Annotated in this window: 75 protein-coding genes and 2 tRNA genes (2 of these 77 cut by a window edge); 45 read left to right on the plus strand and 32 right to left on the minus strand. The window is 32.3% G+C overall.

Features of this window, described 5'->3' with window-relative positions:
• Together BUB70_RS11865 and BUB70_RS11870 are read left to right on the plus strand one after the other, a co-directional pair.
• Positions 1-535: the 3' portion of a precorrin-2 dehydrogenase/sirohydrochlorin ferrochelatase family protein gene (locus BUB70_RS11865; protein ID WP_073121883.1), read on the plus strand. Its footprint begins 62 nt before the window's first position; the window shows 535 of its 597 coding nt (coding positions 63-597); its start codon lies off the left edge, out of view; it ends in the stop codon at positions 533-535.
• Between the two features lie 78 nt (positions 536-613).
• Positions 614-1,666 (plus strand): NAD(P)/FAD-dependent oxidoreductase, encoded by a 1,053-nt coding sequence (locus BUB70_RS11870; RefSeq protein WP_073121884.1) that lies wholly within the window; start codon positions 614-616, stop codon positions 1,664-1,666.
• A gap of 71 nt (positions 1,667-1,737) precedes the next feature.
• On the opposite strand, the gene BUB70_RS11875 is transcribed toward BUB70_RS11870, so the two are convergent.
• Genes BUB70_RS11875 through BUB70_RS11885 form a run of 3 tightly spaced genes read right to left on the minus strand, consistent with a single transcriptional unit; the run spans position 1,738 to position 3,325 of the window.
• Complete coding sequence (locus BUB70_RS11875) at positions 1,738-2,112, minus strand: VOC family protein (protein ID WP_073121886.1); 375 nt, start codon at positions 2,110-2,112, stop codon at positions 1,738-1,740.
• Between the two features lie 6 nt (positions 2,113-2,118).
• Complete coding sequence (locus tag BUB70_RS11880) at positions 2,119-2,529, minus strand: lipocalin family protein (protein ID WP_073121888.1); 411 nt, start codon at positions 2,527-2,529, stop codon at positions 2,119-2,121.
• Positions 2,530-2,539: 10 nt separating this feature from the next.
• Positions 2,540-3,325: a TIGR00266 family protein gene (locus BUB70_RS11885; RefSeq protein WP_073121890.1), complete on the minus strand. Its 786-nt coding sequence runs from the start codon at positions 3,323-3,325 to the stop codon at positions 2,540-2,542.
• Positions 3,326-3,555: 230 nt separating this feature from the next.
• Here BUB70_RS11885 and BUB70_RS11890 point away from each other — a divergent pair, with 230 nt between their 5' ends.
• Positions 3,556-3,882: a 2Fe-2S iron-sulfur cluster-binding protein gene (locus tag BUB70_RS11890; protein ID WP_073121892.1), complete on the plus strand. Its 327-nt coding sequence runs from the start codon at positions 3,556-3,558 to the stop codon at positions 3,880-3,882.
• Positions 3,883-3,954: 72 nt separating this feature from the next.
• On the opposite strand, the gene BUB70_RS11895 is transcribed toward BUB70_RS11890, so the two are convergent.
• Positions 3,955-4,551 (minus strand): DUF1684 domain-containing protein, encoded by a 597-nt coding sequence (locus tag BUB70_RS11895; protein ID WP_073121894.1) that lies wholly within the window; start codon positions 4,549-4,551, stop codon positions 3,955-3,957.
• A gap of 2 nt (positions 4,552-4,553) precedes the next feature.
• Entirely contained in the window at positions 4,554-5,264 is a 711-nt protein-coding gene (locus BUB70_RS11900; protein ID WP_073121896.1) for a class I SAM-dependent methyltransferase, read from the minus strand.
• A 135-nt stretch (positions 5,265-5,399) separates the two neighbouring features.
• Between BUB70_RS11900 and BUB70_RS14115 the strand changes: the two genes are divergently transcribed.
• Positions 5,400-5,561, plus strand: a complete 162-nt coding sequence (locus BUB70_RS14115) for a C1orf53 family protein (RefSeq protein ID WP_159431431.1) — start codon at positions 5,400-5,402, stop codon at positions 5,559-5,561.
• 7 nt (positions 5,562-5,568) lie between these two features.
• Positions 5,569-6,279 (plus strand): DUF4197 domain-containing protein, encoded by a 711-nt coding sequence (locus BUB70_RS11905; protein ID WP_073121898.1) that lies wholly within the window; start codon positions 5,569-5,571, stop codon positions 6,277-6,279.
• Between the two features lie 108 nt (positions 6,280-6,387).
• Here the strand turns inward: BUB70_RS11905 and BUB70_RS11910 are convergent, their stop codons facing one another.
• The 8 genes from BUB70_RS11910 to purH all read right to left on the minus strand — a co-directional run bounded on the left by BUB70_RS11910 (position 6,388) and on the right by purH (position 15,188).
• Positions 6,388-7,200: an ABC transporter substrate-binding protein gene (locus BUB70_RS11910; RefSeq protein WP_073121900.1), complete on the minus strand. Its 813-nt coding sequence runs from the start codon at positions 7,198-7,200 to the stop codon at positions 6,388-6,390.
• Positions 7,200-8,033 (minus strand): orotidine-5'-phosphate decarboxylase, encoded by an 834-nt coding sequence (pyrF, locus tag BUB70_RS11915; RefSeq protein ID WP_073121902.1) that lies wholly within the window; start codon positions 8,031-8,033, stop codon positions 7,200-7,202. The genes BUB70_RS11910 and pyrF overlap by 1 nt, the downstream gene beginning before the upstream one ends.
• A gap of 67 nt (positions 8,034-8,100) precedes the next feature.
• Positions 8,101-9,378, minus strand: coding sequence for a rod shape-determining protein RodA (rodA, locus tag BUB70_RS11920; protein ID WP_073121904.1), 1,278 nt, complete (start codon positions 9,376-9,378; stop codon positions 8,101-8,103).
• Positions 9,359-11,254, minus strand: a complete 1,896-nt coding sequence (gene mrdA / locus BUB70_RS11925) for a penicillin-binding protein 2 (RefSeq protein ID WP_073121907.1) — start codon at positions 11,252-11,254, stop codon at positions 9,359-9,361. Before mrdA ends, rodA begins: the two co-directional genes overlap by 20 nt.
• A complete protein-coding gene (locus tag BUB70_RS11930) occupies positions 11,251-11,763 on the minus strand; it encodes a hypothetical protein (protein WP_073121909.1) in 513 nt (170 codons plus the stop codon). Before BUB70_RS11930 ends, mrdA begins: the two co-directional genes overlap by 4 nt.
• On the minus strand, positions 11,756-12,577 hold the full coding sequence (mreC, locus tag BUB70_RS11935; RefSeq protein WP_073121911.1) for a rod shape-determining protein MreC: 822 nt from the start codon (positions 12,575-12,577) through the stop codon (positions 11,756-11,758). The genes BUB70_RS11930 and mreC overlap by 8 nt, the downstream gene beginning before the upstream one ends.
• 4 nt (positions 12,578-12,581) lie before the next feature.
• Positions 12,582-13,610: a rod shape-determining protein gene (locus BUB70_RS11940; protein WP_073121913.1), complete on the minus strand. Its 1,029-nt coding sequence runs from the start codon at positions 13,608-13,610 to the stop codon at positions 12,582-12,584.
• A gap of 51 nt (positions 13,611-13,661) precedes the next feature.
• The gene (gene purH / locus BUB70_RS11945; RefSeq protein WP_073121915.1) at positions 13,662-15,188 is read right to left on the minus strand and encodes a bifunctional phosphoribosylaminoimidazolecarboxamide formyltransferase/IMP cyclohydrolase; all 1,527 of its coding nucleotides are present in this window, start codon (positions 15,186-15,188) and stop codon (positions 13,662-13,664) included.
• A gap of 134 nt (positions 15,189-15,322) precedes the next feature.
• Between purH and xrtF the strand changes: the two genes are divergently transcribed.
• The 3 genes from xrtF (at position 15,323) to BUB70_RS11960 (ending at position 17,279) form a co-directional block, all read left to right on the plus strand.
• Complete coding sequence (gene xrtF, locus BUB70_RS11950) at positions 15,323-15,859, plus strand: exosortase family protein XrtF (protein WP_073121917.1); 537 nt, start codon at positions 15,323-15,325, stop codon at positions 15,857-15,859.
• A 1-nt stretch (position 15,860) separates the two neighbouring features.
• The gene (locus tag BUB70_RS11955; RefSeq protein ID WP_073121919.1) at positions 15,861-16,304 is read left to right on the plus strand and encodes an exosortase F system-associated membrane protein; all 444 of its coding nucleotides are present in this window, start codon (positions 15,861-15,863) and stop codon (positions 16,302-16,304) included.
• A 72-nt stretch (positions 16,305-16,376) separates the two neighbouring features.
• Positions 16,377-17,279, plus strand: coding sequence for a DMT family transporter (locus BUB70_RS11960; protein ID WP_073121921.1), 903 nt, complete (start codon positions 16,377-16,379; stop codon positions 17,277-17,279).
• On the opposite strand, the gene BUB70_RS11965 is transcribed toward BUB70_RS11960, so the two are convergent.
• From BUB70_RS11965 to cyoE, 11 genes are all read right to left on the minus strand, one after another.
• Complete coding sequence (locus BUB70_RS11965) at positions 17,276-17,674, minus strand: EamA family transporter (RefSeq protein WP_073121923.1); 399 nt, start codon at positions 17,672-17,674, stop codon at positions 17,276-17,278. The two genes, BUB70_RS11960 and BUB70_RS11965, sit on opposite strands and share 4 nt — an antisense overlap.
• A 10-nt stretch (positions 17,675-17,684) precedes the next feature.
• Positions 17,685-19,037 carry a magnesium transporter gene (mgtE, locus tag BUB70_RS11970; RefSeq protein WP_073121925.1) on the minus strand — a complete coding sequence of 451 codons (1,353 nt, stop codon included), beginning with the start codon at positions 19,035-19,037 and terminating at the stop codon, positions 17,685-17,687.
• A complete protein-coding gene (rsmA, locus tag BUB70_RS11975; protein WP_073122021.1) occupies positions 19,018-19,803 on the minus strand; it encodes a 16S rRNA (adenine(1518)-N(6)/adenine(1519)-N(6))-dimethyltransferase RsmA in 786 nt (261 codons plus the stop codon). Before rsmA ends, mgtE begins: the two co-directional genes overlap by 20 nt.
• Position 19,804: 1 nt before the next feature.
• Positions 19,805-20,020, minus strand: coding sequence for a hypothetical protein (locus BUB70_RS11980; protein ID WP_073121927.1), 216 nt, complete (start codon positions 20,018-20,020; stop codon positions 19,805-19,807).
• 94 nt (positions 20,021-20,114) lie between these two features.
• Entirely contained in the window at positions 20,115-20,636 is a 522-nt protein-coding gene (locus tag BUB70_RS11985) for a DUF420 domain-containing protein (protein ID WP_073121929.1), read from the minus strand.
• A 1-nt stretch (position 20,637) separates the two neighbouring features.
• Positions 20,638-21,333, minus strand: coding sequence for an SCO family protein (locus BUB70_RS11990; protein ID WP_073121931.1), 696 nt, complete (start codon positions 21,331-21,333; stop codon positions 20,638-20,640).
• Positions 21,323-21,976 (minus strand): hypothetical protein, encoded by a 654-nt coding sequence (locus BUB70_RS11995; protein WP_073121933.1) that lies wholly within the window; start codon positions 21,974-21,976, stop codon positions 21,323-21,325. The genes BUB70_RS11990 and BUB70_RS11995 overlap by 11 nt, the downstream gene beginning before the upstream one ends.
• A 71-nt stretch (positions 21,977-22,047) precedes the next feature.
• The gene (locus BUB70_RS12000; RefSeq protein ID WP_073121935.1) at positions 22,048-22,392 is read right to left on the minus strand and encodes a cytochrome C oxidase subunit IV family protein; all 345 of its coding nucleotides are present in this window, start codon (positions 22,390-22,392) and stop codon (positions 22,048-22,050) included.
• 33 nt (positions 22,393-22,425) lie between these two features.
• Positions 22,426-23,400: a cytochrome c oxidase subunit 3 gene (locus tag BUB70_RS12005; protein WP_073121937.1), complete on the minus strand. Its 975-nt coding sequence runs from the start codon at positions 23,398-23,400 to the stop codon at positions 22,426-22,428.
• Positions 23,401-23,462: 62 nt separating this feature from the next.
• Positions 23,463-24,050: a cytochrome c oxidase subunit 3 gene (locus BUB70_RS12010; protein WP_073121939.1), complete on the minus strand. Its 588-nt coding sequence runs from the start codon at positions 24,048-24,050 to the stop codon at positions 23,463-23,465.
• Position 24,051: 1 nt separating this feature from the next.
• Positions 24,052-24,951: a heme o synthase gene (gene cyoE / locus BUB70_RS12015; protein WP_073121941.1), complete on the minus strand. Its 900-nt coding sequence runs from the start codon at positions 24,949-24,951 to the stop codon at positions 24,052-24,054.
• A 246-nt stretch (positions 24,952-25,197) separates the two neighbouring features.
• Here cyoE and BUB70_RS12020 point away from each other — a divergent pair.
• The 4 genes from BUB70_RS12020 to BUB70_RS12035 all read left to right on the plus strand — a co-directional run bounded on the left by BUB70_RS12020 (position 25,198) and on the right by BUB70_RS12035 (position 28,361).
• Positions 25,198-25,283 (plus strand) — tRNA-Leu (locus BUB70_RS12020).
• A gap of 29 nt (positions 25,284-25,312) precedes the next feature.
• Positions 25,313-25,398, plus strand: a tRNA-Leu gene (locus BUB70_RS12025).
• Between the two features lie 189 nt (positions 25,399-25,587).
• Positions 25,588-27,018: a glycoside hydrolase family 28 protein gene (locus BUB70_RS12030; protein WP_234950300.1), complete on the plus strand. Its 1,431-nt coding sequence runs from the start codon at positions 25,588-25,590 to the stop codon at positions 27,016-27,018.
• A gap of 47 nt (positions 27,019-27,065) precedes the next feature.
• Positions 27,066-28,361, plus strand: coding sequence for a DUF4861 domain-containing protein (locus BUB70_RS12035; RefSeq protein WP_073121945.1), 1,296 nt, complete (start codon positions 27,066-27,068; stop codon positions 28,359-28,361).
• Positions 28,362-28,439: 78 nt separating this feature from the next.
• Here BUB70_RS12035 and BUB70_RS12040 read toward each other — a convergent pair whose 3' ends face one another.
• The 6 genes from BUB70_RS12040 to BUB70_RS12065 form a co-directional block, all read right to left on the minus strand.
• Positions 28,440-29,156, minus strand: coding sequence for an SIMPL domain-containing protein (locus tag BUB70_RS12040; protein ID WP_073121947.1), 717 nt, complete (start codon positions 29,154-29,156; stop codon positions 28,440-28,442).
• A gap of 58 nt (positions 29,157-29,214) precedes the next feature.
• A complete protein-coding gene (locus BUB70_RS12045) occupies positions 29,215-30,078 on the minus strand; it encodes a cupin-like domain-containing protein (RefSeq protein WP_073121949.1) in 864 nt (287 codons plus the stop codon).
• 64 nt (positions 30,079-30,142) lie between these two features.
• On the minus strand, positions 30,143-31,099 hold the full coding sequence (locus BUB70_RS12050; protein ID WP_073121951.1) for an RluA family pseudouridine synthase: 957 nt from the start codon (positions 31,097-31,099) through the stop codon (positions 30,143-30,145).
• Between the two features lie 75 nt (positions 31,100-31,174).
• Positions 31,175-31,774, minus strand: a complete 600-nt coding sequence (locus BUB70_RS12055; protein ID WP_073121953.1) for a PhnA domain-containing protein — start codon at positions 31,772-31,774, stop codon at positions 31,175-31,177.
• A gap of 46 nt (positions 31,775-31,820) precedes the next feature.
• Positions 31,821-32,567 (minus strand): 23S rRNA (guanosine(2251)-2'-O)-methyltransferase RlmB, encoded by a 747-nt coding sequence (rlmB, locus tag BUB70_RS12060; protein WP_073121955.1) that lies wholly within the window; start codon positions 32,565-32,567, stop codon positions 31,821-31,823.
• 248 nt (positions 32,568-32,815) lie between these two features.
• Positions 32,816-34,417: a BamA/TamA family outer membrane protein gene (locus tag BUB70_RS12065; protein ID WP_073121957.1), complete on the minus strand. Its 1,602-nt coding sequence runs from the start codon at positions 34,415-34,417 to the stop codon at positions 32,816-32,818.
• A 227-nt stretch (positions 34,418-34,644) separates the two neighbouring features.
• Between BUB70_RS12065 and rpsL the strand changes: the two genes are divergently transcribed.
• The 33 genes from rpsL to carA all read left to right on the plus strand — a co-directional run bounded on the left by rpsL (position 34,645) and on the right by carA (position 53,267).
• Complete coding sequence (rpsL, locus tag BUB70_RS12070; RefSeq protein WP_068827466.1) at positions 34,645-35,019, plus strand: 30S ribosomal protein S12; 375 nt, start codon at positions 34,645-34,647, stop codon at positions 35,017-35,019.
• 29 nt (positions 35,020-35,048) lie between these two features.
• Positions 35,049-35,528 carry a 30S ribosomal protein S7 gene (gene rpsG / locus BUB70_RS12075; RefSeq protein ID WP_073121959.1) on the plus strand — a complete coding sequence of 160 codons (480 nt, stop codon included), beginning with the start codon at positions 35,049-35,051 and terminating at the stop codon, positions 35,526-35,528.
• Positions 35,529-35,533: 5 nt separating this feature from the next.
• On the plus strand, positions 35,534-37,654 hold the full coding sequence (gene fusA / locus BUB70_RS12080) for an elongation factor G (RefSeq protein ID WP_073121961.1): 2,121 nt from the start codon (positions 35,534-35,536) through the stop codon (positions 37,652-37,654).
• A gap of 17 nt (positions 37,655-37,671) precedes the next feature.
• Positions 37,672-37,977, plus strand: coding sequence for a 30S ribosomal protein S10 (gene rpsJ / locus BUB70_RS12085; protein ID WP_010137088.1), 306 nt, complete (start codon positions 37,672-37,674; stop codon positions 37,975-37,977).
• Between the two features lie 481 nt (positions 37,978-38,458).
• Complete coding sequence (rplC, locus tag BUB70_RS12090; RefSeq protein ID WP_073121963.1) at positions 38,459-39,073, plus strand: 50S ribosomal protein L3; 615 nt, start codon at positions 38,459-38,461, stop codon at positions 39,071-39,073.
• A complete protein-coding gene (rplD, locus tag BUB70_RS12095) occupies positions 39,073-39,702 on the plus strand; it encodes a 50S ribosomal protein L4 (RefSeq protein ID WP_073121965.1) in 630 nt (209 codons plus the stop codon). Before rplC ends, rplD begins: the two co-directional genes overlap by 1 nt.
• Positions 39,703-39,711: 9 nt before the next feature.
• Entirely contained in the window at positions 39,712-40,002 is a 291-nt protein-coding gene (gene rplW, locus BUB70_RS12100) for a 50S ribosomal protein L23 (RefSeq protein ID WP_073121968.1), read from the plus strand.
• Between the two features lie 25 nt (positions 40,003-40,027).
• Positions 40,028-40,855, plus strand: coding sequence for a 50S ribosomal protein L2 (gene rplB, locus BUB70_RS12105; RefSeq protein WP_068827454.1), 828 nt, complete (start codon positions 40,028-40,030; stop codon positions 40,853-40,855).
• A 6-nt stretch (positions 40,856-40,861) separates the two neighbouring features.
• Positions 40,862-41,143, plus strand: a complete 282-nt coding sequence (gene rpsS / locus BUB70_RS12110; protein ID WP_068827452.1) for a 30S ribosomal protein S19 — start codon at positions 40,862-40,864, stop codon at positions 41,141-41,143.
• A gap of 6 nt (positions 41,144-41,149) precedes the next feature.
• The gene (gene rplV / locus BUB70_RS12115) at positions 41,150-41,557 is read left to right on the plus strand and encodes a 50S ribosomal protein L22 (RefSeq protein ID WP_073121970.1); all 408 of its coding nucleotides are present in this window, start codon (positions 41,150-41,152) and stop codon (positions 41,555-41,557) included.
• A gap of 12 nt (positions 41,558-41,569) precedes the next feature.
• On the plus strand, positions 41,570-42,292 hold the full coding sequence (rpsC, locus tag BUB70_RS12120) for a 30S ribosomal protein S3 (protein ID WP_073121972.1): 723 nt from the start codon (positions 41,570-41,572) through the stop codon (positions 42,290-42,292).
• Positions 42,293-42,318: 26 nt separating this feature from the next.
• The gene (gene rplP, locus BUB70_RS12125) at positions 42,319-42,747 is read left to right on the plus strand and encodes a 50S ribosomal protein L16 (protein WP_068827446.1); all 429 of its coding nucleotides are present in this window, start codon (positions 42,319-42,321) and stop codon (positions 42,745-42,747) included.
• A 12-nt stretch (positions 42,748-42,759) separates the two neighbouring features.
• Entirely contained in the window at positions 42,760-42,945 is a 186-nt protein-coding gene (gene rpmC, locus BUB70_RS12130; protein WP_068827443.1) for a 50S ribosomal protein L29, read from the plus strand.
• A 13-nt stretch (positions 42,946-42,958) separates the two neighbouring features.
• A complete protein-coding gene (gene rpsQ, locus BUB70_RS12135) occupies positions 42,959-43,216 on the plus strand; it encodes a 30S ribosomal protein S17 (protein WP_068827442.1) in 258 nt (85 codons plus the stop codon).
• A gap of 1 nt (position 43,217) precedes the next feature.
• Positions 43,218-43,586, plus strand: coding sequence for a 50S ribosomal protein L14 (gene rplN, locus BUB70_RS12140; protein WP_073121974.1), 369 nt, complete (start codon positions 43,218-43,220; stop codon positions 43,584-43,586).
• Positions 43,587-43,599: 13 nt separating this feature from the next.
• On the plus strand, positions 43,600-43,908 hold the full coding sequence (rplX, locus tag BUB70_RS12145) for a 50S ribosomal protein L24 (RefSeq protein WP_073121976.1): 309 nt from the start codon (positions 43,600-43,602) through the stop codon (positions 43,906-43,908).
• 1 nt (position 43,909) lies between these two features.
• Entirely contained in the window at positions 43,910-44,461 is a 552-nt protein-coding gene (rplE, locus tag BUB70_RS12150) for a 50S ribosomal protein L5 (RefSeq protein ID WP_073121978.1), read from the plus strand.
• 2 nt (positions 44,462-44,463) lie between these two features.
• On the plus strand, positions 44,464-44,733 hold the full coding sequence (gene rpsN, locus BUB70_RS12155; protein WP_073121980.1) for a 30S ribosomal protein S14: 270 nt from the start codon (positions 44,464-44,466) through the stop codon (positions 44,731-44,733).
• 72 nt (positions 44,734-44,805) lie between these two features.
• The gene (gene rpsH / locus BUB70_RS12160; RefSeq protein ID WP_073121982.1) at positions 44,806-45,204 is read left to right on the plus strand and encodes a 30S ribosomal protein S8; all 399 of its coding nucleotides are present in this window, start codon (positions 44,806-44,808) and stop codon (positions 45,202-45,204) included.
• A gap of 13 nt (positions 45,205-45,217) precedes the next feature.
• Positions 45,218-45,763, plus strand: a complete 546-nt coding sequence (gene rplF, locus BUB70_RS12165) for a 50S ribosomal protein L6 (RefSeq protein WP_073121984.1) — start codon at positions 45,218-45,220, stop codon at positions 45,761-45,763.
• Between the two features lie 11 nt (positions 45,764-45,774).
• On the plus strand, positions 45,775-46,128 hold the full coding sequence (rplR, locus tag BUB70_RS12170) for a 50S ribosomal protein L18 (protein ID WP_073121986.1): 354 nt from the start codon (positions 45,775-45,777) through the stop codon (positions 46,126-46,128).
• 9 nt (positions 46,129-46,137) lie between these two features.
• Positions 46,138-46,662, plus strand: a complete 525-nt coding sequence (gene rpsE, locus BUB70_RS12175) for a 30S ribosomal protein S5 (RefSeq protein WP_143155302.1) — start codon at positions 46,138-46,140, stop codon at positions 46,660-46,662.
• 11 nt (positions 46,663-46,673) lie between these two features.
• Positions 46,674-46,856: a 50S ribosomal protein L30 gene (gene rpmD, locus BUB70_RS12180; RefSeq protein ID WP_068827426.1), complete on the plus strand. Its 183-nt coding sequence runs from the start codon at positions 46,674-46,676 to the stop codon at positions 46,854-46,856.
• A gap of 11 nt (positions 46,857-46,867) precedes the next feature.
• Positions 46,868-47,317, plus strand: a complete 450-nt coding sequence (gene rplO / locus BUB70_RS12185; protein ID WP_073121989.1) for a 50S ribosomal protein L15 — start codon at positions 46,868-46,870, stop codon at positions 47,315-47,317.
• A 14-nt stretch (positions 47,318-47,331) separates the two neighbouring features.
• A complete protein-coding gene (secY, locus tag BUB70_RS12190) occupies positions 47,332-48,666 on the plus strand; it encodes a preprotein translocase subunit SecY (protein ID WP_073121991.1) in 1,335 nt (444 codons plus the stop codon).
• Positions 48,667-48,668: 2 nt separating this feature from the next.
• Entirely contained in the window at positions 48,669-48,884 is a 216-nt protein-coding gene (infA, locus tag BUB70_RS12195) for a translation initiation factor IF-1 (protein WP_010137062.1), read from the plus strand.
• 12 nt (positions 48,885-48,896) lie between these two features.
• A complete protein-coding gene (gene ykgO / locus BUB70_RS12200) occupies positions 48,897-49,013 on the plus strand; it encodes a type B 50S ribosomal protein L36 (RefSeq protein WP_013621733.1) in 117 nt (38 codons plus the stop codon).
• Between the two features lie 2 nt (positions 49,014-49,015).
• On the plus strand, positions 49,016-49,381 hold the full coding sequence (rpsM, locus tag BUB70_RS12205) for a 30S ribosomal protein S13 (protein ID WP_073121993.1): 366 nt from the start codon (positions 49,016-49,018) through the stop codon (positions 49,379-49,381).
• 7 nt (positions 49,382-49,388) lie between these two features.
• Positions 49,389-49,781 carry a 30S ribosomal protein S11 gene (gene rpsK / locus BUB70_RS12210; protein WP_068827418.1) on the plus strand — a complete coding sequence of 131 codons (393 nt, stop codon included), beginning with the start codon at positions 49,389-49,391 and terminating at the stop codon, positions 49,779-49,781.
• Between the two features lie 89 nt (positions 49,782-49,870).
• The gene (rpsD, locus tag BUB70_RS12215) at positions 49,871-50,476 is read left to right on the plus strand and encodes a 30S ribosomal protein S4 (RefSeq protein ID WP_073121995.1); all 606 of its coding nucleotides are present in this window, start codon (positions 49,871-49,873) and stop codon (positions 50,474-50,476) included.
• Between the two features lie 20 nt (positions 50,477-50,496).
• Positions 50,497-51,489 (plus strand): DNA-directed RNA polymerase subunit alpha, encoded by a 993-nt coding sequence (locus BUB70_RS12220; RefSeq protein ID WP_073121997.1) that lies wholly within the window; start codon positions 50,497-50,499, stop codon positions 51,487-51,489.
• A gap of 63 nt (positions 51,490-51,552) precedes the next feature.
• Positions 51,553-52,026: a 50S ribosomal protein L17 gene (gene rplQ, locus BUB70_RS12225; RefSeq protein ID WP_073121999.1), complete on the plus strand. Its 474-nt coding sequence runs from the start codon at positions 51,553-51,555 to the stop codon at positions 52,024-52,026.
• 143 nt (positions 52,027-52,169) lie between these two features.
• Positions 52,170-53,267, plus strand: coding sequence for a glutamine-hydrolyzing carbamoyl-phosphate synthase small subunit (gene carA, locus BUB70_RS12230; protein ID WP_073122001.1), 1,098 nt, complete (start codon positions 52,170-52,172; stop codon positions 53,265-53,267).
• A gap of 49 nt (positions 53,268-53,316) precedes the next feature.
• Here carA and BUB70_RS12235 read toward each other — a convergent pair whose 3' ends face one another.
• On the minus strand, positions 53,317-53,874 hold the full coding sequence (locus BUB70_RS12235; RefSeq protein ID WP_073122003.1) for an acyl-CoA thioesterase: 558 nt from the start codon (positions 53,872-53,874) through the stop codon (positions 53,317-53,319).
• A gap of 146 nt (positions 53,875-54,020) precedes the next feature.
• Positions 54,021-54,503, minus strand: partial view of a nucleoside triphosphate pyrophosphohydrolase gene (gene mazG / locus BUB70_RS12240; protein WP_073122005.1) — the 3' portion only. The gene runs 297 nt beyond the window's last position; only the last 483 of its 780 coding nucleotides appear in the window; its start codon lies beyond the right edge, outside the window; the stop codon is at positions 54,021-54,023.

The following is a 54,503-nucleotide window of genomic DNA, read 5'->3' on the forward strand; positions in this document are numbered from 1 at the left end:
AGGAGGGGGAAATGTGGCTTTAGAGAAACTATCTTTTCTCTTAAAATCGAGTCCAGATGCTAAGGTAACCATGATTTCTCCTTTTTTTAGAGAAGAAACTATTGCTAAAGCAAAAGAAGGTAAAGTAAGAATGGTGGTAGGGAATTATGATGCAAGTATGTTAGAAGGAAAGCATATTGTAATTGCTACGACCGATGTTCCTGCTGTAAATTTAAAAGTTTACAATGATTGTAAAGAGCGTGCTATTTTGGTAAACTTGGCAGACAATCCTCCGTATTGTGATTTTTATATGGGTGGAATTGTAACCAAAGGAAATGTAAAAATTGGAATTTCTACCAATGGAAAATCTCCAACCATGGCAAAGCGTTTACGTCAGTTTTTTGAATCTGTATTGCCAGAAAACATTGATGATTTGGCTGAATATTTAAACAAATACAGAGATACCATTAAGGGAGACTTTGAAGAAAAAGTTGAAAAAATGAACGAGTTTACCAAAGGATTGGTAGCCGATGTTAAAAAGAAGATAAAAGAGTAAAAAGTAGTGATTGATTGGAAAAATATTCTCATTTTTGCAATCGTTATTTAAAATGATAATAAATAAAAAAGTAAGGTAATGATTAAAACAGATATCTTAATCATCGGAGCAGGACCAGTGGGTATGTTTGCGGTATTCGAAGCAGGTTTATTAAAATTACACTGTCACTTAATTGATGCATTGGCACAACCAGGAGGACAATGTTCTGAAATTTATCCTAAAAAACCTATTTATGATATTCCGGCTTATCCAGAGGTATTAGCAGGAGATTTGATTGATAACTTAGCAGAGCAAATCAAACCTTTTGAGCCAGGATATACTTTAGGTGAAAGAGCTGAAACTATTGAAAAATTAGAAGACGGAACTTTTAAAGTTGTTACAAATAAAGGAACAGAGCACTATGCTCCAACAGTATTTATTGCTGGAGGATTAGGGTCTTTTGAACCACGTAAACCGCCTATCAAGGAATTGGTTGATTTTGAAGACAATGGAGTAGAATATATCATCCGTGATCCAGAATTATACCGTGACAAGCGTGTGGTAATTTCGGGAGGTGGAGATTCTGCTTTAGATTGGTCTATCTTTTTATCAGATGTAGCTAGCGAAGTATCTTTAGTTCACCGTAGAAATGAATTTAGAGGAGCTTTAGATTCAGTTGAAAAAGTAGCTGAATTGTCTAAATCAGGAAAAATTAACTTGATTACAGATGCTGAGGTGAAAGGAATTAGTGGAGATGGAAAAGTAGAGTCTGTTACTATTAAGCATAAAACAGAAGGTGATATTGTTAAAGAATGTGATCACTTTATTCCATTATTCGGATTGTCTCCTAAATTAGGGCCTATTGCAGATTGGGGATTAGAGATTGAGAAAAATGCCATTGTTGTAAACAATGCGTTAGACTACTCTACCAACATTCCTGGTATTTTTGCTATTGGAGATGTCAATACATATCCTGGTAAATTAAAATTAATCCTTTGTGGTTTCCACGAAGCTACCATTGCAGTACAATTTGCTTATAACATTATCAACCCTGGTAAGCGTTATGTAATGAAATATACTACTGTGAATGGAGTTGAAGGATTTGATGGAGAAAAGAAAGAAGCTAAAAAAGCGGTGGTAAAAAGCATGTAATTTTAGACTTATTATAAAATTAAAAAACCTCAAAAGCCAAAGCTTTTGAGGTTTTTTATTGCTGTAAACTTTTATGTTTTTAAATGGCTGATGATAATATTATAGCCATCAGGATCTTGAATTAAAATACCGTTTTTAGCCCAGTATGGATTTTTGGGCACACTCAATGAGATGTTATTTTGGTGAATGTTTTTAAGAATTAGAGAATATTCTTTTTCATTCTGTGGATAAAAAACAAATAAATCATCTTCATCAAAAGTATGTTGGGCTTTGTGTTTAGAAATTGTGAATTCTAGATGCCAATCACACTCTTGTTTACCAATAAAAACGCCATCATAACCATCGTGATTTTTAAAACTTCCTAAGAGTTCAAGGTTTAAAACATCAACATAAAATTTTGATATTACTTCTAAATTATGGGTGTGTCTGGCTGCTCTAAAAATCATTTTTAATTACTGTTTACTCATTTCCATAATTAATTCTGTTTCATCTAAATGAAACAGAATTTTATTGTTTTTATTTTTTACAATAATTCCCATGATGGAATATTGGTTTTGTTTGTTCCCAATTTTAATATGTTGATTATTTTCTTCAAATATCCAGTTGGCATTGTTAGATTTTTTTGTGAATATTTTAAACATAGGAGTATTAAAACTGGTAGTAATGTTAAATTTTCCATCTTCGTGAAAACTAAAAGTAGCATTTTTAAATCCATCAGACAATGCTTGGAATTGAATATCGTTTGGACTTTGTACAATTTGGTTTACTTTCCATTCTCCAGTAATATCATCTTTGCTTAGGTCTTGTGCAAAAGAAGAAACCCCTATGATAAAAAGGCATAATATAAATAGTGTTTTTTTCATCCAGATTTTTTTAATTGTCCATAAATCGTTCAAATCCGCCAAAAGTAGAACTCTCTCCTTTAGATTTTCCATTTAATCTTGGAGCATGTTGAATAATTCTATCGGCCAACCTAGAGAAAGGTAAACTTTGTAAATACACTTTTCCTGTTCCTTTAATGGTCGCTAAAAAGAGCCCTTCTCCGCCAAAAAACATTGATTTTAAATTTCCAGCTCTTTGGATATTATAATCCAATCCTTGTGTAAAAGCAACAATACATCCGGTATCTACTAAAATGGTTTCATTGTTTAATGTTTTTTCAATTACCGTTCCACCAGCATGTAAAAAAGCCAAGCCATCACCTCTTAGTTTTTGAAGAATAAATCCTTCTCCTCCAAAAAATCCTGTTCCTAATCTTTGACTAAAAGCAATGCTTACTTGAGTTCCTTTGGCAGCACATAAAAAAGCATCTTTTTGACAAATAATTTCATGTCCCATAGTATTTAAATCAATAGGAATAATTGAGCCTGGGTAAGGAGCAGCAAAACTGACTTCCTTTTTCCCAAAACCTACATTGGTAAAATGTGTTAAAAAAATAGATTCTCCGGTTAAGACTCTTTTCCCAACATCTAATAGTTTTCCAAATATGCTTTGGTTGGGTTGTGAGCCATCACCCATTTTGGCTTCAAATTTAATATCTTGATCCATCCAGTTCATAGAACCAGCTTCGGCAATTACTGTTTCTTGAGGATCTAATTCAATAGAAACTACTTGCATATCGTTTCCATGAATGGTGTAATCAATTTTGTGTGAATTCATGTTTTTCTTTTTTAAGTTAATTTTTGATGTAACAGTAAACTTGTGAAAAAGAATTCTCAAATTTATAAGATGAGATTCTTTTACATAGCATCTTAAATTTACTAAAAAAGATTGTTTTTGGGTGTTTTTTCTGATCTCATCTTTTCTATCACAATATTTTTAATAATTAAGCTTTAGGTTGTATCTTTGCACCTCAAATTTAGCATCATAGTTAATTAAAATTCAGTACAATGTCTGATATTACCATTAAGATTAAAGATAGAGAAGGAGTGGTTCATGAGTTACAAGCCCCAACGGATATGGCGATGAACATTATGGAACTTTGTAAGGCTTATGAGTTGCCTGTAGAGGGAACTTGTGGAGGAATGGCTATGTGCGCTTCTTGTCAGTGTTATATTTTATCAGATCATGAATTACCAGAAAAACAAGATGCTGAAGAAGATATGTTAGACCAAGCGTTTTATGTTGAAGACAATTCTCGTTTGGGATGTCAGATACCAATTACAGAAGATTTAGACGGATTAGAAATTGAATTGGCTCCGGAGAGTGAAGTTTAAGTTAAAAGAAAGTTAAAAAGTTTAAAGATAAAAGTTATAAAAAAGCTCAAAACCATTTGGTTTTGAGCTTTTTTAGTATTTAACGCCTGCTAAAATCTTAGTTGCTAGGTGATTGTTTTTAGGAGGAACAGGACAAATATAGTTTTTGTTATATGCACAATATGGATTATATGCTTTGTTAAAATCTAAAGTAATATAGCCCGTATATTCATCAGGAATGGTGGTGTCCATATATCTACCTCCAGGATAAGTAGTTTCCCCGTTACTTAAGTCAGTAAAAGGAATGAATAAATAATTCTCGTATCCTTTTTTCTTTTTTAGTTCCAGACTTTGATAAATACTTAATTGAAATTCTTTGCCATCAATTTTAAAAGTAGCCAATGCATATTGTTGATACGCTTCCGAACTTCCTTTGGTATCTTGAATATAGATTATTGGGGTATTGAATGTAAATTCTAATTTGGCTTTTACCTTGTATTTTTCATTTACAGGAAAAAAAGGTAGCTCTGTAAAGTGTTTTATTTTATTGCGTGGTAAAGGACTTTCGTTTTTGTCTTTAAAATGCTCGTTTAGCTCCTTTCTATGTAGTTTTATTTCGGTTTGGTAATCTTTGTTCTGAGCAATGCTAAAAGTGCTTAGAGATAAGAATATGATTAGTATTTTGTACATAATTATGCTTTTGTAATTCTTGCTAAATAATCGTAATGATTTCCTTCTAAAATCAGTTCACAATTTAAATTGTTATAAACAGCACAACGTTGTAATGTATTGTAATCTACATAAAGCCAATCAAAAGTTTCCGATTGATTTTCTTGATAATTCATCCAAAACTGAACTTCTCCATAATAATCTTTAGTAGCATCAATCCAATGATCTCCGTTTTCATCCTCGTACATGTAAATAATATCAGAAGAATCTATTAAAATTTGACCGTTTGGATTTAAAAAGGTTGACAAATGCATCAAAAAAGGAGCAAGATTGTTTAGTTTACCACAAATACCAGTTCCGTTCATTAATACCAAAATGGTATCAAACTTTTCATCAGAATTGAAATTATAAATATTAGCAACTTCGGCGTTTTTGATACCTCTGTCTTTGGCTACTTCAATGGCTCCTTCCGAAATATCAATGGCTGTAACTTTTAGATTTTTGTTTTGTAAGTACAAAGCATGACTTCCTGCACCACAACCAATATCTAAAGTGTTTCCTTTGGCAAGTTTTAAAGCTTTTTGTTCAATGGCTGGCATTTCATTAAAATCTCTTAATAAATAATCTAAAGGAAGTTCATCTTCTTCGGAAATTGAAGAGTTGGTAAGTAACTTGTCTTTGGTATTTTTATTAAAATAATAAGCTTTTAAAGCAGTTCCTAAAACGTCTTTCATGGGAATTAATTAGAGGAAACAAAGGTACTTTTTTTAAACGAATAGCATAGTTTGTAAAATTAGAATGTAATAATTTAGTGAGTATCCCTTATATCGGTTTGGGTTTGTTATTTTTGGTTTTTGAAAAGAGATAAAATGTTAAACATACCACCAGAAGAGGGAGATTTTTATACCAACGAAAAAGGGTACCGTGTTTTTACAGAACAATATCATTTAAAAAGAGGATATTGTTGTAAAAGTGGTTGCAAACATTGTCCGTATGGTTATGATAAAAAAACTGATTCGTTTAAAAAGTAAATAGATTATGAAAAAAATAATAGTGTTTGTAATGGTTCTTGGTTTGTCTAGTTGTGCAGAATTGTCACAAATCGTAAACAATCTACCTGTAAGTACACAAAATATTAGCAATTTAGATATTGCTAATGGTTTAAAAGCAGCCTTGAATGAAGGAGTGAGTGATCAGGTGAGTAAGTTAACCAAAGAAAGAGGTTTTTATAATAATGATTTGGTCCGTATTGCTTTGCCAGAAGATCTACAAAAAATTGATGCAGCCATGAGAAAATATGGTTTGAGTGATTTGGCAGATAAAGGTTTGATTGCTTTAAATGCTACTGCTGAAGATGCTGTAAAAACAGCTACTCCTATTTTTGTAGATGCTATTAAAAATATGAGTTTTACAGATGCTCGTAATATTTTAATGGGTGATAACAAAGCTGCAACCACTTATTTGAATCAAACAACTAACCAAAAATTATATGCTTCTTTTAGTCCTGTGATTAAAAAATCTTTTGATAAAGTTGGTGCTGCTGATATTTGGAATACCATTATTACCAAATACAATCAAATTCCTTTTGTAAATAAAGTAAATCCAGATTTAACAGATTATGTAACCACTCAAGCTTTGGATGGCGTTTATACCATGATTGCTGTTGAAGAGCAAAAAATTAGAACGGATATATCTGAACGATCAAGTACGCTATTGAAAAGAGTATTTGCTTTGCAGGATAATAAGTAAGAGTCTTTTATAACGATAAAAACATCTCAGCTCCGCTCGATGACCTTAAGATTAAGCCGTTCGAGCGGAGTCGAGAACTCATATTTTAATTTAAATGAAGAGTCTACTTTATTTAAAGGTACTCAATGTAATTCTTTCTCTTAAAGATTTAAAATAATCAAAAGATTTTAAGAGTCTAGAACCAAACCAGCTAAACATTTCGCCATCTACATAAATAGCACTGGCATGATGGGTAAAACGTCCCATTTCAAACACGTGATTGTCTTTAAAAGGAAAAGGTTCTGAAGAAAAGAACACAAAATCAGGATCTCCTTCTAATCTTATTCTTTTAGCTTCAATGGTTGGATAAATCTCTTTTTTGTTTTTATAAATATTATCAAATTTATTTAGCGTTAATAAAGAGTTGATAAAAGTATTATTTCCTGCTGCCATCCATGGATTATACCAAATAAAATAAGCTGCTTTTTTAACTTCAAAATCTTTAATAAACCATTTAAAATCATCTAACTTTAAGTTGATTTTATGGTTGATTAATTGGGCATCAACCCTACGGTTTAACATCAAGCCTATTTTGGTAATCATACGAATAGTATCATCGATATCTTGAACTACTGTTACATAAACTTGAGTGAATTCTTGTAATTGTTTTACAATTTCTGGACTGTTTTCTTCTTTGTTGCAAAAAATGATATCCGGTTTTAGTTCTTTTATTTTATCAATTTTAGCATCTTTGGTGCCACCAACAATGGTTTTGGTATGTTTAAAATGGACTGGATGTACACAGAACTTTGTAATTCCTACAATATTGTCTTCTAGGTTTAAATCGTAAAGAGTTTCCGTAATAGAAGGCACTAAAGAAACAATTTTCTTAGGTGTTTTTTCAAACGTTAATTCGTTACCTAAATCATCAAAAAAAGTCATTAGGCAATATTATTGTCGGCTAAAATACTAGCCATTTGTTCTTGAAGTTTTTTAGCTTCTATTTGTGCTGCATTGGCAAAATCGGTTCCGTTACTAGCATAAATAATTCCTCTAGAAGAGTTGATTAATAAACCAATATTTTCTTTGTTGATACCATATTCGCAAACACCTTCTAAACTTCCTCCTTGAGCACCAACTCCAGGAACCAATAAAAAGCTATTTGGAGCAATTTTTCTAATTCCTTTAAAGTATTCTGCTTTGGTTGCTCCTACTACAAACATTAAGTTTTCTGAATTGTTCCATGTTAAAGAAGTTTTAATAACTTCTTTGTACAAAGGTTCTTTGTTGGTTAAATCTTTTCCTTGAAAGTCTAATCCTCCTTTGTTAGAAGTCAAAGCTAACATAATGGTGAACTTATCTTTAAAGGCTAAAAAAGGTTCTACAGAATCACTTCCCATATATGGAGCTACAGTTACGGAGTTAAAATTTAAATCTTCAAAAAAAGCTTTGGCATACATGGTAGAAGTATTTCCAATATCTCCACGTTTTGCATCAGCAATGGTAAAAATTTCAGGATAATTTTGGTTGATATAATTGATGGTTTTGTCTAAAGATTGCCACCCTTTAATTCCATAAGCCTCATAGAAAGCAGTATTTGGTTTGTAGGCAACTGTTAAGTGATGAGTAGCATCAATAATTTGTTTGTTAAACTCAAAAATTGGATCTTCTGTGTTTAATAAATGTGATGGGATTTTAGACATATCAACATCTAAACCTACACATAAAAAAGATTTTTTCTTTTTAATTTCTCCAACCAAATCTGTAATTGTCATCTGTATATTTTTTACCGTTTTTCTAAGCTGTAAAAATACAGATATCCTTAGAAATAACCATTATTAATTATAGTTCGTACTTTTTAGCAGCATCTAATTTTATAAAAATAAATAGTAACATAGTAAATCCCCATAAAGATGAACCACCATAGCTAAAAAAGGGTAGTGGAATACCAATGGTTGGGAACAAACCAATGACCATAGCCACGTTGATTAATACATGAAAAAAGAAAACACATGCTACACCATAACCATAGATTCTACTAAATTTAGATTTTTGTTTTTCTGCTAAGTATAAAATTCTAAGAATAAAAGCCATAAATAAAATTACGACTAAAGCAGAACCCCAAAAACCCCATTCTTCCCCAATAGTGCTAAAAATATAATCGGTGTCTTGTTCTGGTACAAACTTCCCTTGCGTTCTGTCTCCTTGTAAATATCCTTTTCCCCAGAACCCACCAGAAGCAATGGTTTTAATAGATTGATAAGTGTTGTATCCAATGTCACTAGTATCATCACTTAAGCCTAATAAAATGTTAAATCTATCTCTGTGTCTTTGTTGAAAAACATAGTGAAATAAAAAATAAACACTGTAAATATATCCACTAACAATTGTTAAAACACCAATAATTTTAGGCCAAACAAAACGTAATATTTTTTTACGTACTTTAGAAATATACCAAAGAATAATGGCTGTGGTTACACAAGCTCCCGCAATTACATATAAATATCCAAAAACCAAAGTAGTTACAAAAAGTACTATGGCCAAGGTTCCGATGATTAAAATATTTGAATGCAAACCTTCTCTGTAAAACAATAAGATAAAAGAAACGTATACCAATGCCGAACCAGGATCGGGTTGTAAGGTGATTAAAACGGCTGGAACCATAATAATCACAAATGTTTTTACTTTGTTTACAAAGGGCTTAAAACTAAATTGACGTTCGTTTAAAAGTCTTGCTAAAGCCAGTACTGTTCCTGTTTTTGCAAACTCAGTAGGCTGAATACTAAAACTACCAATGGCATACCAAGAGGTTGCTCCGTTAATGTTTTTACCTGCAAGGAAAAGTCCGGCAAGTAATATCATACAAGCCAAATAAATATAGGCAGCAAATTTTTCGTAAAAGCTACTTTCTATAAAAAGTAAAAAAATAGAAATCACAACAGAAAATCCCATCCAAATAATTTGCTTTCCGTAGCGTGTGCTAAAATCTAAAAGTTCTTGATGATTTTCGGAACTGGATGCAGCATATATATTCATCCATCCAAAACAGACGAGTATGATATATATAAAAACTAGTAGCCAGTCTATATGTGGTAATAAGTTAATTCTGTGATTTCTCAAGGGTTTGTATTGAAAGTTGTTTTTTGTATTCTGCTTCTAATGATTTTTCTATAAGGCTTTGAGAATTCTGTCCCCACCATGTTAAGGAAGTAGTTCCTTTTAAATATTTTTCTATCATTAAGCTAGCAATAGGAGCGGCTATGGTAGAACCAAAACCCCCGTTTTCTACAAAAATAGCCAAAGCAATTTTAGGATTGTCTTTTGGGGCAAAGGCAACAAATATAGAGTGATCTGCTACTTGATATTTTACACCATTTTTTCGAATAAAATTTTCAACTGTACCTGTTTTACCACAAATTTCTATGTCCTTTATTTGAACGTGTTTTGCAGTTCCGCTTTTATATACATCAGACATACCGTTAATAATAGGTTCAAAGTTCTTAGCATCAATAGTGGTATGTTTTTTAGTGGTGTATTTTTCTATCTTAATAGGGTTCCCGTTTATCTTCTTTAGAATATGTGGTGTAAAATAAAATCCTCTGTTAGCTATGGCAGCAATCATATTAGCCAACTGAATGGGAGTTGTTAAAATTTCTCCTTGTCCAATAGCATTAGAAATAGTGGTACTGTATCTCCAAGTTTTTCTAGGATAAATTTTGTCGTAATATTCGGAGGAGGGAATAAATCCTTTGGCACCAATAGGTAAATCATATCCAAGATAATCTCCCAGTCCAAAACTTTGTAAATGGTTTGCCCAATGCGTTAGACTCTCTTGTGAGGAATCATATTTTTCAAGTAATAATTTGTAGACATTTGAAAAGTAACTATTACATGATTTTGCTATTCCCAACCTTAAATCAATAGGTCTACCTGTAATTCCACAATGGCAGCCCATAAAGTTATTTGCCTTATACCCATATCTGTATCCATGGTGACAATAAAATCCTGTATTTGGAGTAATTACATTTTCTTGTAATCCAATTAATCCTTCTACTAATTTAAAAGGAGAACCAGGAGCGTAGGTAGATTGTAACCCCCTATCAAACATAGGTTTGTTTATGGTGTCATTAAAAAGCATTACAGAGTTTTTAGATCTTTCTCTTCCTACCATTAAATTAGGGTCATAACTTGGGGCGGTGACCAATGCTAAAATTTCTCCAGTACTTGGTTCAATAGCTACAATTCCACCTCTTTTGTTGCTCATTAAAAGTTCTCCATAAGCTTGTAAATCTAAATCGATGGTGAGTGATAAATCTTTACCGGGTTGAGGGAGTGTATCATAAATTCCTTCTTTATAAGGACCTATGACTTTGTTTAATCTATTCCTAAGCTTGTAAGAAACTCCTTTGGTTCCTCTGAGAATGTCTTCATATTCTTTTTCAATACCCTGTGTTCCTACCAATTCTCCTTGTTCATAGTAAGGATTTTTTCTGGCTAATTGTTCATTTACTTCGTTGATATAGCCTAAAACATTAGCTGCAGATTTGTGAGGATATTTTCTTAATGATTTACGCTGAATTGAAAAGCCTTTATACTTATGTATTTTTTCTTGTAAATAGGCATAATCTTCTTTAGATAATTGACTTAAAAATACTGAAGGGAGCCATGGAGAATAATTTCTAGCTCTGTCCAGTTTGGTAGTGAGATAGTTTTTGTCAATTTTTAATAAATTACAAAATTCAATAGTATCAAATGCTTTTACCTCGTTAGGGATGACCTTAACATCATAAGTTTGTTCATTAGCTACCAATAATTTTCCATTTCTATCATATACAAAACCTCGTTCAGGATATGTATAAATACGTTTGATGGCAGATCCACTCAATGAAATTTCATTGCTATCATGATGAACAACTTGTAAGAAAAAAAGCCTTGCAACAAATATAAATCCTGTAATTATAACTAGTAAAGGAAATAACAGGCTTCTTTTTTTCATTGTTTTTTTGTTGAGGTAAATATGGATAAGAAAATAACGACCACAAAGGTAGTAAATAAAGTATTAGTGAACGTTTTGAATAAGATAGTTCCCACATAGGAAACGTTAAAATATTCTAAAACGTATACAATAAATTGATGTATAAATGCAAAGGTTAAAATAAGTATTATTTTAGGTAATGTTCCGTAGTTACTATATTTAAAAAGCTTTAAGTTTAAATCTTTATCATTAAAAATAAATTTAATAATAGGGAGTCTTACGTATGAAATAAATAAAAGTGCAGCAGTATTTACGCCTCCAGAGTTGCTAAAAATATCTAACAAAATTCCAAAAAGGAAAGTACTTAGTAGTAAACCTGTAATGTCTTTTCTAAGAGGATACCATATAACAAAAAGCAAGCATATTTGAGGATTGATGTATCCAAAAATTCGCATGTGATTTGCAATGAGTACTTGTAAAGGAATCAATAACAAAAAACGACCTAGTATTTTAAAAGAGTCACTATTCATTTCTTCGTTTTTCTAGGTTTTCAATTTCTGTTTTATGTAAGTTTTTAATAATGTAGACATTGCTTACATTTCTAATATCATTAAATAAAGCAATGTTTATTTGTTCGTATCTATTGTTACGATAAGTAATGTTAGATACGCTACCAATTAAAATTCCAGCAGGAAAAATACTAGATCTACCTCCTGTAATAATTGTGTCACCAACTTTTAAAACAGCTTGTCTAGGAATGTCTTTTAGTTGGACTTCTTTTGTTGATTTTCCATCCCAAGAGAGTGTTCCAAAATAATCGGCATTTTTTAATTTTGCGTTTACTTTAAAATTGGTGTTTAAAACAGAAATAGCAGAAACATAGTTGTTAGAAACGTTAGTTGTTATTCCTATAATACCTTTTGGATTTACAACAGCCATATCTACATTGATACTATCATTTAAGCCTTTGTCTATAGTTAAAAAGTTATTACTCTTGTGAAAATCATTATTAACAATTTTTGCAGGAGTATAAGTGTATTTCTGTTGATTTAAAGAGTCAATACTATCTAAAAATATTGTTTTTTTAGGAGTACTAGAATTAATATAATTGATGAGTTTTGTATTCTCCTCTGCTAATATTTCGTTTTCTTCTCTTAGGTGTAAATAATCTCTAAAAGAGGTTACGTTATTATACAATCCACCTGAAATTTCGTTGGCAGAATTGATAAACTTACTTTTTCTATAAGAGTGAAATTGAATGGTTAAAAACAATGCAATCAATTCTAAAACAAAAAATAAGAGGAAGCTCCTGTTTTTTTGAATTAAATATAAAATGAATTGCATGTGCCTAACTTAATAATACAGATTTATATTTTTCTAATTCTTTTAAAGCAATTCCTGTACCTCTTACCACGGCTCTTAATGGATCTTCTGCAATATATACAGGCAAGTCTGTTTTTCTAGATAAACGCTTGTCTAAACCTCTAAGCATAGATCCTCCACCGGCCATATAAATACCAGTATTATAAATATCTGCTGCTAATTCTGGAGGTGTAGATGATAAACATTCCATCACAGCATCTTCAATTCTAAGAATAGATTTGTCTAAAGCTTTGGCAATTTCTCTGTAAGAAACTTGTACTTGTTTTGGTTTACCACTTAATAAGTCACGCCCTTGAACCAGCATGTCGTCTGGAGGAGTTTCTAAATCTTCCGTAGCTGCACCAATTTGAATTTTAATTTTTTCGGCGGTAGTTTCTCCAACATGTAAGTTATGTTGGGTACGCATGTAATACATAATGTCGTTGGTAAATAAATCACCTGCAACTTTTACAGATTTATCACAAACAATTCCTGCTAGCGCAATAACTGCAATTTCTGTAGTACCACCACCTATATCAATAATCATGTTACCTCTAGGTTCCATAATGTCTATACCTACCCCAATGGCCGCAGCCATTGGTTCGTAGATAAGATATATTTCTTTTGCATTCATGTGAATGGCAGAGTCTCTAACGGCTCTTTTTTCTACTTCTGTAATTCCAGATGGAATACAAATAACCATTCTTAATGAAGGAGCAAAAACTTTCTTTTTGATAGAAGGAATACTTTTTACAAACTCTTTAATCATTTCTTCAGATGCTTGGAAATCTGCAATAACCCCATCTTTTAACGGACGGATGGTTTTGATATTTTCGTGTGTTTTTCCTTGCATCAAACTAGCATCTCTACCAGTTGCGATTATTTTTCCAGTGGTCCTATCTCTTGCCACAATTGAGGGCGAGTCAATCACTACTTTTCCATCGTGAATGATAAGTGTGTTGGCTGTACCTAAATCAATAGCAATGTCTTCGGTCCAAAAGTCAAAAAATCCCATGTTTCTAGTTTGTATTTTTAATTCTTATATAATCTATCAAATGTAATCAAATTAATGTTTGAAATGACGGGTTCCTGTCATTACCATTCCGATTCCATTTTCGTTACAGTAATCAATAGATAATTGATCTTTTATAGATCCACCTGGTTGAATTACCGCTTCGATTCCTGCTTTGTGAGCAATTTCTACACAGTCAGGGAAAGGGAAAAATGCATCACTTGCCATTACAGCACCTTTTAAATCAAATTTAAAGTGATTTGCTTTTGCAATAGCTTGCTCTAAAGCGTCTACACGAGATGTTTGTCCAGTTCCACCTGCACATAACGTTTTATTCTTTACTAATATTATAGTATTTGACTTTGTATGTTTACAAATTTTTGAAGCAAACAATAAATCTTCAATTTGAGCATCAGTAACCACCTTTTCAGTTACGTTTTTCAAATCTTCTCTTTTATCAGTAATTAAGTTTGCATCTTGGAATAATACTCCGTTTAAAGCCGTACGGTAAGAAATTTTTGGTAACTCAACATCTTTTAAAATTAAGATTACTCTGTTTTTCTTTCCTTTTAAAACTTCTAAAGCGTCTGCATCGTAAGCAGGAGCAATTACTACTTCACAGAATAATTTGTGTATTTCTTCAGCAGTAGCTAAGTCAATCGTTTTGTTAGCAATTAAAACGCCTCCAAAAGCAGAAGTTGGATCACCAGCCAAAGCATCAACGTAAGCATCTTTTAAATTATCTCTTTGTGCAAAACCACAAGCATTGTTGTGTTTTAAAATAGCAAATGTAGGAGCTTCTCCTTTAAATTCGTTGATTAAGTTTACAGCAGCATCTACATCTAACAAATTGTTAAATGATAATTCTTTACCGTGTAATTTTTCAAACATAGCTTCTAAATCACCATAGAAAGCTCCTTTTTGATGAGGGTTTTCTCCGTAACGTAAAGGAGTTACTTTGTCAAAAGATTGACGGAAGTTGTTTTCCTCTTCGTTCATGTAATTGTAGATAGCAGCATCGTAGTGGCTAGAAACAGCAAAAGCTTTTGCAGAAAAACGCTTACGATCTTCTATGGATGTATTTCCGTTATCAGTAGAAATAATGTTTAAAAACTCATCATATTGTTCCATTGAAGAAACACAGATTACATCTTTAAAGTTTTTAGCAGCTGCTCTAATTAAAGAAATTCCACCGATATCAATTTTCTCAATAATATCTTGTTCAGGAGCACCACTTGCTACTGTTTTTTCAAAAGGGTATAAATCAACAATCACAATATCCATTTCTGGAATTTCAAACTCAGCCAATTGTGCTTTGTCTCCTTCGTTGTCTCTACGGCTTAAAATACCTCCAAATACTTTTGGATGTAAAGTTTTAACACGTCCCCCTAAAATTGATGGATATGAAGTAATGTCTTCAACAGCCACACAATCAATACCTAAGTCTCTAATGAATTTTTCAGTTCCACCAGTTGTGTAAATAGTAATTCCTAACTCGTTAAATTTTCTAACAATTGGCTCTAAACCATCTTTGTGAAATACTGAAATTAAAGCTGATTTAGCTTGCTTAGTAGTGCTCATTTTTATGAATTTCGATTAAAAAGGCAAAATTACTAAAAGTACCTCAAACGCTAAACTATTGAACTGTTTTATTATCAAACTTTTATTTATTTTTTCTTTATTCTCTTTTTAAAGTTTAAAATTGAAGTTTTGCTATGAAAAATAAAAAGATTTGGTGGTTTTTGTTGCGTTTTTTCGGCACCTATTTTTTACTTTTTTTATGTTACTCAGTTTTTTTATTAAGTACCCAGAGTAAAGCCCCCAAATTTATTTCTGATCCTATTACTCAACATGTTGCTAAAAGTACCGAGTGGGTTTTAAATATGTCTGGAAATCAGTCACATGTAGAGCAGCATCCCACTGAATTATCATTAAAATTATTTATGAATGATGATTATGTGGCAAGGGTTATAGAGGGCTGTAATTCTATGAGTATCATTATCTTATTTATAGCCTTTGTTATTGCTTTTAGAGGAGCCTGGAAAAAGACTTTTTTGTTTGCAATTATTGGGAGTGTTTCTATATATTTTGTAAATATTGCTAGAATAGCGTTGTTGTCTTATGGTATGGTTTACTATAAACAGTACGACATGATTTTACATGATTTATTTTTTCCAGCTTTTATTTATGGATATGTATTTTTATTATGGGTGATTTGGGTAAACCGTTTTTCAAATCTTAAAAGAAAATAATATGAAAAGGGGGATAAGATTTATACTAATAATGTTGTTGTTTTTCTGTTTTATATTGGTAAGAGCATATCAAGTAGCGTTGTTTTATGATCCATTAAATCATTATTTTGCTAATGATTACTTGTATTTACCTTTGCCTGATGTTGATAAAAGTAGATTGTTTGTATCTTATTTATCCAGATATCTCATCAATTCTCTTATTTCTTTTGCCATATTAAAAATAGCTTTTCCTCATAGATCCTTTATTAGAACCATTGCTACTTTTTATGCGTTGGCTTTTGTATTATTATCATCTATTCTTTTTAGTTTGATGATTTTTAAGATTGATGTAGGATATTTATTCCCTTTTTACATTCGTAGATTTATCATTCATCCTGTATTTATCATCGTATTACTTCCTTTTATTTATTTGATGAGAAAGCGTTACAGAATGAATTTAAAATGATGATTGATTAATATGGTTTAGTTAACACTTAACTGTAATTCATGTTGTATTTTTGCTGCTTAATTAAATTTTATGTGGATTTATTTTGGTTTAACAGCAGCATTATTTTTAAGTCTTAATTCAATATGTAGAAAAAGAAGTGTAAAAGGAAATGCTTTGTTTCCAGTACTTTTAATCAGTAATGGAATTAGTACTTTATTGATTGCACCACTCTTTATAGCCTCATTTTTTTACCCTGAATATCTTAAAGAAATAGGAATGTATATTCCTAATATTTCAATTCAAGATCATTTTTTTATTGGAATTAAATCTTTAATTATGACTTGCTCCTGGGTATTAACATTTTATGCTTTAAAGCATTTACCAATTACAATTGTAACTCCAATTAGGGCAGCAGGTCCGTTCTTTACCTTTTTAGGAGCTATTCTTATTTATAGAGAAAATCCTAGCGTATTACAGTGGGTTGGTTTTTTTACCATTGTAATTTCTATGCTTGCTTATTCCCAAATAGGAAAAAAAGAAGGGATTATATTTAAAAGCAACAAAGCTATTTTTGCAATTATTGGAGCTACTTTTTTAGGAGCAAGTAGCGGATTGTATGATAAGTTTTTATTTCAATATCAGCAATATGAAGTGTTAACCGTTCAATGGTGGTTTTTTTGTTATGTAACCATTTTTATGTCGGTACTGGTTTATTTTGTATATCTTCCTAAAAAAGAGCAAATGGGTAAATTTACTTGGCATTGGTCTATTGGAGCCATCGGAGTTTTAATGCTTTTGGCTGATTACTTTTACTTTAGAGGATTGCAAGACCCAGAAGTATTAATTATGTTGATGTCTGCGCTAAAAAGAAGTCAGATATTATTTACAGTATTGATAGGTGGTCTTATTTTTAAAGAAAAAAATAAGAGACTAAAATTAATTCCATTGTTTGGAGTAATAATAGGTGTACTTTGTTTGATGTACAGTGCTTAAATAGACACTAGAATTACTGCAATTAATCCTAAAATAATTCCAATGGTTTTTAATAAGGTTAGTTTTTCCGCTAAAAAAATAACTCCTAAGGCTATAGTTACCAATAATGCTAAATTTCTAATAGGAACTACTGTGCTTAACTTACCATGTTTTAAAGCTAAAAACCAACATACTTGAGCTAGTCCACCTAATACACCTCCAATCACTAAAAACTTAAGGTGTTTCATGTCTAATTTGGTTTTTTCTACCAGTGCTAAAACCGTAAGAATAATCATGTGACTCATAATAAATACAGAAGCTCCAAGCCCCGTAGAAAAAAAAGGAGTTCCTTGTTTGTAAAAAAACACACAAGAACCGAAAAGAATCATTGCTAAAATAGCGTAGACAATAGACATGAAAGTATATTTAGATAGGTAAAATTATTTTGGCTATGGAAAAGTAAATAAAGATTCCTAGAATATCATTACTGGTCGTAATAAATGGACCTGTTGCTAATGCAGGATCAATACCTCTTTTGTCTAAAATTAAAGGAACAAAAGTTCCTATCAAAGCAGCCATAATAATTACTACAATTAACGAAGAAGCAATGGTGACACTTAAGAGTACATCAGAATCTTGAATAAATCCGTAGGCAACAACCAGGCAACCTAAAACAATTCCATTGATAAGACTTAATCCTATTTCTTTAAATAAACGATTCCATAAACTTCCTTTGATATTATTGTTTGCTAAACCTTGTACAATAATTGCGGATGACTGTACTCCTACGTTTCCACCTACAGCAGCAATTAAAGGGGTAAAAAAGAACAATTCAGAATAATCTCTTAATAAATGACTGTCAAAACTACCCATAATAGCAGCAGCACACAAACTACCAAATAATCCAAGAATTAGCCAAGGTAATCTTGCTTTGGTCAATTCTAAAATACTAGCATCTGCTTCAACATCATCTGTTAAACCAGAAGCTAATTGGTAATCTTTTTCAGCTTCATCTCTAATAATATCAATAATATCATCTACAGAAATTTGTCCAACCAAACGTCCCATTTCATCAACTACAGCTACTACAACTAAATCATACTTTTGCATAATTCTAGCAACTTGTTCTCCTTTTTCATTGGCTTTTACAGAGGTAATAGAAGGACTATAAACATCTCTTACAGGTGTTTTTGTTGAGGTAGTTAATAAACTTTTTAAAGACAACCTACCTTTTAATACATCATCATCATCAACTACATATACAGTGTAAACTTTTTCAATCTCCTCAGCTTGCAAACGCATCTCTTTGATACTTTGCATACATGTCCATTTCTCGTTTACTTTAATTAATTCTTTTCCCATTAATCCCCCAGCAGTATCTTCATCGTAACGTAAAAGATCTACAATGTCTTTGGCATGTTCAATGTCTTCAATTTGAGAAATTACTTCATGCATTTGCTCATCAGAAAGTTCAGAAATCATATCTGCCGCATCGTCAGATTCTAACTCATTAACCTCATTGGCAATTTCTTCGGATGACATTCCTTTAAGAATCTCTTCACGAACACTTTCATCTAATTCAACAATAGCATCAGATGTTTTATCAGTATCAACAATTTTAATAATGGCAATGGCTAATTCGGGTTCTATTTCTTCAAATAGTTCCGCTAAATCGGCATAGTGCACATCTTTAAAAACTTCTACAATCTGTTCTGTATTGTTTGCTTCAATAAGATCAGTTAAGTAGTTGATAAATTCTTTATTGATTTGAAATTCCATTTTTTTCTATTAATGCAGTTAGTTCAATAAATCCTTCTACAGATACTTGTTCGGGTCTTTCATTAAATATTTTATGAGTTCTTAATTCATCAGAAAGATTTAAACTTTTAAGGCTACTACGCATCATTTTTCTACGCTGACCAAAAGCCGTTTTTACCACCTGCTTAAATAATTTGTCTGAAACAGGCAGAAATAAATCTTTTTTGCGTTTCATAATCATGACTCCAGAATCTACTTTTGGTGGTGGATTAAAAACAGTAGGAGGCACGGTAAATAAATATTCGGTATCGTAATAAGCTTGGGTTAGTACAGATATAATTCCGTAAGTTTTGCTTCCAGGAGGAGCACATATTCTCATGGCTACTTCTTTTTGAAACATTCCTCCAAACTCAGGAATTAAAGCTCTATAATCAATAGTTCTAAATACTATTTGACTAGAAATATTATAAGGAAAATTCCCAATAATGGCAAATTGTTGATTTTTAAAAATATCGTTTAAATCTATTTTTAAAAAATCCTTTCCATAAATTCTTGGTCCTAAATGTAAATAATGAGCCTGTAAATATTCTACAGATTCATCATCTATTTCTATCACGTGCGTAGTGTATTTTTTTTGTAAAAGATACTTGGTCATCATTCCCATACCTGGACCAATTTCTAGCACATTTTCGTATCCTTTTTCTGATAAAATATCAGCAATTTGCTCGGCAATACTTTCATCTGTTAAAAAGTGCTGACCTAAATGTTTTTTTGCTCTTACTGACATGTTATTTGTTTTTTTTATAGTACCTAAAAATAATAAAGGCAACAATGGCTACTAAAATATATGGGATAATCATTAAGGTTACAATTCCATCATTTAATCCTTTTGCAAAAGAACTATCTCCATTTTCTACTACTGCCTTACACATGGCACATTGTCCATAGTTAGCTATAGAAGTTAAGCATAGAAATAAAAGTAATATGAATTGTAGTTTTTTCATTTTTTGTTTTTCGTTTTCCGAACATCGATCATCGAAAATCGTTTTTCGACTATCGATTGCTTATTGATAATTGTAAATTGTTCGCTGTTAATTGCTAACTGACAACATAATAAGGGTTAATCATAATATAAACAATCACTCCTGTGATGGCTACGTATAACCAAATAGGAAAAGTATATTTGGCCATTTTTCTGTGTTTTTCTACTTCTCCATTAATTCCTCTTACAAAAGTAGTTAGTACCAATGGAATGACCGCAATGGATAAAATAATATGTGATATTAAGATGAAAAAATACACGTATTTAATAGCTCCTGTTCCTCCATATTTTGTAGAGTCACTTGTCATGTGATACAATACATACATTACCAAAAACAATGCAGAGCAGACCATGGCAGTTTTAATTAAAAACTCGTGTCTTTTAATATTTCCGTTTTTTACAGATATAACAGCGGCTATTAATAAAATAGCAGTAATACCATTAATGGTTGCATAAATAGGAGGTAAGAAAACAGGTAAAGTCATCTCTATTTTAACTCCAAATAAAACAGCTACTGCTACTGGAATAACAATAGACAATAGGGTAATTAATTTTTTGTAGTTTTTTTTTGTTTCCATGTTACTCGTTTAATAGTAAATCAATATCTTCTTTTAATAATGCTACTTCTTCAGTTTCGGTTCCTTGATAGAAAATTTTAGGATTTCCATATTGATCTGTTCTAGATCTTAAATATCCGTTTTTATCTACCAAAGCAAAAAATCCTTGATGTTCAAAACCACCTTCAACTTCTGGATTTAAGCCTGCAAAAATATTTAAACCTTTGTTAGCCATTTCGTAAATAGTATCTCTATCTCCGGTTAAAAAATGCCAGTTTAAACTAGTGACTCCGTAATTTTCTGCATATTCTTTTAGAACCATTGGAGTATCATAACTTGGGTTGATGGTAAAAGAAGCAATTCCAAAATTATCTCTTTTTCCAAATTCTTCCTCAATAGTTAACATATTTCTGTTCATAATTGGACAGATGGTAGGACAGCTGGTAAAAAAGAATTCCACTACAAATACTTTGCCTTTGTAGTCTATGTTAGAGATAAGTTGATTGTTTTGATCTGTAAACGAAAATTCCGGCATTTTTCTAGCCTCATCATTGATTACCAAATAAGCCAATCCACTTTTGTTAGGCAATCCTTTTGGTTTTGTATATTTTAAACTAGTGCTTTTTGGGTTTGAATGGTGTTTGAAGTTTCTCACCACAAATATTCCAAATAACAAAATAATAAAAACGACTCCGATGTATGAATATTTATTTTTCATCTTTTCCTAATCTTTCTTTTCTAGAGGTGGTTGATACTTCTTGTTCGTAAAAAACATTTTCGGTATCTGTTAACAGTTTATTTTTCATATCGTTTACTGATGACATATCATAAGCAAACACATCTTCACCAATTTTATCATCATCAGTTCTTCCGCGTTGGCTGTTCTTTTTATCAATAATAAATGCTTGGTTAGAAGCTAAATTACTATCTAAAGCTGAGTTGGTTTTTAGAGACTGATAAAGTTTTGTGGTTTCTAAGGAATCTAAGCAAATAAATTTCCACTTGTAAAATTTATCACCAGCAGTTTTAGATAATTTTTCTTGAATATCTTTTATTTCAGTATTGTTTTCACCAATATAAAAAGAAATCATTTGAAATTTTTTGTACTTATCTAATTTTTTAAAGACAACTTCATTGATATTAAATAGTTGAGTTTCTTTTAAAGTAGGTTTGGTTCCTAAAAAAGTAATCACATTAATGTTGTCTTTAAAAGAAGTGGTGTCTTTTTTAAAAGTAGCTACTTCTAATACATTTTCTTGAAAGACTTCACAAGGTTTAAAGTTTACATCACCTAATGATAAGAAAATAAAGAAGCCCAAAGGACCTATGAATAATAAGATTAAAATAATTTTTTTCTTCATAATCACTAAAATTTAAATACTAAAAAAGGCGGAATAAATCCACCTTTTATATGAGTTATAATTCCAAAGAATTAGTATTTCCAGTTAATATAAGAACCCATTACTTCGTGAATATAATGTCCTTCAATTAGTAATAAAGTTACCAAATAAGGAATTAAAATAATTAACGGTAATATAATTGAGTTTACAAAGTTTTTACGCTCATGATTCATGTGCATAAAGTACCACATAATTCCTGCAGCTTTAACTAATGTTAAAATAATGAAAATCCAGTTTAATAATGAAGTTCCTAAAAAGTTAGTAAAGTGTAAACCATGAGGTTTAATAATACCTAAAATTACTTCAACAATAGTTACTATAGATAAGAATCCGAAAACTTGCCAGATTAACTTAGTGTTTGATTCGTGTTGTCCCATAATATATAATATGAATGCTATTCGCTTTTATAATTAAACTAAGTAGAAGAATGTAAATACAAATACCCACACTAAATCTACAAAGTGCCAGTACAATCCAACTTTTTCTACCATTTCGTAATGTCCTCTTTTTTCGTAAGTACCTAACAATACGTTAGCAAAAATAATAATATTTAAGATGATACCAGAAGTTACGTGGAAACCGTGGAAACCAGTAATAAAGAAGAAGAAATCTGCAAATTGGCTAGAACCATATTCGTTAACTTCTAAGTTAGCTCCTTCAACAACTCTAGCAGATTGCTCTAAGTATTTTAAAGCTTCAGCTTTGTTAAGGATTACAATTTTTTGTTTTGTTTCAGGATTTATTTTTTCTAAACGAATTCCTACTTCAGGATTGTGTTTAAAAGATTCTAGAATTCCTTCAGTAGTATATTCTGACGTAGTTTCACCTTTTTCGTTCCACAATCCGTTGTAACGAGTGTGTTCTGAAATAGGGTTGTTTTTTTCTGCAAAATCAGCTAAAGCAATTTGTTTTCCTTCTTGGTTTACAAATTGAATAATTTTACCATCCTTTAATTGAACAGCTCCATATTCACCTTTAATAAAGTTTTTCCATTCCCAAGCCTGAGAACCAACGAAAACCAAACCACCAATAATAGTAAGGAACATGTAAAGAATTACTTTTTTACGTTTCATTTGATGACCTGCATCTACAGCCAATACCATAGTAACAGATGAGAAAATTAAGATAAAGGTCATTAACGCAACGTAGTACATTGGATAATTTCCATGAATTCCAGGAAAGTGAGTAAATACTTCATCTGCAATAGGCCATACATCGATGAATTTAAAACGAGTAAGTCCATAAGCGGCTAAAAAACCTGCAAAAGTTAGAGCATCAGATAAGATGAAGAACCACATCATCATTTTCCCATAACTTGCACCTAATGGTTTGGTAGCTCCACCTTCCCATACATTTGTGTTCTGATCAGCAGTTGTTGCTTTCATAAGTGTTATAATTGATTGTTTTTGTTCGGTTTTTGTTCGAATGGCAAATTTATAAATTTACATTAAGTATTAAAATAAAAGAATAAAAATAGTATTATCCATAGTAAATCTAAAAAGTGCCAAAAAATACTTCCTAGTTCAAATCCTAATGTGTTGCCATTGTTGTATTTACCTAATAATTGTCTAATGGTCATTACAATTAAAACAATTAAAGCGGCAAATATATGTAACAAATGGGTAAATACAATCACCATTAGCATAGATGATGAGATCAAACTTTTAGGTCCGGTAAAAAATAAACCAGCTTCTCTAAGCTCAGCAAAACCATTTACTTGTGATACTACAAATCCAATTCCTAAAAATAATGTTATTACTAACAATATAGAAGAAATATTGTTTTTTTGTTTTTTAGCGGCTAACAACGCAGCATGTACAGTTATACTACTAATAATTATAAGTACAGTGCTGGTGACCAAAGCAGTTGGTAATTCAAAACTAACCCAGTCCTCTCTGTTGCTACTAATTACATAAGCACTTACCAAACCAGCAAACATCATGGTCATACTAACCATAGATATCCATAACATTGGTTTTGCTGCTTTTCTTCTGGCGATATTTAATTCTTGATCTAAAGTCATTTTGTTTTCCATTTTATTGGAGAAATTTATCTATTATATATATAATTTGAATGGCTGTAATGTAAAATACACTTGCCAACATTAGCTTTTTAGCTGTTTGTTTGGTTAAATCTTTATAAAGTTGTACCCCATAATAGAATATAACAGCACCACTTAAAAAGATAATAATAGCGGTTACAGGATAAATATAAAATTGTCCTGTAAGTTTAAATACTGGAATAATTGATACAAAAATTAAGAGAACTGTATAAAGTAAAATTTGGATAACAGTTTTTCTATCTCTTTTACCAGTAGGTAATAAGTTGTAACCTGCTTTTAAATATTCATCGTGACCTAACCAACCGATAGCCCAAAAGTGAGGGAATTGCCAAAAGAATTGAATCATAAAAAAAATACCGGCTTCTATTCCAAATCTATCTGTAGCAGCTACCCATCCTAACATGAATGGAATGGCTCCAGGAAAAGCACCTACAAAAACAGCCAAAGGTGTAACTCCTTTAAGTGGAGTGTAAGCACAAGTGTATAAAAATATGGATACGGCTCCTAAAAGCGCACTTTTTTCATTAATGGTATAAAGAATATACAGTCCTAATATGGTAAAAACAACTGCAATAATCATGGCAGTATTTGTATTGTATCTACCCGTTGGCAAAGGCCTGTTCATGGTTCTTTGCATCAACTTATCAGCATCTATCTCTATAATCTGATTAAAGGCGTTTGAGGCACCTACCATTAAGTAACCTCCAACGGCTAATAACGTTACAGTAGTATAGTTAATAGTATCCGCTGCGAGTAAATAACCAGCTATTGCCGAAAAAACGACACTTAAGGAAAGTCCAAATTTGGTAAGTTGTTTAAAGTCGCTTAAAAAAGTGTCTTTATTAATTACCAATCTTTTATTTGTATTTGGCATTGGTTTTTAGTACTTCTGAAATTTGTGCAAAGATAGAGATATTATTTTCTTAGGAATTGAACTTATAGATTTTATTATACCTAAGTTTTGGTAGTTATTTCTACGGATGAAAAAAAAATAAAAAAAAAGCAATATTATTTTTTTGTGAACAGAAATATCTCTTATATTTGCACTCGCATTTGAAGAAATGCAAACGTTCAAAAAAACATTGTATTAAACATACCAAATATTTAGTGTAAACTAAATGCTCAAGTGGTGGAATTGGTAGACACGCTGGACTTAAAATCCAGTGGGCAGAAATGCCCGTATGGGTTCAAGTCCCATCTTGAGTACAAAGTTTAAAAAAAATAAGTTTACACACGCTCAAGTGGTGGAATTGGTAGACACGCTGGACTTAAAATCCAGTGGGCAGAAATGCCCGTATGGGTTCAAGTCCCATCTTGAGTACAAAGCCTCATCGAATTTTCGATGAGGCTTTTTTTTATCCCTCTTTTTTTTAAATTTTTTCTTGAATAGTGTTGAACTCATGTAGGTGCAGGACAGCTTTTTTTATGATTTATCATAGCTTTAGATTTTTAAATAATATCCATGAAAAATTATAGAGTCTTATTACTGTTGTTTGTTAGTTGTTTTATTATGTCTTGTAAACAAGTTAAGCAAACAGATCTTTTAAAAAATCAAATAACTAATGAATTAAATCCTGATTGGGTAAGTAAAGTAGGAGCAAAATATTTTAGTGTAAGTGATAATGTTTATTATGTGAACGATTTTGGAGCAGTAAATGACGGTGTTACTTTAAATACCACAGCGATTCAAAAAACCATTGATGAATGTTCTAAAAAAGGAGGAGGTACAGTTACTTTTAAACGCGGAAAATATTTAAGTGGTTCTGTTTTTATAAAATCCAATATTAAGTTTTTAGTTCCTAAAGGGGTGAAAATTAAAGGAAGTGAAAATATTAAAGATTATAAAGAAATAGAGACTCGTGTGGCAGGAATAGAAATGATTTGGCCAGCTGCATTGATCAATGTCGATAATCAAAAAAACGTAACTATAGAAGGTGATGGAGTTATTGATGGGCAAGGAAAGGTATTCTGGGATTACTATTGGGATTTACGTAAAAACGACTACGAACCAAGAGGTTTAAGATGGATTGTAGATTATGATGCAAAAAGACCACGAACTTTATTGGTGTCAAATTCTGAAAATATTTTTGTTAAAGAGTTAAATATTCAAAGAGCAGGTTTTTGGACGGTTCAGGTGTTGTATTCTAAATATGTAACAGTTGATGGATTGGTGATTAGAAACAATATAGGAGGTCATGGACCAAGTACAGATGGGATTGATATTGATTCTTCAAAATGGATTTTAGTTCAGAATTGTGATATTGATTGTAATGATGATAATTTTTGTTTAAAAGCAGGAAGAGATTGGGATGGTCAACGAGTAAATAGATCTACAGAATACGTGGTTATTAAAGATTGTATTGCAAGAAAAGGAGCAGGATTGTTTACCATTGGTAGTGAAACTTCAGGAAGCATTCGTCATGTATATGTATCTAATATTCATGGAATGGGAACTAAAAATGGATTGAATATCAAATCAGCAACCAATAGAGGAGGGACTGTAGAAGATATTATTGTAGAAAATATTAAAATGGATAAAGTAGGAACTTTTATGCAGGTAGGAATGAACTGGAATCCTAACTACAGTTATTCAAAATTACCAAAAGAGTTTAATAAAGATTCTATTCCTGCACATTGGAAAAAAATGTTACAAAAAGTAGAACCAGCTAAAGGAATTCCAACCTTTAGAAACATTACTCTTAAAAATATTGATATTAAAGGAGCAGATATAGCGATTAATGTAAATGGTATTGAGAATTCCATTATAGAAAATATTGTGTTAAACAATGTTTCTATTCAAGCAAAAACTGCAGGACAAGTTAGCTATAGTGCTAATTGGATTTTGAATGATGTGAAAATTATTTCAAAAGATCAATCTAAAGTGCTAGTTAAAAACGCAGAAAAAGTTGTGTTTGATGAAGAAGTTTACAGTGCTGAATAATAATTTTTAATTTAGCGAGAATAGTAAATAAAAAAACGATAAAAATAATGAAGAAGTTAGTAAACGTAAGTCTTTCAATAGTTTTAACGGGACTTTTATATGTGTCTTGTAAAGGTACACAAGAAGTGGATAAAACAGATATTGTATTAACTAATAGCTCAAGTTTTACATTAACCGATAAAGCGGTTTCTATTGATAGAACTTTATTAAAAATAAATAATGAGGAGGTTAAGAAATATCCTTTACTGATGGTTATTTCCGATACCATTCCTTCTCAATTGGTAGATACAGATGATAATGGAGAATGGGATGAAATATTTTTTGTCACCAATTTTTCTGCTAAAGAAACAAAAAACATCACTTTAACTTGGTTAGATGCTCCTCCAAATTATGTGGTAAGAACCAGTGCAAGATTTGGAAAACGTAGTTCTAAAACCACTCCGGTACAACCTGCTTTAGAAGAAACTTTAACTAGAAAAGAATTGCCTAAAAGTTTAGGGTATCAACAATATCAAACAGACGGTCCTTCTTGGGAAAATGACAAAGTAGGTTTTAGGCATTATTTAGATGGTAGAAATGCTAAAGATTTGTTTGGAAAAACAACTTCTAAAATGTCTCCAGAAGATGTTGGAATTAATGATAAAGGAGCGGTGGAAGATAATTATCATGTCATGGAGTCTTGGGGAAGAGATATTATGTCTGTAGGAAATTCTGTTGGTTTAGGTGGTTATGCTCTTATTACTGATAGTGAATTGATGAGATTAGGAGTTACTGTTAATGATTCAATTAATAATATAGAAAAAACCACGTTTAAAATTCAGACAGAAGGTCCAGTAGAATCAATATTGACTTATGATTATCAAAATTGGCAACCTAATGAAAGAACATATTCTGTAAAAGAAAAAACAAGTATTTGGCCAGGAATGTATGGATATAAAAATACAGTAGCTGTTTCGGGGCTTCAAGGAGATGAAAATTTAGCAGTTGGTTTGGTGAATATTAACAATGATGATCCATTAAATGTTTGGGATGAAAATAGTAATTATGTAGTGTTGTACACTCATGACAAACAAACTTATAACAAAGAATGGTGGTTAGGAATGGCTATTATTCTTCCAAAAGACAAATATGTTGGTTATACGGAGGCTCCAAAAAAGGGGGATTTAACCAATACTTTTTTAGCTAAATTAAAAATAGAGAATAATCAACCTGTTAGTTATTTTGCTGTGGCTTGTTGGGAATTAAGTGATTCTAAGTTTGTAGATAAAGCTTATTTTGAAAATTATATAAAGCAGTTAACAAACCAGTTATCTGCTAAAATAGGAGTAGAGATAAAGAATTAATACTTTTAAGAGATTCATAAAAAAAGCCTCATCAAGATTAATTGATGAGGCTTTTTTTATTTTGGTAATTATAGTGGTTTAAAGTGATTGATAAACTACGGTTAAACTTTTTGTAATGTTCATAGTTCCTGAGTTGATGTCTATGGTTGGGGTTGAGTCTGAAAAAGCTTCAAGGTTAGCGGCTTTATACATCGGTTTTGGTGAGTCACTCGGTGTAGAATCATTATTGCTTATGGAGGTGATAATGATTTTAGAGTTAGATGGCATAGACTTAGATTCAGCCTCTTTAAATAGTTTTTCAGCTAATGTGTTAGCATTGTTTAATGCCTTTACGTAAGCTTCATTTTCAGCTTCAGTTTTTTTACTGTAATCAAATTGAATACCGTTTACAACGATGTCTTCATTACTTAGTAATTGAGTGTATATTTTTTCTAAATTGCTAATGTTTCTAAAAGTTACCGTGGTGCTAATGGTAGCTCTATACCCTTTAAATACTCTTTCACTTTTTACCCAATCATATTCTTTGTTGATTTGTAAGTTGCTAGTTTGAATATCTTTTTTTTCTATTTTTAATTTAGAAAGGTCTTTATTTAAACTGTTAGATATTTGGGATATTTCCTTTCTAAGAACATCAACATCTTTACTTGTTTTTGTAATGCTAATATTTGTGGAGGCAATATCTGGTGTAACTTCTACCTCTCCTTTTACAGTAAGGGAAATCATTTGAGCATTTAAGGTAGTGAAGCTACTAAGTGAAAATAAGATGGCTACTACTGCTATGTGAATTTTTTTCATGTTTTTTTATTTTTAAGTATTGTATAGTGAGTATATGTAAAAGTCGTGCCAAAAATAGTTAAGCAATGTTGTTTAATCTTTCGGTATCTTTTTTGGCTTTCTGATATTTCCAATTCATCCACTTTTCACCTAATGTTTTTCTCATCAAATTTTCAACATTACGCATCACCACAATGTTGTAAACCGCTTTGGCTACATTTGATGGTTTTTTAGCAATGGTTCTTAAACTCATAGAAAATCCTGGAGTAATATATTTCATGTAGTGCCAATATCCTTCAGGAATGTATAACATGTCTCCATGTTCTAAATTGGCAATGTATCCCGATGCATTTTTTAAAGCAGGAAATTTTTCAAGATCAGGGTTAGAAAAATCAATTTCTCTCAGTGTCATTAAAGAGTTAGGGACTTTGTACATGTATTTGTTTTGTTGTTGATCAAACAAAATACATTGTTTTTTTCCTTCAAAATGAAAGTGAAAAATATTAGCTAAATCAATATCATAATGCATAAAAGTGTAAGAATCATATCCACCAAAAAATAAGGTGGGTAAACTTTTAATAAAAGTTAATCCTACATCAGGATATTTAAAATCATCTTGTAATACAGGAATTTCTTTTAAAATATTCCATAAAAAAATTCTAAACTTAGTAGGTTCTTTTTTTAGCAAATCAACATAGTCACTCATTTTCATTTTTGAATGGGGGCTGTTAAATTTTGCTTTTGGGTCTACGGGTCTATCATCGTACAAAGGAACTATTTTATCTCCAGCAATTTCTTTCATATAGGCCAAAGACCATTTGTTAAATGCAGGCCAATCTTTAGAGTAGTTTTTTACAATTACAGGTTTTTGGGGTTTAAAATAGTTTTGTATAAACTCTTCTTTGCTCATTTCTGAGAGTACGTCTATTTCTTCTAATTTCATGAACCTATTATAAAATTTATATCATAAAAATACAACAATATATGTACCACTGTTGTTCAAAATTTTAATTTAAGAATTTTTCGGGGATGGGAGCTTCAATCGCAAAGCTCTTGTTATTGTGATAAAATTTTAGTTTCCAAGCATGTAGAAACAAACAATCACTAGTATATGTTAGGGGATTTTTTTTAAAATAATTAATGTCTTTGTAACCATGATCTCCAACAATAGGATGATTTAAGGAAGCCAGGTGTAATCTAATTTGATTTGTCCTTCCGGTGTGTGGTTTAACTTCTAGCAGAGTAGTGTTGTTAGAGGGGAATCTTTCTAATACTTTAAATTCTGTGTAGGCATCAATACCATCATCATTACTTTCTCTTCCACCCCCAGCAGTTTTTTGGATTCCTATTTTTGTATTTGTATTAAAATAATCTTCGGTAGCAATACCTTCTACCATAGCCAAATATGTTTTTTGGGTTGATTTGCTCTCAAACTGTTCTCCAATACTTTTTACAATTTTTTTATTTCTAGCTAAAATGACAATTCCTGTAGTATTGGCGTCTAATCGATGAATGATTTTTAAATCTTCTTCTGGAAAAGCTAGTTTTAAGATCTCGGTTAAAGAATTTTTGTTAAAACGTCCACTAGGGTGCATGGGAAGAGGAGCGGGTTTGTTGATAATGATGATATCTTCATCGCTAAACAATAATTCAATTTTAGTATTTACCCAAGGTTCTACTTTAGGTTCTGAGGTATGTTGAGTAATGTCTCCTCCTTTTACAATGGTGTTTTCTGTAGCAGGTTTTCCGTTAATAAATAAGGTTTGGTTTTTAATTTTTGTGATCCAAATTTCTCGATTAGAACGAGGTACTAGTTCAAGAAAAAAATCAATAATGTTGAGTCCTTCATATTTTTTTTTAACAGGAAGTTTGTATTGCGTTGCATAGGCAATGCTTCCCGGAAGCGGTTCTGTAACTGCTTTTATTTGTTGATTAAAATAAAAGATAGAAATCACATTTGTCATAACGCAAAAGTAATAAAAACAAAAAGCTCGTAGAGGTATATTTCTACGAGCTTTTAGGTTTAAATATTGTTCTATTTATGATTGTTGAGGAGCATTTGCTTTTTTAACAAATTTGGTTAAAATAACAATGTGTGTTCCTTCAACACGTCCTTCAATATGTTCTGCATTGTCGTGAACTAAAGAAATGTTTCTTACAGCAGTTCCTCTTTTAGCAGTAAAGTTACCGCCACCTTTCACGTCTAAATCTTTAATTAAAGTAATGGTGTCTCCATTTTCTAAAATGGCTCCATTTGAATCTCTGTGAATAATTTTTTCATCCTCACTTAAATGATCTCCAGTAGCTTCGGCAAAACGTAAATCTGTGTCTTCAAAATACATCATGTCAATCAAGTCTTGCGGCCAACCTTCAGCTTTTAATCTATGTAACATTCTCCAAGCAGTAATTTGAACAGCTTTGTGTTCGCTCCACATAGAATCGTTTAGACATCTCCAGTGGTTTGCATCCATTTTTTCTGGATTCTCAATTTGATCTTTACAAGTATCGCAAACTAATATGTTGGTGTCTAAAGTATCAATCAAGCTAGGTTTTAACCTAAGATCGTTTAAGTTTCCTGTGGCGGTACACAACTCACACTGATTACCACTTCTTTTTTCTAATTCTTCTCTAATATTCATTATAATGCTAATTCTTTCAGTTGTTTAACTGAGGATTTGTTTTATGCTAATTGTTCATTCTTTGTCTTACGGCTTCGTATAAAAAGGCACCACAAGCAACAGATACATTTAAAGAACCAATTTTTCCTAATAAAGGAAGTTTAACTTTTACATCGGCAATTTTAAGAATAGAAGGGTTGATTCCTCTATCTTCAGAACCCATTACAATAGCGGTAGGTTTCGTAAAATCAGCATCGTATACTGTTTCTTCTGTTTTTTCTGTAGCACATACAATTTGAATGTCAGCAGCTTGTAGCATAAAAATAGCATCTTTAATATGATCTACTTTACAGATAGGCACATTAAAAGCAGCTCCAGCTGAAGTCTTTACGGTTTCACCGTTAATTGGTGCGTTTCCTGTTTTAGGGATGATGACTCCGTGAGCCCCAGTACATTCTGCAGTACGAATAATAGCACCAAAATTTCTTACATCAGATAACTGATCTAATAGAATAAATAAAGGTGTTTCTCCTTTTTCAATAGTACTGGTAATTAAACTGTCTAAATCATAAAAAGAAATAGGAGCAATTAAAGCAGCGGCTCCTTGGTGATTATTGTCTCTAGACATTCTGTCCAATTTTTCAACAGGTACTATGCTAGAAGTAATATTGTTGTTTTTTATCAATTGTTTTAACTCGGTCATTAAAGCACCGTTTACATCCTTTTGTAAAAAAACTTTGTCGATAGAGTTTCCAGCGTTAATTGCTTCAATTATCGCTCGGATACCGAATATTTTTGATGATTGTTTTTCCATGCTGCAAATGTAATGTTTTGATTTTAAGAATTAGTAATTAGAAATTAAGAAACAAAAAATCAATAATCAATATTTTTGTTGAGTTTAGAATTTGTTTTTTTGCTCATTGCTCATTGCTCATTGCTCATTGCTCATTGCTCATTGCTCATTGCTCATTGCTCATTGCTCATTGCTCATTGCTCATTGCTCATTGCTCATTGCTCATTGCTCATTGCTCATTGCTTATTGCTCATTGCTCATTGCTCATTTTAAAATATAGTCACAAAATTAATGTGAAACAATCCACTGTTTAAATTAAAACTAGTGTCTTGGTTTTTTCCAACAGCGTAACTAATTTTTAACAATCCTGACGGAATTCCCATAGTGTATCCCAAACCAAAGCTTAAAAGATTATTTTCTTGGGTAATGTTTTTAAAATAACCAACGTCGCTAAATCCATAAATATAGCTAGCCAGGTTGGTAAAGTATCTATATTCAATATTTGCATAATTGTATAAATGGGCAACAATATTTTGTTCTAAAAAGCCACGCATGGTGGTAGCTCCACCGGTTCTGTATAATTCGTTAATGTTTTTATTAGGAGATCGTAAGTAGGCATTTCTGTTCTCTATAAAAACATGGTTGATAGGATTGATTTCTATAGTATATATGATATCACTTTTAAAGGTTTGTTGTTGTGTATTGGCAGTCGGATTTTTTTTGGTTCCTAAGCCAATATCAAACTTTACTCTGTTTTTAGGAATTCCAAAACGATTTAATTCATTGTAAGTATATTGAATTCCAAAGATGTTTTTGGTGTATTCAATAATATTAGCGTTAGAGGTGTTTAGTGCAGAGGAACTTTCTGTATGATAATAAGTATTGATTAAATGTTTGTAATGAGGTCTGTATCCAAGACTAAATTCGTGTTGCGTGTTTACAAAAGTACTGTCTCGTCTAAAAATGTTTAAATGATAAGCCGCATTTATGGGGCTATTAAAAATATAAGGATTGTCAATATTTAAATCTATCTCTTGCTGATCATTTCCGGTGTTGTTCCATTTAAAAGCAAAAGTTTCTCCTTTGTGTAACGTATTGGTTAATGAAATATCTACATAACCATTAAATCTAATTTTGTTTTCTCTTGCTTTATTACTGAATCCAAGCAAGGCATCAAGTTTGTTTGCTTTTACTCTATCTAAATATAAATATAAGTGTGTGGAGTCTTTGGTAAAAAGCACCGCTGGTTTTTTTATGTTTTTTACAAAAGTTAGTTGATTGATTTTTTTCTCCGTTATGTTTAAAAGTTCCTTGCTAAATGGTCTTTTAGTAGCGATGTAGTGTTTTAAGAATTTTTTAGGGAATCTTTCATATCCTTTAATAACTGTTTTGTCAATAAATCTCTTATTAGATTGATTAATAAATAAGTCGCAAAACAAGGTGTCGTTTCTTAATGTGTGATTAATCAGTTTTATTTCTGTAAAGTTTTTACCTTTTTGATCAAAATCACTATTTATTTTTCGAATCCATTTTTGAGTGTCAATGGGGCTTATATATATAGTCTCTTTTTTTGATTTAAATATTTGTTGAATATTTTCCGGAATCTGCTGTATTCCTATAATAGATGTTTTTTTACCTAAATCAATTAAATAAGTTTCTGTGCTGTCTTTTTTGATGGGGGTGATGTTAAAAAAATAATATCCTTCATTGTTTAGTTTTTTTTCTAATACATCAAAATCATGAATATCATTTATAGAAAAATTGCTTTGCAAACTATCTTTAAGAATAAAAGAAGGTATGTTTTTTTGTGCCCAAGTAAAGTTTATTACTAAAAGAGCTTGTATGAAAAATAAATAAGGATGCAATTTCATAAAAATCAAAGCTAATAGATTTCTCTTTTAGGTAAAGTAAATAGTTTTAAGTTTTAAAGATAAAATAAGAATTTAATCATAAGGGTATATATACTTCAAAATCAAAAAACAAGTATAAAATAAAATTAACTCATTGATATTTGATTAATTAGAAAATATTTGTACTTTTGCAAACCCTTGAACAGATTTCAGGGGTAAATATTAAAACGTTATATATATATTAATTTATGCCAACTATTCAACAATTAGTTAGAAAAGGAAGAGCCCAAGTTACTAAGAAGAGTAAATCGGCTGCTTTGAAGGCATGTCCACAACGTCGTGGAGTATGTACACGTGTTTATACTACAACACCTAAGAAACCTAACTCAGCAATGCGTAAAGTAGCGCGTGTTAGATTAACAAACGGTAATGAGATAAACGCTTACATCCCAGGAGAAGGACATAACCTACAAGAGCACTCGATAGTATTAGTAAGGGGAGGAAGAGTAAAAGATTTACCAGGGGTAAAGTATCACGTAGTACGTGGAGCTTTAGATACTGCTGGTGTTGAGGGAAGAACTCAACGTAGATCTAAGTATGGAACAAAGCGTCCAAAAAAATAATCTATAATCTTTTAAATTCTTAAGAAAACATGAGAAAAAGGAGAGCAAAAAAGAGAATTCTTTTACCGGATCCAAAGTTTAACGACCAATTGGTAACACGTTTTGTGAATAACTTAATGTGGGATGGAAAGAAATCTACAGCGTTCAAGATTTTTTACGATGCATTAGAGATTGTAGAAAATAAAAAAGGTGAAGACGAAGAAAAAACTTCATTAGAAATATGGAAAGATGCATTATCTAACGTAATGCCTCAAGTAGAAGTACGTAGCCGTCGTGTTGGTGGTGCTACTTTTCAAATTCCAATGCCAATTAGACCAGACCGTAAGGTTTCTATGGCAATGAAATGGTTAATTTCTTACTCTAGAAAGAGAAATGAAAAGACTATGGCTCAAAAATTGGCTGCAGAAGTATTAGCTGCTGCAAAAGAAGAAGGAGCTGCTGTTAAAAAGAGAGTGGATGTTCACAAGATGGCTGAAGCTAACAAAGCATTTTCACATTTTAGATTTTAATAGAAATGGCTAGAGATTTAAAACTTACAAGAAATATTGGTATTGCTGCGCATATTGATGCAGGGAAAACTACTACTACAGAACGTATATTGTACTACACAGGAGTTTCTCATAAAATTGGAGAGGTTCACGATGGTGCTGCAACTATGGACTGGATGGAGCAAGAGCAAGAAAGAGGTATTACAATTACTTCTGCTGCAACTACTTGTGAATGGCAGTTCCCTATGGAAAATGCAAAAGTACTTCCAGAAACTCAAGGATACCACTTTAACATTATTGATACTCCAGGGCACGTTGATTTTACCGTTGAGGTAAACCGTTCTTTACGTGTATTAGATGGATTAGTATTCTTGTTTAGTGCAGTTGATGGTGTTGAGCCTCAGTCTGAAACTAACTGGAGATTAGCTGATAACTATAAAGTACCTCGTATTGGATTCGTAAACAAAATGGACCGTCAAGGATCTAACTTTGCAAACGTATGTAATCAGGTAAAAGAAATGTTAGGTTCAAATGCTGTTGAAATCGTATTACCAATTGGTGAAGAAAACGATTTTAGAGGTATTGTAGACTTAGTAAAAAACAGAGCTATTATTTGGCACGATGAAACTCAAGGGGCTACTTTTGATGAAATCGATATTCCAGAAGATTTAGTAGATGAGGCTGCAGAGGCTCGTGCTAGATTGATTGAGGAAGTTGCTGGATATGATGAGAACTTGTTAGAGAAATTCATGGAAGATGAAGACTCTATTACTGAAGAGGAAGTACATGCTGCTTTAAGAGCTGCTGTGATGGATATGGCAATCATTCCTATGATTTGTGGTTCTTCATTCAAAAACAAAGGAGTTCAATTCTTATTAGATGCTGTATGTAGATATTTACCATCTCCATTAGATAGAGATAATATCGTAGGTACACATCCTGATTCAGGAGAAGAAGTAACAAGAAAACCAGATGTTAAAGATAAGTTTGCTGCATTAGCATTTAAGATTGCTACAGATCCTTTCGTAGGGCGTTTGGCTTTCTTCCGTGCTTATTCAGGACGTTTAGATGCTGGTTCTTATATATTAAACAACCGTTCAGGTAAAAAAGAACGTATTTCTCGTATCTACCAAATGCACGCTAACAAACAAAACTCTATCGATTTTATCGAAGCTGGAGATATTGGAGCAGCAGTTGGATTTAAAGATATTAAGACTGGAGATACTATGTCTTCTTTAGATGGACCAATCGTATTAGAGAGTATGGATTTCCCTGCTCCGGTAATTGGTATTTCTATTGAGCCTAAAACAAAAGCTGACGTTGATAAAATGGGTATGGCTTTAGCAAAATTAGCTGAAGAAGATCCTACATTTACTGTAAAAACAGATGAGGCTTCTGGTCAAACTGTAATTTCAGGAATGGGAGAATTACACTTAGAGGTGTTAGTAGACCGTTTAAAGCGTGAATTCAAAGTAGAGGTTAACCAAGGACAACCTCAAGTAGAGTACAAAGAAGCTGTAACTAAAACAACTGAACACAGAGAAGTTTATAAAAAGCAATCTGGAGGACGTGGTAAGTTTGGAGATATTGTATTTACAATGGGACCAGTTGATGAAGATTTTGGTGCAGGATTACAATTTGTAGATGAAATTAAAGGTGGACGTATTCCTAAGGAATTTATCCCAGCTGTAGAAAAAGGATTTAAAGAGTCTATGCAAAATGGACCTTTGGCTGGATTCGTAATGGATTCTTTAAAAATTGTTTTAAAGGATGGATCTTTCCATCCTGTGGATTCTGATGCTTTATCATTTGAATTGGCTGCTAAATTAGGATATAAAGCTGCTGCAAAAGCTGCTGGAGCAATTATCTTAGAGCCAATCATGAAAATGGATGTTATTACTCCAGAAGAAAACATGGGAGATATTGTTGGTGACTTAAACAGACGTAGAGGTCAAGTTAACGATATGAGTGATAGAGGAGGAGCAAAAGTTGTAAAAGCTGATGTGCCGTTATCAGAAATGTTTGGTTATGTAACTACATTACGTACGTTATCATCAGGTAGAGCAACTTCTACAATGGAGTTCTCTCACTATGCACAAACACCTGCTAACGTTTCAGAAGAAGTAATTGCAGCATCTAAAGCTTAATTTTAAAACATTAGAAAATGAGTCAAAAAATCAGAATAAAATTAAAGTCTTACGATTACAACTTGGTAGATAAATCTGCTGAGAAGATCGTAAAGACGGTAAAGTCTACTGGAGCTGTTGTTAACGGACCTATTCCTTTACCAACAAATAAAAAGATTTTTACTGTGTTACGTTCTCCACACGTAAACAAAAAATCTAGAGAGCAATTCCAATTGTCTTCTTATAAGAGGTTATTAGATATCTATAGTTCTTCATCTAAGACTATTGATGCTTTAATGAAATTAGAATTACCTTCTGGAGTAGAAGTAGAAATTAAAGTGTGATAATATTAATTATTACGAGATATTATAGAAAGAGCAGATTCATTTGAATCTGCTCTTTTTTTTAATAGTAGACACCATCGGTGAAGTTTAATTGTCCTAAATATTCGTCTAGTTGTAGTTAAGATTCAATCCTGTAATAGTGATGTTATTGTTTAATAATATGAAGTTTGTAATAATTAAAAAAAGTATAGATTTTATTTATTAAATATAAAAATATCGTGAATATTCTCTTAATGATATTATGATGTGGTTTTTTAACGTTTAGGTTTAAAATCTTTGCACTGTAAATTAGTAAGTTAAATAATTATTATTATCTTTGCAGTCCTTTTTCAGGGTACGTTTAGGTGTTGAGTATGAGGATTTTTACGTAAGAATGTAGGTTCTACAAGGGTAGTTGCTGAGTTTTGTGTAGTATTTTTAGCTCAAAATTGGGGTGTAGTCTAAGAAGGAAAAAAGTTTAATTAATAATTAATTTTAAATAATGTCTGGGTTAATAGGAAAAAAAATCGGAATGACTAGCATATTTGATGAGAACGGGAAGAATATTCCTTGTACTGTAATTCAAGCTGGTCCATGTGTAGTTACCCAAGTCAGAACTGAGGAAGTAGATGGTTATTCTGCTATCCAATTAGGTTTCGATGACAAGTCTGATAAGAATACTACCAAAGCATTGCAAGGTCACTTTGCAAAAGCTGGTACTACTTCTAAAAAGAAAGTTGTTGAATTCAGTTTTGAGGAGGAGCTAAATTTAGGAGATACAGTAGGTGTAGATCTATTTGTAGAAGGAGAATTTGTTGATATTTCAGGAATCTCTAAAGGTAAAGGTTTCCAGGGTGTTGTAAAACGTCATGGATTTGGTGGAGTAGGTCAAGCTACCCATGGTCAACATAACCGTTTAAGAGCTCCAGGATCTATCGGTGCTGCATCTTACCCTGCACGTGTATTCAAAGGAATGCGTATGGCAGGAAGAATGGGTGGAGATAAAGTTAAAGTTGAAAACTTAAGAGTTTTAAAAGTTGTTGCTGACAAGAACTTAATCGTGGTAAAAGGATGTGTTCCTGGTGCTAAGAACTCTTACTTAACTATCGAGAAATAATGAAAGTAGCAGTTTTAGATTACACAGGAAAAGATACAGGACGTCAGGTTGAATTATCTGATGCAGTATTCGCTATAGAGCCAAATGATCATGCCGTTTACTTAGATGTAAAGCAACATTTGGCAAATAAAAGACAAGGTACTCACAAGGCTAAAGAAAGAGCTGAGGTAGCTGGGTCTACAAGAAAGATTAAAAAACAAAAAGGTACTGGTACTGCACGTGCAGGATCTATTAAATCTCCTGTTTTTAGAGGAGGGGGTAGAATTTTTGGACCAAGACCTAAAGATTATTCTTTCAAATTAAATAAAAACTTAAAGAGATTGGCTAGAAAATCTGCTTTTAGTTTGCAAGCAAAAGATTCTAATATTATCGTTTTAGAAGACTTCAATTTTGAGGCTCCTAGTACTAAGAGTTTCATTAACGTATTGAAAGCTTTAGAGTTAGATAGTAAAAAATCTTTATTTGTGTTGGGAGAGTCAAATAAAAATGTATATTTGTCTTCACGAAATTTAAAAGGGTCTGAGGTTGTAACTAGTTCAGAATTAAACACTTACAAAGTATTGAATGCTGGTAAAGTTGTTTTGTTAGAGGGTGCAATTGCAGATATTGAAGCTAATTTAAGTAAATAGGATACAGATATGAGTATTTTAATAAAGCCTATTATTACAGAAAAAGCAACAAAGGATAGTGAGTTATCAAACCGCTATGCTTTTGTTGTGAAGTTGAAAGCTAACAAAATTGAGATCAAAGAAGCTATTGAAGCGACTTACGGTGTTTCAGTTGAGAAAGTAAGAACAATGATATATCCAGTAAAACGTTCGACAAAATTCACCAAAAAAGGTGTAGTTGAGTCGAAAATTTCTGCATATAAAAAAGCTATCATCGAGGTGGCTGAAGGAGAGAATATTGACTTATATAGCAATATTTAATTAATAAACAATTTTAAATTTTAACATGTCAGTTAGAAAATTAAAACCAATCACACCAGGTCAGCGTTTTAGAGTTGTAAATGGGTTCGACGCCATTACTACTGATAAGCCGGAGAAGTCATTATTGGCACCGAATAAAAGATCTGGAGGTCGAAACAACAGTGGTAGAATGACAATGCGCTACGTAGGTGGTGGTCATAAGAAAAGATACCGTATTATCGATTTTAATAGAGATAAATTTGGTGTTGAAGCAACTGTAAAAACAATTGAGTACGATCCAAATCGTACTGCATTTATTGCATTAGTAGAATATACTGATGGAGAAAAAAGATACGTTATTGCTCAAGCAGGATTGCAGGTAGGTCAAACTATCGTTAGTAATAATGATGCTATTACTCCAGATGTTGGTAATGCAATGCCTTTGGCAAACATTCCTTTAGGTACAACAATTTGTTGTATCGAATTAAGACCAGGTCAAGGAGCAGTTATGGCTCGTTCTGCAGGTTCTTTTGCACAGTTAATGGCAAAAGAAGGAAAGTATGCTACTGTAAAATTACCGTCAGGTGAAACAAGATTGATCTTGTTGACTTGTATCGCAACAATCGGAGTTGTTTCAAACTCAGATCACCAATTATTAGTTTCTGGTAAAGCTGGTAGATCAAGATGGTTAGGTAGAAGACCAAGAACAAACGCTGTAAGAATGAACCCTGTTGATCACCCTATGGGAGGTGGAGAAGGACGTTCTTCTGGAGGTCACCCAAGATCAAGAAATGGTATACCTGCTAAAGGATACAAGACTAGATCTAAGACAAAAGCGAGTAATAAGTATATTTTAGAACGTAGAAAAAAATAATAAGACATGGCACGTTCATTAAAGAAAGGACCTTTCATATTCCACAAACTTGAGAAAAGAGTTATCGCTAATGCTGAGGCAGGAAGCAAAGAAGTAATCAAGACTTGGTCAAGAGCTTCTATGATTACTCCAGACTTCGTTGGTCAAACTATTGGAGTTCACAACGGAAGAACATTTGTACCAGTATATGTTACTGAAAACATGGTAGGTCATAAATTAGGAGAGTTTTCACCAACACGTACCTTTAGAGGTCACGGTGCAGACAAGAAAAACAAAGGAAAAAAATAGTAGGATATGGGAGTTCGTAAACATAATATGGCAAAACAGATCAAAGAGGCAAAGAAGGAAGTTGCTTTCGCTAAATTGACTGGTTGTCCTACATCACCAAGAAAAATGAGATTGGTGGCTGATTTAGTAAGAGGAGTACAAGTTGAAAAAGCTTTACAAATCTTGAAATTTAGCTCTAAAGAAGCATCTATAAACTTAGAGAAGTTATTGTTATCTGCAATTGCTAACTGGCAAGCAAAAAACGAAGACGCTAGTATAGAAGAGGCTAATTTATACGTTAAAACAATTACTGTAGATTCTGCAGGAATGTTAAAGAGATTAAGACCAGCTCCACAAGGTCGTGCACATAGAATTCGTAAGCGTTCTAATCACGTTACTATTGTGTTGGGAAGTAAAAATGTTGAAAGCAAATAATCATAAGTAGAAATGGGACAAAAGACTAATCCAATAGGAAATCGTTTAGGAATCATCAGAGGATGGGACTCAAACTGGTACGGAGGTAATGACTACGGAGATAAGATTGCTGAAGACGATAAGATAAGAAAGTACTTAAATGCAAGATTATACAAAGCTAGTGTTTCTAGAATAATCATTGAACGTACTCTTAAACTTGTAACCGTTACTATCACTACTGCTAGACCAGGTATTATTATCGGGAAAGGTGGACAAGAGGTAGACAAGTTGAAAGAGGAGTTGAAGAAGTTGACTGGAAACGAAGTACAAATCAATATTTTTGAAATTAAACGTCCAGAGTTAGACGCTAATTTAGTTGCTGCAAGTGTTGCTCGTCAAATTGAAAACAGAATTTCATACAGACGTGCAATAAAAATGGCTATTGCTGCAACAATGCGTATGAACGCTGAAGGGATTAAAATCCAAATTTCAGGTCGTTTAAACGGAGCTGAAATGGCACGTTCAGAGCACTATAAAGAAGGTAGAATTCCTTTATCTACTTTTAGAGCTGATATTGACTATGCTTTGGTAGAAGCTCATACCACTTACGGGAGACTGGGAGTAAAGGTATGGATTATGAAAGGTGAGGTTTATGGTAAACGTGATTTATCTCCATTAGTAGGTTTGGCTAAAAAGTCAGGAGGAAAAGGTGGAGCTAACGCAGGAGCTAAGAAAGGACCTCGTAGAAGAAAATAATTTTTCACAAAAATTAGAATTTAGAAATGTTACAGCCTAAAAGAGTAAAGTATCGTAAGGTACAGAAAGGTAAAGGTAATATGAGCGGTGATTCTCAAAGAGGGAATCAGTTAGCTTTTGGAATGTTCGGGATCAAATCTTTAGAACAAGCCTTAATTACCTCGAGACAAATAGAAGCAGGTCGTATTGCTGCGACACGTTATATGAAAAGAGAAGGTCAGTTATGGATCAAAATCTTCCCAGATAAGCCTATTACAAAGAAACCTTTAGAGGTTCGTATGGGTAAAGGTAAGGGAGCTCCTGAGTATTTCGTAGCGGTAGTTAAACCTGGTAGAATATTGTTTGAAATCGGAGGAGTATCTTTCGATGTTGCAAAAGAAGCATTACGCTTAGCAGCTCAAAAAATGCCAGTTAAAACTAAGTTCGTTGTTGCGAGAGATTATGATAACGCTTAATATCTAAGAGAAATGAAACAATCAGAAATTAAAGAATTGTCAGTTGCGGATTTACAAGAGAAATTAGATTCTCTTAAAAAGAACTATACTGATCTTAAGATGGCTCATGCTATTTCTCCGTTAGAGAATCCTTTAGAGTTGAGAGCGCTTAGAAAAACTGTAGCAAGAGTAGCTACTGAGTTAACTAACAGACAATAAGTATTTTTACAAGATGGAAAATAGAAATCTTAGAAAAGAAAGAATTGGTGTTGTATCTAGTAACAAAATGGATAAATCTATTGTTGTTGCTGAGGTAAAAAAAGTGAAACACCCAATGTATGGAAAATTCGTATTAAATACGAAGAAATACGTTGCACACGATGAGCAAAACGACTGCAACATTGGAGATACTGTAAGAATCATGGAAACAAGACCTTTAAGTAAATCTAAACGTTGGAGATTAGTAGAAATCCTAGAAAGAGCGAAATAGTATGTTACAAACAGAATCAAGATTAAACGTAGCAGATAACACTGGAGCTAAAGAGGTCTTAGTGATCCGTGTTTTAGGAGGAACAGGAAAGCGTTATGCTTCAATTGGAGATAAAATTGTGGTAACTGTAAAGTCATCAACTCCAAATGGAAACGCTAAAAAAGGTCAAGTATTTAAAGCTGTTGTTGTTCGTACTTCTAAGGAAGTAAGAAGAAAAGACGGTTCTTACATTCGTTTTGACGACAACGCTTGTGTGTTGTTAAATGCGGCTGGAGAAATGTCTGGAACACGTGTATTTGGACCTGTGGCAAGAGAACTTCGTGATAAGCAATTCATGAAAATTGTATCATTAGCACCTGAGGTGCTTTAATATTTGTAAAACAATGGCAAAGATTAAAATTAAATCAGGAGATACAGTAAGAGTTATTGCTGGAGATCATAAAGGGAAAGAAGGGAAAGTAGTAAAGATTATTACTGATAAAAACAAAGCAATTGTTGAAGGTGTAAACTTAGTTTCTAAGCACACTAAACCAAGCGCTCAAAACCCTCAAGGTGGAATTGTAAAGAAAGAAGCTGCTTTACCTATTTCTAATTTAGCAATTTTAGAAAACGGAAACGTTACTAAAGTTGGTTTTAAAGTAGAAGACGGTAAAAAAGTACGTATTTCTAAAAAATCAGAAAAAGCTATTTAATATGAGTTATATTCCAAGACTTAAACAAGAGTACACTGACAGAATTAAGGCTGCCTTAATGGAAGAGTACGGATATAGCAATATTATGCAAGTGCCTAAACTAGAGAAAATAGTAATCTCTAAAGGTGTAGGTGCTGCTATTGCAGATAAGAAATTAGTAGATTATGCTGTTGAAGAGTTAACTACTATTTCTGGACAAAAAGCAGTTGCAACATTATCTAAAAAAGATATCGCAACATTTAAATTACGTAAAGGGATGCCAATTGGGGCAAGAGTAACTTTACGTGGAACTAAAATGTATGAATTCTTAGACAGATTAATTACTGCTTCTTTACCACGTGTAAGAGATTTTAACGGTATTAAAGCTACTGGTTTTGATGGAAGAGGAAACTATAACTTAGGAATTACTGAGCAAATTATTTTCCCAGAAATCAATATTGATCAAGTGAAAAAAATGGGTGGTATGGATATTACTTTTGTAACTTCTGCACCTACTGATAAAGAAGCTAAATCATTATTAACAGAATTAGGTTTACCATTTAAAAAGAACTAATCATGGCTAAAGAATCAATGAAAGCTCGTGAGAGAAAAAGAGCTAAAACAGTTGCTAAATATGCTGAGAAGCGTAAAGCTTTGAAAGAAGCTGGTGATTACGAAGGATTACAGAAGTTACCTAAAAATGCTTCTCCTGTACGTGGTCATAACCGTTGTAAGTTGACAGGAAGACCAAAAGGATATATGCGTCAGTTTGGTATTTCTCGTGTAACTTTCCGTGAAATGGCAAACCAAGGATTAATCCCAGGTGTGACAAAAGCAAGTTGGTAAAATTTTAAGAATTAATTTTAGATGCTAGCCCCATAATTAAATGGGGTGATAATCTAAACCAATACAAATATTATGTATACAGATCCAATAGCAGATTACTTAACAAGAGTAAGAAATGCTTATTTAGCAGGACACAGAGTAGTGGAGATTCCTGCATCAAAGGTTAAAAAAGCAATCACTGAGATTTTATTTGACCAAGGATACATCTTAAGTTATAAATTTGAAGAAGGTACTGCTCAAGGTACTATCAAAATAGCTTTAAAGTACAATCCTGAAACTAATGAATCAGTAATAAAGAAAATCGAAAGAATTTCTTCACCAGGATTACGTAAGTATGTAGGTGTAGAGGATTTACCTAGAGTTTTAAACGGATTAGGAATTGCTATCGTGTCTACTTCTAAAGGAGTTATGACATCTAAGCAAGCTAAACGTGAAAAAGTAGGTGGAGAAGTAATTTGTCACGTATATTAAAAAATAGAATAGTATGTCAAGAATAGGAAAAAGCCCAATCGCAATTCCAGCTGGTGTTACTGTTACTATTAACGGAGACACAGTTACTGTAAAAGGGAAATTAGGAGAATTAACTCAAGAAATTACTGATGGTATCAGTATTAAAGAAGAAGAAGGTGTTTTAGTTTTAGATCGTCCTTCTGAGTCTAAAACTCACAAAGCTAAGCATGGTTTATATAGAGCCTTAATCAATAATATGATTGAAGGAGTATCTAATGGATGGACTAAGCAATTAGAATTAGTGGGAGTTGGATATAGAGCTTCAAACCAAGGTAACGTTTTAGATTTAGCAATTGGTTTCTCGCACAATATCATTTTAGATATTGCACCAGAAGTTCAAGTTGAAACAGTTTCTGATAAAGGAAAAAACCCAATCGTAAAACTTACTTCTTTCGATAAGCAATTGGTAGGTCAAGTAGCTGCAAAGATTCGTTCTTTCCGTGCACCTGAGCCATACAAAGGAAAAGGAATTAAGTTTGTAGGTGAAGAATTAAGAAGAAAAGCAGGTAAATCTGCATAATTTATAGTATTATGGCATTATCAAAGCTTGAAAGAAGACAAAGAATTAAGCGTAGAATTAGAAAAATTTCTGTGGGTACAGCATCTAAACCAAGATTATCTGTATTTAGAAGTAATAAAGAAATTTACGCTCAATTAGTTGATGACAACGCAGGTGTTACTTTAGTATCTGTGTCATCAAGAGATAAAGAAATCGAAGCAAAAGGATCAAAAGTTGAAGTTGCTGCATTAGTAGGTAAATCTATTGCTGAAAAAGCGGTTGCTGCAGGAGTTGAAATCGTTGCATTTGATAGAAATGGTTATTTATACCATGGTAGAGTTAAAGCATTAGCTGAAGCAGCTAGAGAAGCTGGTTTAAAATTTTAAGAAAATTATATTATGCAAGGATATAAAAACGTAGAAAGAGTTAAGCCAAGCGGATTAGAGTTAGTAGATCGCTTAGTAGCTGTAAACCGTGTAACTAAAGTTACGAAAGGTGGACGTACTTTTGGATTTTCTGCTATTGTTGTAGTAGGAAACGGTGAAGGTGTAGTAGGTTACGGATCTGGTAAATCTTTAGATGTTGCATCTGCAATTGCTAAGGCTGTAGAAGAAGCTAAGAAAAACTTAGTTCGTATTCCATTAATGAGCGCTACTTTACCTCACGAACAAAAAGGTAAATTTGGTGGTTCTAAGGTATTATTATTACCTGCATCTCATGGTACCGGAGTTATTGCTGGTGGTGCTGTACGTGCGGTATTAGAATCAGTAGGTGTACACGATGTATTATCTAAGTCTCAAGGATCATCTAACCCTCATAACGTAGTAAAAGCAACTTTTGATGCTTTATTACAGTTAAGAAGCCCACAAGCTGTGGCTGCTGAAAGAGGTGTTTCTTTAGACAAAGTATTTAACAGTTAATATTGAATACCATGGGAAAAATTAAAATAACACAAGTAAAGAGCCAAATAAATCGTACGCAAGTTCAAAAAAGAACTTTAGAAGCGTTAGGTTTGTCTAGAATTGGTAAAACGGTTGAGCATGATGCTTCACCTGCAATTGTAGGAATGGTTAATAAAGTTAAACACTTAATTTCTGTTGAAGAAATTAAATAAGTCATAAAAAGATGAGTTTAGATAATTTAAAACCTGCTAAGGGTTCTGTAAAGAGTGGTAAACGTATTGCTAGAGGTGAAGGTTCTGGTCATGGAGGTACTGCTACAAGAGGACACAATGGTCAAAAATCTCGTTCTGGATATTCTAGAAAAGTAGGATTTGAAGGAGGACAAATGCCATTACAAAGAAGAGTACCTAAGTTTGGATTTACCAATGTAAACCGTAAGGAATATAATGGAATCAATTTAGATAAATTACAGTCTTTAGTAGAAAATGGAAAAGTTACAGATACAGTTAACATAGCTGTATTAATGGAAAACGGTTTAGCTGGTAAAAACGACTTAGTAAAAATATTAGGTGGTGGTGAGTTAAAAGCGAAGTTAAGTGTAACTGCACACAAATTTACTGCAACTGCAAAAGCTGCTATTGAAGCTGCTGGTGGTGAAGCTGTAACCTTATAACATAATAAACTTAGATGAAGAAATTTATCCAAACTATAAAAGACATTTGGTCTATCGACGAGTTGAAAACTAAAATCCTTTTAACATTAGGATTGATGGCTGTTTACAGATTTATGGCACAGGTAACATTACCCGGTATAGATCCTCAACAGTTAACAGCTTTAGGAGATAAGACTTCTGATGGACTTTTAGGTTTATTAAGCGCATTTACAGGTGGTGCATTCTCAAGAGCTTCTATAATGGCTCTTGGGATTATGCCATATATATCAGCATCAATTGTAGTTCAGTTAATGGGAATTGCTGTTCCCTATTTACAAAAATTACAAAAAGATGGTGAAAGCGGAAGAAATAAGATCAATCAAATCACACGTTGGTTAACAATAGGAATTACTATTGTACAAGGTGGAGCTTATTTAACAAGTTTACCTTCTTTAGGTATTCCTGCTGAAGCTTACCTTTTAGGTCAAGGTGGAATGTTCTGGATTTCTTCAATGATTTTATTGACTGCGGGAACAGTTTTTGCAATGTGGCTTGGAGAGCGTATTACTGAAAAAGGAATTGGTAATGGAATTTCATTATTAATTATGATTGGTATTATAGCTAGATTCCCAGGTGCATTTATGCAAGAATTAACCTCAAAGTATGCTGCTGGATCAGGAGGATTTATGATGATCCTTTTAGAAATAATAGTTTGGTTGTTAATTATCTTAGCAAGTATATTATTAGTAACAGCGGTTCGTAAAATTGCAGTTCAATATGCAAGACGTACTGTAGTTGGAAGTATAGATGATGCTCAAGGAGCAAGACAGTATATTCCATTAAAGTTAAATTCTGCTGGAGTAATGCCTATTATTTTTGCACAAGCAATTATGTTTGTTCCAGGATTGGTGGCAAGAAATACAGAAGGAACTGTACAAACAGTATTTAATGCTTTATCTGATTTTAATAGTTGGGGGTATAATATTTTATTTTGTTTATTGATTATAGTGTTTAGTTATTTCTACACAGCTATTACAATTCCAACAAATAAAATGGCTGAAGACCTTAAAAAAAGTGGAGGTTTTATACCGGGAGTAAGGCCTGGAGTAGAAACTGCAGAAAAATTAGATAGTATTTTGTCAAAAATTACGTTACCTGGATCTATTTTCTTAGCTTTGCTGGCTGTTTTCCCAGCCATCATAGTTCATTTCGGTGTTCAACAAAACTGGGCTATGTTTTATGGAGGTACTTCGTTAATAATTATGGTAGGTGTTGCAATAGATACTATCCAACAAATTAACTCGTACTTGCTTAACAGACATTATGATGGTTTAATGAAAACTGGAACGAAAAGAAGAGCGACTATTTAATTATGGCAAAACAAGCATCAATACAACAAGACGGTACAATTACTGAAGCATTATCTAACGCAATGTTTAGAGTTGAGTTAGAAAATGGTCATATTGTTACTGCACACATCTCGGGTAAAATGCGTATGCATTATATTAAGTTGTTACCAGGAGATAAAGTTAAGTTAGAAATGAGTCCTTATGATTTATCAAAGGCTCGAATTACTTATAGATACTAAAATATCATTACGATGAAAGTAAGAGCATCAATAAAAAAGAGAAGTGCCGAGTGCAAGATTGTGCGTAGAAAAGGCAGATTATATGTAATCAATAAAAAGAATCCTAGATTCAAACAAAGACAAGGTTAGTTATGGCAAGAATTTCAGGTATTGACATTCCAAAGAACAAACGTGGAGTAATCGCGTTGACTTATATTTTTGGGATTGGTAGAACTAGAGCTAAAGAGATTTTAGCAAATGCTGGAGTAGATGAGAACATCAAAGTTCAAGATTGGACAGATGATCAAATCGGAGCAATTCGTGAGCAAGCAGGTACTTTCACTATAGAGGGTGAATTACGTTCAGAAATCCAAATAAACATCAAACGTTTGATGGATATTGGATGTTTTAGAGGAATCCGTCACAGAGCTGGGTTACCATTAAGAGGTCAAAGAACTAAGAACAACTCTAGAACGAGAAAAGGAAAACGTAAAACTGTAGCGAACAAAAAGAAATAATTAAGTTATGGCTAAATCTAATACAAAGACCGCTAAGAAGCGTAAAGTTATTGTTGAGTCTGTTGGAGAAGCGCACATTACTGCTTCATTTAACAATATCATCATTTCTTTAACAAATAAAAAAGGAGACGTAATTTCATGGTCTTCTGCAGGTAAAATGGGATTCCGTGGATCTAAAAAGAACACTCCTTATGCTGCACAAACAGCTGCTGAAGATTGTGCTGCTGTAGCACACGAAGCAGGTTTACGTAAAGTTAAAGTTTATGTAAAAGGACCAGGAAACGGTAGAGAATCTGCTATTCGTACTATTCACAATGCTGGAATTGAAGTGTCAGAAATTATTGATGTTACTCCATTACCACACAATGGATGTCGTCCTCCTAAGAGAAGAAGAATCTAATTTTATTTATTATTAACACTAAGTTAGCAATTAAGTTATCGAAGGACTAAGCCTTAATTCATAACTGCTAACTTTTTAATTTTTTTATTATGGCAAGATATAATGGACCTAAAACTAAAATTGCTCGTAAGTTTGGTGAAGCAATTTTTGGTGACGACAAGTCGTTTGAAAAACGTAACTATCCTCCTGGACAACACGGGTTGGCAAAGAAAAGAGCTAAACGTTCTGAATATTCTTTACAGTTACAAGAAAAACAAAAAGCAAAGTATACTTATGGTATCTTAGAGCGTCAATTCTCTAACTTATTCAAGAAAGCACAATCTGCTGGAGGTATTACTGGTGAGGTATTATTACAATTATGTGAGTCTCGTTTAGATAACACAGCGTTCCGTATGGGATTAGCTAATTCTAGAAGTGGAGCTCGTCAGTTAGTATCTCATAGACATATTACGGTTAACGGAGAAATCGTTAACATTCCTTCTTACCAATTGAAGCCTGGTGATGTTGTTGGTGTAAGAGAAAAATCTAAATCACTTTCAGTTATAGAGAACAGTTTAGCTAGTTCTTCTGCTGTTTATGAGTGGTTAACTTGGAATAATGATACTAAAACAGGAACTTTTGTTACTGCTCCTGAAAGAATTCAGATTCCAGAAAACATCAAAGAACAATTAATCGTCGAGTTATACTCGAAATAATAATTAGACACCAGTTAACTATGGCAATTTTAAATTTTCAGAAACCAGACAAAGTTATCATGATCGAATCTACCGACTTTGAAGGTAAATTCGAGTTCAGACCGTTAGAGCCAGGTTTTGGTTTAACTGTAGGTAATGCTTTAAGAAGAGTATTATTATCGTCTTTAGAAGGTTTCGCAATTACATCTTTACGCATCGAGGGAGTAGAACATGAGTTTTCTACTGTACAAGGTGTTGTTGAGGATGTTACTGAAATCATCTTGAACTTAAAACAAGTACGTTTTAAGCAACAGATTGAAGACACAGATAAAGAAACTGTTTCGGTATCTGTATCGGGTCAGAATCAAATCACGGCTGGTGATATTCAAAAATTTACTTCAGGTTTTCAAGTTTTAAACCCAGATTTAGTTATATGTAACTTAGATAGCGCTGTAGCTGTTAGTTTTGATATTACTATTGAGAAAGGTAGAGGATTTGTTCCTGCTGAAGAAAATAAAAAAGTAAATGTGCCTTTAGGAACAATTTTTACAGATTCTATTTACACTCCTATAAAGAATGTTAAATATGCTGTAGAAAACTACCGTGTAGAGCAAAAGACTGATTATGAAAAATTAGTTTTTGACGTTGTTACTGATGGATCTATTAATCCTAAAGATGCATTAACTGAAGCTGCAAAAATTTTAATTCACCACTTTATGTTATTCTCTGATGAGCGTATCACTTTAGAGGCTGATGAAATTGCAAGAACAGAAACTTATGATGAGGAATCTTTACACATGAGACAGTTATTGAAAACCAAATTGGTTGATATGGACTTATCTGTAAGAGCCTTAAATTGTTTAAAAGCAGCAGAAGTTGAAACGTTAGGAGATCTAGTATCATTTAACAAAAATGACTTAATGAAATTTAGAAACTTTGGTAAAAAATCTTTAACAGAGTTAGACGAATTAGTAAATGTTAAAAATTTACATTTCGGAATGGATTTAAGTAAGTACAAATTAGACAAAGACTAAAAACCTTTCATATTTTGCTCCCCAAAAAGGGTAGATGCAAGATGAAAGCCAAAATCATTCAAAATGAGACACGGAAAGAAATTTAACCACTTAGGTAGACAAACAGCGCATAGAAATGCAATGTTAGCAAATATGGCTTGTTCTTTAATAGAGCACAAACGTATTAACACTACTGTAGCTAAAGCAAAAGCTTTACGTATGTACGTGGAGCCAATCATTACAAAATCTAAAGAAGATACTACACATAATCGTAGAACTGTTTTTTCTTACTTGAAAAACAAATATGCTGTTACTGAGTTATTCCAACAGATTGCTGTAAAGGTTGCTGATAGACCAGGAGGATATGTTCGTATCATCAAGTTAGGAAACCGTCAAGGAGATAATGCTTCTATGGCAATGGTTGAATTAGTTGATTTCAACGAAATTTACAATCCAAACGGTGCTAAGAAGAAAAAGAGTACTCGTAGATCTAAGAAAAAAGCTGATGCTCCTCAAGTTGAAGCAGTTGCTGAATCAAAAGAAACTACTGAAGAGTAAAATGATTTACTTCTAGTAAAATATATAAAGGATAAACTATTTAATAGTTTATCCTTTTTTTATATTTGCAAAAATATTTTTACAAACATTCTTTGTTGAAAGCTTAGGTGAAACACCTCCACCCAACAACAAAAACAACTTTTATGAAGTACAAAGAATTAAAGAAAGCAATTTTATTATTAGAAGATGGAACTATCTTCGAAGGAAAGTCTGTAGGTATTGAAGGTACTACCATTGGTGAAATATGTTACAATACAGGTATGACTGGATATCAAGAAATCTTTACGGATCCATCTTATTTTGGTCAAATTATGGTAACTACCAACGCACATATTGGTAATTATGGAGTAAATGATGATGAAGTAGAATCTGATGGAATTAAGATTGCTGGTTTGGTATGTAGAAATTTTAGTTATGAATATTCAAGAGATCGTTCTAATGGTTCTTTAGAAGAATATTTTAAAAAACATGGATTACTTTCTATTACAGATGTTGATACCAGAGCTGTTGTTAGTTATATTAGGAAGCATGGAGCAATGAATGCTATTATTTCTACGGAAGTTGATAATATTGATGGTTTAAAAGCTAAGTTAGCTGAAGCTCCAAGTATGAAAGGTTTAGATTTAGCTTCTGTAGTATCAACTAAAGAACCATATTTTTATGGTGATGAAAATGCTAAGTATAAAGTATCTGCTTTAGATTTAGGAATTAAAACAAATATTTTAAGAAATTTAGCTAAAAGAGATTGTTATATAAAAGTTTTCCCATGTACAGCTTCTTTTGAAGATATGGCAGCTTTTAATCCAGATGGTTATTTCTTGTCTAACGGACCTGGAGATCCAGAACCATTAAAAGGTGTTCAAGAGCTTGCTAAAACCATTATTGTTAAGGACTTACCTTTATTTGGAATTTGTTTAGGACACCAAATTATTGCCTTATCTCAAGGAATCTCTACTTATAAAATGCACAACGGGCATAGAGGTATCAATCATCCAATAAAAAACTTAATTTCTGGTAAAGGAGAAATTACTTCTCAAAACCATGGATTTGTTGTTAAAAGAGATGATGTTGAGGCAAGTGATAATGTTGAAATTACACATGTTCATTTAAATGATAATACTGTTGCAGGTATTAGAGTAAAAAACAAAAATACTTTTTCTGTACAATATCACCCAGAGGCAGGACCAGGGCCTAACGATGCAACTTACTTATTTGATCAGTTTGTTGAAAACATGAAATAAGATTAAAATTTAAATAAAAAAGCCATTTCGAAAGAAATGGCTTTTTTATTTAATCTAATAAAGAAGGATCTATATAAACATTATAGTCTTTTAGTTCTTCTAAGTGCTCTTTATAATTAAAAGCAGCTTTACTAAAAGCTTGCCTTCTTAGTTTATTGGTTTCAAGTCTACTTTTAGATCTTATAAAACGCCTTACATCTTCAGAATTTCTTAGTTTAAGTTTTGGTACAGTTACATTTTCTCCACTAGAAGTTTTAGCTACCATTACAAAATAAGAAGAATTACAATGTTTTTTTACTCCTGTTTGAATGTTTTCAGAAACAACTCTAATTCCTACAGTCATTGATGTTTTACCAACATAATTGACTCTTGCTTTTAAGGTTAAAAATTCACCTACTTCTACAGGATTTAAAAAGTTAACTGTATTTACTGAAGCGGTTACACAATAAGCTCCTGAATATTTTGAAGCACAAGCAAATGCTATTTGATCCATTAAATTTAAAATGTAACCTCCGTGAATTTTTCCGCTGAAATTAGAGTTTAGAGGTTTCATTAATTCTGTGATTTCAACAGCTGAGTCTTGTGGGCTTTTAATAATTGTATCCATGTGGTAAACATTTTATCAATACAAATATACGTAATTATATAAGTATTATTACTTAGTTTTTTTGATTGTTAATTTATAATATAATTTGAGATGGAGTTCACTTTTTACTTTTATTAGATGAACTATATTTTTAGAATAGATAAGGATTAATCAAACTTTTTTGCTTGTTCCCAATAAACATCCATTTCTTCTAAACTAAGATCTGTTAGTTTAATTCCTTTTTTCATGGTATTGTTTTCTAAATACTCAAAACGTTTTTTAAACTTTAAATTAGTACGTTCTAAAGCATTTTCAGGATTTACACCAATTAATCTAGCATAATTCACCATAGAAAATAAAACATCACCAAATTCGGCTTCTATACGCTTTTTATTACCTTTTATAATTTCTTCATTTAATTCTGATAATTCTTCTTGAACTTTTTCCCAAACTTGTTCCGGATGCTCCCAATCAAAACCAACGGCTGAAACTTTTTCTTGAATTCTATTAGCTTTTACCAAAGCAGGTAAAGAGTTTGGAACTCCTTGTAAAAGAGATATGTTTCCTTTTTCTTTTAATTTTAATTCTTCCCAGTTTTTTTTAACATCTTCTTCGTTTTCCACATTTACATCACCATAAATGTGTGGATG

The sequence above is a fragment of the Wenyingzhuangia marina genome (genome assembly GCF_900130035.1).
Classification (GTDB): Bacteria; Bacteroidota; Bacteroidia; order Flavobacteriales; family Flavobacteriaceae; genus Wenyingzhuangia; species Wenyingzhuangia marina.

Coding starts and splice junctions, on each gene's coding strand:
- BUB70_RS11870 (WP_073121884.1), top strand. CDS start 614: ATGATTAAAACAGATATCTTAATCATCGGAGCAGGACCAGTGGGTATG.
- BUB70_RS11875 (WP_073121886.1), bottom strand. CDS start 2,112: ATGATTTTTAGAGCAGCCAGACACACCCATAATTTAGAAGTAATATCA.
- BUB70_RS11880 (WP_073121888.1), bottom strand. CDS start 2,529: ATGAAAAAAACACTATTTATATTATGCCTTTTTATCATAGGGGTTTCT.
- BUB70_RS11885 (WP_073121890.1), bottom strand. CDS start 3,325: ATGAATTCACACAAAATTGATTACACCATTCATGGAAACGATATGCAA.
- BUB70_RS11890 (WP_073121892.1), top strand. CDS start 3,556: ATGTCTGATATTACCATTAAGATTAAAGATAGAGAAGGAGTGGTTCAT.
- BUB70_RS11895 (WP_073121894.1), bottom strand. CDS start 4,551: ATGTACAAAATACTAATCATATTCTTATCTCTAAGCACTTTTAGCATT.
- BUB70_RS11900 (WP_073121896.1), bottom strand. CDS start 5,264: ATGAAAGACGTTTTAGGAACTGCTTTAAAAGCTTATTATTTTAATAAA.
- BUB70_RS14115 (WP_159431431.1), top strand. CDS start 5,400: ATGTTAAACATACCACCAGAAGAGGGAGATTTTTATACCAACGAAAAA.
- BUB70_RS11905 (WP_073121898.1), top strand. CDS start 5,569: ATGAAAAAAATAATAGTGTTTGTAATGGTTCTTGGTTTGTCTAGTTGT.
- BUB70_RS11910 (WP_073121900.1), bottom strand. CDS start 7,200: ATGACTTTTTTTGATGATTTAGGTAACGAATTAACGTTTGAAAAAACA.
- pyrF (WP_073121902.1), bottom strand. CDS start 8,033: ATGACAATTACAGATTTGGTTGGAGAAATTAAAAAGAAAAAATCTTTT.
- mrdA (WP_073121907.1), bottom strand. CDS start 11,254: ATGAAAAAAAGAAGCCTGTTATTTCCTTTACTAGTTATAATTACAGGA.
- BUB70_RS11930 (WP_073121909.1), bottom strand. CDS start 11,763: ATGAATAGTGACTCTTTTAAAATACTAGGTCGTTTTTTGTTATTGATT.
- mreC (WP_073121911.1), bottom strand. CDS start 12,577: ATGCAATTCATTTTATATTTAATTCAAAAAAACAGGAGCTTCCTCTTA.
- BUB70_RS11940 (WP_073121913.1), bottom strand. CDS start 13,610: ATGGGATTTTTTGACTTTTGGACCGAAGACATTGCTATTGATTTAGGT.
- purH (WP_073121915.1), bottom strand. CDS start 15,188: ATGAGCACTACTAAGCAAGCTAAATCAGCTTTAATTTCAGTATTTCAC.
- xrtF (WP_073121917.1), top strand. CDS start 15,323: ATGAAAAATAAAAAGATTTGGTGGTTTTTGTTGCGTTTTTTCGGCACC.
- BUB70_RS11955 (WP_073121919.1), top strand. CDS start 15,861: ATGAAAAGGGGGATAAGATTTATACTAATAATGTTGTTGTTTTTCTGT.
- BUB70_RS11960 (WP_073121921.1), top strand. CDS start 16,377: ATGTGGATTTATTTTGGTTTAACAGCAGCATTATTTTTAAGTCTTAAT.
- BUB70_RS11965 (WP_073121923.1), bottom strand. CDS start 17,674: ATGTCTATTGTCTACGCTATTTTAGCAATGATTCTTTTCGGTTCTTGT.
- mgtE (WP_073121925.1), bottom strand. CDS start 19,037: ATGGAATTTCAAATCAATAAAGAATTTATCAACTACTTAACTGATCTT.
- rsmA (WP_073122021.1), bottom strand. CDS start 19,803: ATGTCAGTAAGAGCAAAAAAACATTTAGGTCAGCACTTTTTAACAGAT.
- BUB70_RS11980 (WP_073121927.1), bottom strand. CDS start 20,020: ATGAAAAAACTACAATTCATATTACTTTTATTTCTATGCTTAACTTCT.
- BUB70_RS11985 (WP_073121929.1), bottom strand. CDS start 20,636: ATGGAAACAAAAAAAAACTACAAAAAATTAATTACCCTATTGTCTATT.
- BUB70_RS11990 (WP_073121931.1), bottom strand. CDS start 21,333: ATGAAAAATAAATATTCATACATCGGAGTCGTTTTTATTATTTTGTTA.
- BUB70_RS11995 (WP_073121933.1), bottom strand. CDS start 21,976: ATGAAGAAAAAAATTATTTTAATCTTATTATTCATAGGTCCTTTGGGC.
- BUB70_RS12000 (WP_073121935.1), bottom strand. CDS start 22,392: ATGGGACAACACGAATCAAACACTAAGTTAATCTGGCAAGTTTTCGGA.
- BUB70_RS12005 (WP_073121937.1), bottom strand. CDS start 23,400: ATGAAAGCAACAACTGCTGATCAGAACACAAATGTATGGGAAGGTGGA.
- BUB70_RS12010 (WP_073121939.1), bottom strand. CDS start 24,050: ATGGAAAACAAAATGACTTTAGATCAAGAATTAAATATCGCCAGAAGA.
- cyoE (WP_073121941.1), bottom strand. CDS start 24,951: ATGCCAAATACAAATAAAAGATTGGTAATTAATAAAGACACTTTTTTA.
- BUB70_RS12030 (WP_234950300.1), top strand. CDS start 25,588: ATGTCTTGTAAACAAGTTAAGCAAACAGATCTTTTAAAAAATCAAATA.
- BUB70_RS12035 (WP_073121945.1), top strand. CDS start 27,066: ATGAAGAAGTTAGTAAACGTAAGTCTTTCAATAGTTTTAACGGGACTT.
- BUB70_RS12040 (WP_073121947.1), bottom strand. CDS start 29,156: ATGAAAAAAATTCACATAGCAGTAGTAGCCATCTTATTTTCACTTAGT.
- BUB70_RS12045 (WP_073121949.1), bottom strand. CDS start 30,078: ATGAAATTAGAAGAAATAGACGTACTCTCAGAAATGAGCAAAGAAGAG.
- BUB70_RS12050 (WP_073121951.1), bottom strand. CDS start 31,099: ATGACAAATGTGATTTCTATCTTTTATTTTAATCAACAAATAAAAGCA.
- BUB70_RS12055 (WP_073121953.1), bottom strand. CDS start 31,774: ATGAATATTAGAGAAGAATTAGAAAAAAGAAGTGGTAATCAGTGTGAG.
- rlmB (WP_073121955.1), bottom strand. CDS start 32,567: ATGGAAAAACAATCATCAAAAATATTCGGTATCCGAGCGATAATTGAA.
- BUB70_RS12065 (WP_073121957.1), bottom strand. CDS start 34,417: ATGAAATTGCATCCTTATTTATTTTTCATACAAGCTCTTTTAGTAATA.
- rpsL (WP_068827466.1), top strand. CDS start 34,645: ATGCCAACTATTCAACAATTAGTTAGAAAAGGAAGAGCCCAAGTTACT.
- rpsG (WP_073121959.1), top strand. CDS start 35,049: ATGAGAAAAAGGAGAGCAAAAAAGAGAATTCTTTTACCGGATCCAAAG.
- fusA (WP_073121961.1), top strand. CDS start 35,534: ATGGCTAGAGATTTAAAACTTACAAGAAATATTGGTATTGCTGCGCAT.
- rpsJ (WP_010137088.1), top strand. CDS start 37,672: ATGAGTCAAAAAATCAGAATAAAATTAAAGTCTTACGATTACAACTTG.
- rplC (WP_073121963.1), top strand. CDS start 38,459: ATGTCTGGGTTAATAGGAAAAAAAATCGGAATGACTAGCATATTTGAT.
- rplD (WP_073121965.1), top strand. CDS start 39,073: ATGAAAGTAGCAGTTTTAGATTACACAGGAAAAGATACAGGACGTCAG.
- rplW (WP_073121968.1), top strand. CDS start 39,712: ATGAGTATTTTAATAAAGCCTATTATTACAGAAAAAGCAACAAAGGAT.
- rplB (WP_068827454.1), top strand. CDS start 40,028: ATGTCAGTTAGAAAATTAAAACCAATCACACCAGGTCAGCGTTTTAGA.
- rpsS (WP_068827452.1), top strand. CDS start 40,862: ATGGCACGTTCATTAAAGAAAGGACCTTTCATATTCCACAAACTTGAG.
- rplV (WP_073121970.1), top strand. CDS start 41,150: ATGGGAGTTCGTAAACATAATATGGCAAAACAGATCAAAGAGGCAAAG.
- rpsC (WP_073121972.1), top strand. CDS start 41,570: ATGGGACAAAAGACTAATCCAATAGGAAATCGTTTAGGAATCATCAGA.
- rplP (WP_068827446.1), top strand. CDS start 42,319: ATGTTACAGCCTAAAAGAGTAAAGTATCGTAAGGTACAGAAAGGTAAA.
- rpmC (WP_068827443.1), top strand. CDS start 42,760: ATGAAACAATCAGAAATTAAAGAATTGTCAGTTGCGGATTTACAAGAG.
- rpsQ (WP_068827442.1), top strand. CDS start 42,959: ATGGAAAATAGAAATCTTAGAAAAGAAAGAATTGGTGTTGTATCTAGT.
- rplN (WP_073121974.1), top strand. CDS start 43,218: ATGTTACAAACAGAATCAAGATTAAACGTAGCAGATAACACTGGAGCT.
- rplX (WP_073121976.1), top strand. CDS start 43,600: ATGGCAAAGATTAAAATTAAATCAGGAGATACAGTAAGAGTTATTGCT.
- rplE (WP_073121978.1), top strand. CDS start 43,910: ATGAGTTATATTCCAAGACTTAAACAAGAGTACACTGACAGAATTAAG.
- rpsN (WP_073121980.1), top strand. CDS start 44,464: ATGGCTAAAGAATCAATGAAAGCTCGTGAGAGAAAAAGAGCTAAAACA.
- rpsH (WP_073121982.1), top strand. CDS start 44,806: ATGTATACAGATCCAATAGCAGATTACTTAACAAGAGTAAGAAATGCT.
- rplF (WP_073121984.1), top strand. CDS start 45,218: ATGTCAAGAATAGGAAAAAGCCCAATCGCAATTCCAGCTGGTGTTACT.
- rplR (WP_073121986.1), top strand. CDS start 45,775: ATGGCATTATCAAAGCTTGAAAGAAGACAAAGAATTAAGCGTAGAATT.
- rpmD (WP_068827426.1), top strand. CDS start 46,674: ATGGGAAAAATTAAAATAACACAAGTAAAGAGCCAAATAAATCGTACG.
- rplO (WP_073121989.1), top strand. CDS start 46,868: ATGAGTTTAGATAATTTAAAACCTGCTAAGGGTTCTGTAAAGAGTGGT.
- secY (WP_073121991.1), top strand. CDS start 47,332: ATGAAGAAATTTATCCAAACTATAAAAGACATTTGGTCTATCGACGAG.
- infA (WP_010137062.1), top strand. CDS start 48,669: ATGGCAAAACAAGCATCAATACAACAAGACGGTACAATTACTGAAGCA.
- ykgO (WP_013621733.1), top strand. CDS start 48,897: ATGAAAGTAAGAGCATCAATAAAAAAGAGAAGTGCCGAGTGCAAGATT.
- rpsM (WP_073121993.1), top strand. CDS start 49,016: ATGGCAAGAATTTCAGGTATTGACATTCCAAAGAACAAACGTGGAGTA.
- rpsK (WP_068827418.1), top strand. CDS start 49,389: ATGGCTAAATCTAATACAAAGACCGCTAAGAAGCGTAAAGTTATTGTT.
- rpsD (WP_073121995.1), top strand. CDS start 49,871: ATGGCAAGATATAATGGACCTAAAACTAAAATTGCTCGTAAGTTTGGT.
- BUB70_RS12220 (WP_073121997.1), top strand. CDS start 50,497: ATGGCAATTTTAAATTTTCAGAAACCAGACAAAGTTATCATGATCGAA.
- rplQ (WP_073121999.1), top strand. CDS start 51,553: ATGAGACACGGAAAGAAATTTAACCACTTAGGTAGACAAACAGCGCAT.
- carA (WP_073122001.1), top strand. CDS start 52,170: ATGAAGTACAAAGAATTAAAGAAAGCAATTTTATTATTAGAAGATGGA.
- BUB70_RS12235 (WP_073122003.1), bottom strand. CDS start 53,874: ATGGATACAATTATTAAAAGCCCACAAGACTCAGCTGTTGAAATCACA.